This is a genomic window from Sulfurospirillum sp. SCADC (assembly GCF_000743525.1).
Taxonomy (GTDB): domain Bacteria; phylum Campylobacterota; class Campylobacteria; order Campylobacterales; family Sulfurospirillaceae; genus Sulfurospirillum.
Genome location: NZ_JQGK01000012.1, coordinates 1 through 57671, shown reverse-complemented (window position 1 = coordinate 57671; position 57671 = coordinate 1). Strand labels below are relative to the sequence as shown.

Genomic DNA, 57671 nt, shown 5'->3' with positions numbered 1-57671 from the left:
ACCTAAAATTTTCTCAATATTCACTTCCACTTCATACGTCGGATCTTCTTCCGCACAGATGATCTCAAGCTCTGCTAGACGGTCATTGACCTTCTCGTCTGAAAAATCGCCCGTTGCATACAGATGCTCTTTTTCTTTAATCGCATCGTAAAGTCTCTTATTCCCATACATAACCGCATCTTTAAGCGTAAACTCTTCAAACGCGTACTGGTTTTGATTTAAAACGCCAACACGTAGACCATTTTCAACCGAAATATTGCCACTCGTTGCATCAATTTGCTTCGACAAAATCTTCAAAAATGTTGTCTTACCTGCACCATTTGCACCAATAAGTCCGTAACGTTTACCCTTGTCTAATTTAAGGCTAATATTTTCAAATAAAAGCTGATGCGCAAAACGCATCGTTAGGTTATTCACTTCGACCATAGATTCTCTCTTTGTTTTTCGCGGATTATAGCACTATGTTGCTTGTTTCAAAATTTACCTCTTAAGAATGGTTACAAATATGGCTTCGAAGAATTAAATTATGTCTATAAAATTTGGGTTATTCCAGTAGATCTATTATTCCCATTTTAAGTTGGCTTCAAAACTTTAGAATAATTCAAACTAAGTGGGTGTATCATTGAGACAATTATCAAGACTTTATTCAAAAATGTTACATCCTTATTTTGATGTAGCATTTTTAAAATTAACTCTAGCAATTTGGTTCTTAGCAGTAGTAGAAATTAGATTGGAGCACAAGTGATGATAGATTTTCATACGGTATACTCGCTTACACAGGATATGGCACTTTTGTATATCGAAGATGATCCTTCTTTTTTAGAAGAAAGTAGTGAGGTTTTTGGAGAACTTTTTTATACCGTCCATACGGCTACTCATGGTGAAGAAGGGCTTGAAAAATATCTCTCTTTTTTTCGAAATACCTCAAAACACTATGACATCGTCGTAACAGACATTAATATGCCTAAAATGGATGGCATTGCATTGATTAAAAAAATTTATGAGATTCATCCAAACCAAATCATCATTGTTGTTTCAGCGCACAATGAACCTCAATACCTCTTAGAGCTTGTTAATTTAGGCATAGAACAATTTCTTCTCAAACCTAATAATTATGACACTATTTTAAATGTTTTTCATAAAAGTGCTTCTAAATTTTTGCGTTCCATACACAAAGAGACAGAAACATTTCAAATTAGTTTAGGGACTGGGCTTTTATGGGATAAACAAACAAGTGTATTGTATGAAAACAATGAGGTTATAAAACTTACTAAAAACGAAACACTTTTGATGCAAGTTTTTATTAAAAATCGCACAAAGATTTCAACTTTACAAGAAATCTTTGATACATTATGGCACAATGAACCTCACTTAGCATGCGCAGAAACCCTTAAATCAATCATCTCAAGGCTTCGTAAGAAAATTTCAACAAGTACTATTGAGAACGTTTATGGTTTAGGGTATAGATTAGTGTATTAGCAGACAAATGATAAAATCTAAAATACTTCAAAAAACAATGCTCCTCATGGCAGTTTTAATTTCAGGCTACATCGGTGCTGTCTTAATCCATGCTTTTCCTAAAGTAAACAATAAAGTGACACAACTTGAAAAGATCAATATAGAAGAAGTTCTTAATAAAATTGTTTCTATCAGTGAAATAGTCTATCAGCACTTAGATGAATTTGAAAATGAAGCAATTAATTCACGTCAAAAAATGTTGCAAAATGCATCATTGCTCCCTGCATCTGTTTTTGAAGATTATTATGCAAAAAAGACCTTGCAAGACTTAAATGAAAATGAAGCTAAAAAACAAGTCTATAGTAAACTAAGTGGTTTGAAATACCCCAATAATGGTCATTTCTTTGTTATCAATCAAGATGCAAATATTCTTGCACTCTCATTGAATAAGACACAAAAATCCCCCTCTTTTTTAAATGATACAGCCTTCCTATTGCAACTTACCAAAGAGGCTAAGGAAAAAAAAGAGGCATTTGGACGCCATGTCGATACTTTAGAAACATTGGTGTATCTTAAATGGTTCCAACCGTGGAATCTTTTCATCGGGGTAGATGAACCCATTGATGAAATTTCTCATGTTATTGAGCAGAAAAAGCATGAGCTTTTTGAAAAACTCAATACTATCATTAAATCTCTTAACAGAGTCAATGTAGGACAATCTTTTATTTTTGATAAACAAGGTTATGTGATTGTTACTCAAGACACCTATATGCTAGATCATAATCTTAAAACCATTTACAATCCAAATACACAAAAGAATCTGTATGATACATTCACCCAAACCGCACATACTTCAAAAATACTTCACTTCAAATGGAACAAACCAGAAGATACTGAACATTATCGTTATGAGAAAATTTTATGGATTGATTACATACCAAAACTTCAATGGTATGTAGCTACAACAGCGTATGTTGAAGAGCTTGAAATCATGTCCAATAAATTACAAAAAATTATCGCCTCTTTAGGAATCATTGTTCTTATCATTGCACTTATCATCAGTTATATCTTTTTTAAAAAACTTTTACAACCTATCTCAACACTTTCAGAGATGGCAAACAGTGCAACAAAGGGAGATTACAGTGTACGCTCTTCTATCAAATCAAACGATGAGATAGGAGAGCTTTCAAAAAATTTCAACACTATGATTGAAACCATTGAGAGTAATATTAAAAAAGAGAAGCAAATGATGGAACAATCCCGTTTGGCACAAATGGGAGAGATGATGAGCATGATTGCACACCAATGGAGACAACCTTTAGGTGCCATCGGCAGTGCTACAACTTTTATTAAAATTCAAAGCGAAAAATACCATCTTGAAAAAACCGATGATAGGTTTCTTTTTTTGAGTGCTTTGAATAAAAAACTTGCTAGTATTGAAGAGTATGTCCATTTTCTTTCCACTACCATCGATGATTTTAGAACCTTTTTTAAACAAAATACCGAAAAAGAGTTGGTTCTTCTAACGACACCTGTTGAAAAAGCATTGCAAATGATTGAAGCTTCGTTAATAAGTAAAAATATTAAAGTTCTCAAACATTATCAATGCAATCATCCTATTGAAGTGTACAAGAATGAGCTTGTACAAGTTATTTTGAACATTCTTAAAAACAGTGAAGATAATTTTGTAGAAAAAAATATCTCACAGCCTTGCATTACCATTTCGACCCAAAAAAATGACCACACTTATACCATAGGGATTGAAGACAATGGTGGAGGTATTTTAGAGGAGTTTCTTCCTAAAATTTTTGAGCCTTATTTCTCAACCAAGCTTGAAAAAAATGGGACAGGGCTTGGTCTTTACATGTCAAAAGTCATTATTGAAGAACATCACCAAGGGAAACTTAACGCTACTGATGTGCAAAATGGTATTCTTTTTGAAATAATTTTATACATCTAACCCCGAATTTTTTTACTGCAACCTTTCTGCAACCCTCATCAAGTAATCTTTTTACATGTAAGCCAAAACCTCTTTGGCAAATCTATCAAAAGGAGTTCTCGTGAGCGATGTTATTGATAATGTATTTATCTATACAGACCCTGAACGCTGCATGGGATGTCATAGCTGTGAGTTAGCCTGTGCTACATCTCATTCATCTTACGATTTTCATAGTGCTGTGCTTGCAGGTGTTGTACTTATCCCACGCAATAAAGTAATCGCCATCAAAAATCAAACCACTACATCTCAATGTGTACAATGTGAAGCACCCTGTTTGGATGCGTGTACGAGCGATTGTATTACGCGTGAAGCTGTTGGCGTCATTAAAATTGATGAAGAGGATTGTATAGGATGCAAATTGTGTTTTAAAGCATGTCCTTATGATTCCATTACGATGGTTGAAATGCCTCAAGAAGAGCCAACAGATGGTAAAAAGAAACGCAAAAAATTCAAAGCATTCAAATGCGATCTTTGTTTTGATCGAATGGATACGGATGGCACTTTACACTCAGCGTGTGTTGAAGCATGCCCCACGGATGCCATCATGATCACTCGTGATAGCAGCTACAGAACAAAATCTCTTAGCCTACGTGGCTATTAATATTTCAAAAGGAGTATGCATGTTGGAAACACCTCGAATTAAAACCGTTGATATATCCGCACAACACATGATTTTTAAAGCAGAATTGGATAAAGTTGAAACCGCATGGGATCGCTATGATGCAATGCAACCTCAATGCGGATTTGGAGAGACAGGTTTATGCTGTCGTATCTGCTGGAAAGGTCCTTGCCGAATAGATCCTCTAGGAAATGGACCTAAAAAAGGTATTTGTGGTGCCAATGCGGATACCATAGTTGCACGCAATCTTTTACGCAGTCTTTGTGTGGGAGCAAGTGCCCATACAGAACATGCACGCCATATTGCCCATACGCTTTATGCGCTTTCACAAAACGCAGCACCTGCTTATGCCATTAAAGATGAAAATAAACTTTTAGATGTTGCCAAACGTTTAAAAATCAATACAGAAGGTCGAGCCATCATAGAAATAGTCCATGAAGTTGCGTCCATATCTTTAGAAGATTTTGGACGTTTGCATGGTGAGTTTAGATGGCTCAATGCCGTTATTAATCCATTGCGTAAAGCGAAACTTGAAGCTTTAGGAATCATGCCTCAGAATTTAGACAGTGTGGTTGTCAATGGACTCTCTAGAACACACGTTGGCTCTGAATCTGACCCACTCAATCTTCTTTTGGCTGGAGCTAGACTCGCAGCAGCCGATGTCTCAACTATGGCTATGGGAACCGAACTCTCCGATATTTTATTTGGTACACCACAACCTACCATGACAACAGCCAATTTAAGTGTGCTTAAAAAAGATGCCATCAATATAGCACTTCATGGGCACAATCCTCTTTTATGTGAGATTGTCTGTGATGTTGCCGCTACGATGAATGATGAGGCAAAACGACTAGGCGCTTCAGAGGGAATTAATATCGTAGGCGTATGCTGTACGGGAAATGAGCTTATGATGCGTCATGGTATTCCATTGGCGGCAAATTATCTTTCTCAAGAGTTGACGATTATTACAGGGGCTGTTGAAGCGATGGTGGTAGACACTCAATGTATTATGCCAGCAGTCGTTGAGACGGCTAGTAACTACCATACCGTTGTCATCAGCACCTTGGATGATAACAAAATAGCAGGAGCAACGCATGTTTCTTTCCACCCCGAAACAGCGACAGAGGGAGCTCGAAAAATTGTTCAACTTGCCCTTGATGCTTACAGTAGACGAGATCCTAAAAAAGTTGATATTCCATCCAATACACAAAAAGCTATTGGTGGATTTAGTTATGAAGCTATCATTGCTGCGCTACGGATGGTTGATAAAGAAAATCCTATCAAGCCATTAATCGATAATATTGTCAATGGAAATATACAAGGCGTTGTTCTTTTTGGGGGATGTAATAATACGAGAGTCGTTCATGATTACAACTATACCACCATGACTAAAGAATTAGCCAAGAAAAATATTTTAGTGCTTGCTACAGGATGTGCGGCAGGAGCATTGGCAAAATTTGGTCTTATGACACAACAAGCAACAGAAGAGTATGCAGGTGATGGTCTTAAAGCGGTTTTAACGGCTGTGGGACAAGCTGCTGGACTTGGAGGTCCATTACCGCTTGTACTTAATATGGGCTCATGTGTTGATAACACCCGTGCAGTGAGACTTGCAAATGATATAGCAAATACGCTAGGAGTTGATTTAGACTCTCTTCCAATATGCGTTTCTGCCCCAGAGTTGATGTCTGAAAAAGCACAAATTATTGGTACTTGGGCAGCTGTTTTAGGATTACCAGTTCATATTGGTATTGTGCCACAGGTTATTGGATCACCTTTTGTGACGAGCTTTTTAACACAAGGGATGGAAGATGTTCTAGGTGGTAAATTTATTGTTGAAGTCGATCCTATTGAAGCTGCAAATAAGCTTTATGCAGAGATTCAAAAAAGACGCCAAAAATTAGGCATATAAATCTTTATGGGGAGTTTTTCTCTCTCCCCATCTATTTTTTTAAAAGGAAATGTACATGAAAATAGCAATTACAGGCAAAGGTGGTGTTGGTAAAACAACATTAGCAGGGACATTGGCACGCTTATTTGCCAAAGACGGTAAAAAGGTCTTCGCAGTTGACGCTGATCCGGATGCAAATCTTGCTTCTGCCATTGGTATACCTTTGGAAAAATCTAAAAACCTTATCCCTTTCTCAAAAATGAAATCATTGGCACGTGAACGAACAGGTGCCGAAGATGGCTATGGTTCTTTTTTTATTCTCAACCCAAAAGTAGATGATTTGCCAGAGACTTATTGTTTAGAGCATTTAGGGGTTAAACTTTTAACCATGGGAACCATTGAATTGGGTGGCGGGGGATGTGTTTGTGCAGAAAATGCTTTAATTAAGCGCCTAATGCAACATCTTTTAATTCAAAACGATGAAGTTGTTATTATGGATATGGAAGCAGGAATTGAACATCTTGGAAGAGGTACAGCGGAATCTGTCGATGCACTGATTGTTGTGGTTGAACCAGGACAAAGAAGTATTCAAACGGCTCATCAAATTAATGCTTTGGCTAAGGACATTGGTATTAAAAGAGTTTTTATTGTTGCTAGTAAAATTAAAGATGTCCAAGACCTAAACTTTATTCAAACACAGCTTAAAGAATTTACCCATTTAGGGTTTATTACCTTTAGTGACGCGATTCGAGAAGCAGATATGAATGGATCATCTCCAGCAGATACGAGGTCATCCGTAGTAGAGGAAATTAACGTTATAAAAAACGAATTGATAAAAATTTTCAGTTAAAGGACGGGCAACGTGGAGCCAAATTAAGCATATTATTTTAACACGAATGTGCGGTAAAAAACTAGGGATTCGGAACTAAAATTGGTTATTGTATTGAAAAACTTCATGACTAAAGGATTTTCAATAGATATAAAAAGCCATTATTTAGTCGCCCCTGAAAAACCAATTCAAACCCAATCCCAACACCCCCAATAATGCGAAAATACGCACTCTGACTTATTTCGCAGCGAATGATTTTAGCAGAGATTACCGTATAATTCCAAAAGCTTAAACAGTTTCACATTGGCACTGACGTTACACCCTATTTATTGAAACAATTAAAACAGCTTTTTATCTGATTATTACGGCTAAATTTGGTAATAATGATTAAAACATATCAATTAATGGATTTTTCATTAAATTAAAACTTTTGTAGCTTATTTTATTGACTGCTTTTTCAGTATGTCAATTATTAATTTTAAATAAAATATAAATTTATAAATTAAGCTATTTTCATGCTATAAAGTTAATATATAATTCCTTGCACAAAATAGAGTTAAATATCATATCTAAGTCATCTAGCAATGATATAGTTATTAAATTGTTATACTAAATTTATTAATTAAGCTAAATATCCCTTAGAGGAACGTCTATGTCCAAAGTTCATAAATTCGTTATTACCAATCCCGATATGTGTATTGCCTGTAATGCCTGTATGAAAACATGTATTAAACATGCCTACATGCGTGGTAAACTCTCCAAAAAAAGACTCGATGTCCTGACCTTAGAGAGTGGAAAAATGCCCAACCAGTGTCGTCAATGCGATGATGCGCCTTGTGCCAATGTCTGCCCAACCGGTGCGCTTCGTATCGCTAATGCCTGTGTTGAGCTGTGCGAAGAGATCTGCATCGGCTGTAAGCTCTGCACGATTGCGTGCCCTTATGGTGCGATCAACATCGATGCGGAGTTTCCCCCTTCCATTATAGAGGAGGTAGAGCGCCACTTGGAAGCTGGCTGTATCAGTGGGCTGAAAAGCATTGCCATTAAATGCGATATGTGTGATGGCATCGAAAGTGGACCTGCCTGTGTGAGTGTCTGCCCAACAGGGGCTCTGGTCATGGTTGACCCCGTCCTTGGAGAATGCAAATTTGGCAAAAAAATCAAAGGCGATCTAGCACCTTTTCTTAAAGCGATTGTGCCCGATGTCATTTTTGCCAACATTCCGCCTCCAGAGGTGAAAAAGCCTAAAGAACCCAAACCTGCGCCTATCGAAACATTAGAAACCAATCAAGAGGAAGCATAATGCAAACGATATATACTCTATTTTTGTTAACCTCACTTCTTTCCCTTCTACTCTATAAAAAACCGCTCCTTGCCCAAAAGCTAGGATTTGGTTTTGCCTGTGTGATCTCGCTTTATGCGACGATTTTTTTCTTCTCGCATCTTGGTGAAACGATGATATGGAAATTACCGGGGAATTTTATCAGTTCACCTCTTTTTAGACTGGATTCCATAGGAATGTTCTTTAGCTTTTTAGTGAGTTTAATTGCATTTGCGGTTTCACTTTTTAGCTTTGATTACGCGAAATTCTATGAAAAGAGAGCCAATTTAGCCGTTTTTGCTTCACTCTTTAACGCGTTTATTCTCTCCATGCTCTTAGTCATTGCAAGCGATAATGTCTTCTCTTTTATGCTTTTATGGGAAATGATGACCCTGATCTCTGCCCTTCTGATTTTAATTAACGATGGTGAAGGTGCTGGGAAAAAGGTTATGATTTACCTAGGAATCGCCCAAATTGGAGCCTTTTCTTTAATGGTCGCTCTTTTAATTATGGCAAGTTTTGCAGGCAGTTTTGAGTTTAGCAAGTTTGCAGATCTCAACATTGGGTTTGGGATGAGTATGACACTTTTTGTGTTGCTGCTTGTAGGACTTGGCTCCAAAGCAGGTATGTTTCCATTCCATGTTTGGCTGCCTATAGCGTACTGCCAATCTCCATCAAACGCCTCAGCCTTGATGAGTGGGGTCATGATCAAAGTAGCCCTCTTTGCGTTTATCAAATTTTCACTTCTTTTGCCACAGTTTGCCCAGTTTGGCTATATCTTACTCTTGATGGGAGCACTCAGCTGTATCTTTGGCATTATCTATGCACTCGCTTCCAACGATTACAAGGCGTCCATCGCATACAGTTCATGTGAAAACGTCGGTATCATCTTTTTAGGACTGGGTGGCGCTTTTTATGGGCTGGGAATCCATTCACCCATCATTGCACTGATGGGCTTTATCGCAGCTTTCTTTCATATTTTGAACCATGCCGTTTTCAAATCACTCCTGTTCATGTTAAGCGGAAATATCTTCACGGCAACCAAAACACGCAATATGGACGCCCTTGGTGGACTTCATAAAAAGATGCCTATCACCTCTATCATCTTTTTTGTTGCCGCCATCTCTATCTGTGCACTGCCTCCGCTCAATGGATTTGCAAGCGAATGGGTCATCTATAAAACGATGGTCATCGGGGGCATTGATGAAGGTGTTGCATCACGCTTCTTCTTTACACTCGCCATCATCGCCCTCTCCATCACGGGAGCTATGGCTATTATGGCATTTTCAAAAATGTACGGCTCCGTTTTCTTAGGCATAGCTCGTAATACCCAATGCGTTGAAGAAGCGAAAGAGGTCTCCTTTCTAAGACTTTTACCACTAGGGTTACTCGCAAGTCTTTGTGTGGGAATAGGCATTTTTATGAGTGATGTCGTGGGTATGCTCTCAAAGATTGTTTTGACACTGATACCCCAAACAAGCCAGAGTGTTTTTGGATTGATCTCCATGCCTATCATTATTATGATTATGCTTCTATGTGCCATCCTTCCCTTTGTGTTCCTTTACCTCTTAAAGGCAAATCATAAAGAGGTGAGAGTGACCGAGCCATGGGCATGTGGATTTCTTTACAACAAAAATATGCAAATTGGGTCAAACTCCTTTACAGGTGATATTAGAAAAGCACTCAGCTTTATTGTGAGATACGAGCAAGAGATTAAGATGGATGGGTACTTTTCAAAAGCAGTTTATACACAAAAAGTCCATGACCTCTTTTGGGATAAGCTTTATGCACCCGTGATTCATTCTGTCATGGTTATTGCCGAAAAAATAGGTATCTTTCAAAATGGTAGAACCAATCTTTATGCAGGCTATATCTTGATTTATCTTTGTTTTGTACTCATCTTTGGGTATTACTATCTATAAAAGGCAGAATTCATGGACTTTTTATATCTATTATTACAACTTATTTCAGCAATATTAGTTGCTCCTCTCTTTGATGGAATTTCAAGGAAACTCAGAGCCAAATTTCAATCAAGAGTAGGACCTAGTATCTTTCAAACCTATCGTGATCTTTTGAAACTCTTAAAAAGAGGTCGTACAAAGTCACACAGCACAAGCTATATCTATCAAATCGCACCTTATGTACTCTTTGTGAGTGCGGCGGCGATGTTTTGTGCCTTGCCCATTGCGTATGACACTCATTCGGGTGCTATATCACAGTTTTCGGACATCTTTGTTCTGCTCTATTTAGGGGCACTTTTTCGATTTATGTTTATCGTTGCGGGTATCGATACTGCCAACCCTTTTGCAGGAGTCAGTGCGAGTAGAGAAGGAACACTTGGTTTTTACACCGAAGAGATTGCCGTCATTTGTCTTGTCGTTGTCATGATGGGTACGGGAAGCACGAATCTAGCGTATATTACGACCTTGGTACAAGAGGGTAATTACGGTTATGCTTTTCCTTCGTTTTCGATTGCAGCCACTGCGTTTTTATGGGTCATGTATGTTGAAACAGGTCGAAAACCTTATGACTTGGCTGAAGCGGAACAAGAACTCCAAGAGGGTGTTTTGGGTGAATATTGTGGTAAAGACCTTGCCATCATTGATGTTGCCATACTTCTTAAGCAATTTACGATGTTGGGATTTTTCCTCGTCATTTTTATACCGTGGAGTTTTGAGAATCCGATTTTATCCTTGATTGCTTTCTTGGCTGAAGTAGGATTTCTTTATGTCATGGGTGTTTTTATCGATAACTTTGGGCCAAGGTTTACAGTCAACAATGGTATAAAAAGAACGATGCTTTTTGCACTTTCTATTTCATGTGCTTCTTTAGTACTCTATATTATGGGAATATAACTATGGCAAATATTAATATTATTGATATCGTTGCAGTGTTAATGATGGTCACGAGTTTTGCGGTATTTGGCTTACGTCAATACCGTCATAGCATTCAAGCGTATGCAGTGCAAACGCTTTTGTTGGTCATTATTTTTTTGGCTTTATATTTTAAATACGGTACGCATGAACTTCTTATCTGGGCAGCCACCGCTTTTGTGATCAAAGTGCTCTTTGTGCCTTTATATTTAATGAGACTCGTCAAACAACTGAATCTTGTTGTTGAAGATGAACCCGTGGGTGGATTTTTCATATCACCCGTTGTGGCACTTAGTTTTTCACTCGCAGTTGCCATGATGCTGTACAAAGTCTTTATACATTTTTCACTTTTTCAAGATGTCTTGCCACTGTATGCGGCTTCGTTTATCTTCATGATGGGTATTTTTGGATTTATTTTAAGAAACTCATTTCTGAAACAAATTCTCTCGTACTGCCTTTTTGAAAATGGCATACACCTAAGTCTAGCACTTATGGCATACAGTTCTCATGAGCTTGTAGAGATTGGTATTTTAACCGATGCTATCTTTGCGGTTTTGATTATGAGTGTTTTGGCGAAGCGATTTTATGCTGCTTATGGAAGTCTTGATACCTCCAAAGCCGTAAATTTAAGGGGATAAAATGGATATTTTAGTATTAATACTCACCGTACCTTTTGCGTTTGGCATGATCATGTTTGTCATGCCACTTCGTTTTAAGCTCTTACAAAATTTGCATATCGTTTTTAGTGTGATTGTCTCTACCCTTTTGCTGAGCGCAGTGGGAAAAGTTGTCAATGCAGAAGAACTTTCTATTTTTCATAACTATATTTTCTTAGATTCCCTAGGCGCTATCTTTTTATCATTGATTGCTATTACAGGTCTATTGGTCAATGTCTATGCTACCACCTATATGAAGTGGGAGTTAGAAGATGGACATATCGATATAAAAGAGGTAAAAAACTACTTTGCGCTAAGTTTCATCTTTACATGGACAATGAGTTTAAGCGTCTTGTGCAATAACATCGCCTTTATGTGGGCAGCTATTGAGGCAACTACGCTTGCTTCAGTTTTTCTTGTTGCGGTTAAAAAAGATAAAAAGTCCACAGAGAGTGGTTATAAATACATCGTTTTATGTAGCATTGGTCTTGCTTTTGCCCTTTATGCAACGATATTACTTTTCTCAGCAGCCAATGGTAAGATTGATGGGGAAGCAATGCTCTATACCAATCTTCTTGCCAATGCCGTCAATTTAGACAGTGTGGCTTTAAAACTTGTCTTTATCTTTGCACTTATTGGTTTTGGAACCAAAGCAGGACTTGCTCCTACCCATACATGGTTACCCGATGTTCACGCAGAAGGACCTGCGCCTACATCTGCCCTACTTTCAGGCATACTTCTAAAATGTGCCATGTTGGGACTTGTTCGCTACTATGCTATTGTCGCCAATGGGGTTGGTTTTGACTTTGTACAAACCGTGATGATTGTCAGTGGCACACTCACCCTTTTTATATCAGCTTTCTTTTTGATCCGTCAACACAATGTTAAAAGGATGTTTGCGTATCACTCCGTAGCACATATGGGCGTTATCGCTTTTGGACTTGGTGTGGGTGGTGCGATTGGGCTTTTTGCAGCACTTTTTCACTGTGCAGCACACTCTTTTACTAAAGCGTTAGCGTTTTGTTCAACAGGAAACATTGCTCGAATTTACGGTACCAAAGATATGACGAAGATGGGTGGCATGATACGCATTGCTCCACTGACTGCCGTCCTTTTTGGTATTGCTATCTGTTCACTGGTCGGTGTTCCCGGATTTGCAATTTTTGTGAGTGAATTTTTGATTTTTAAAGCAGCCGCTATCGGCGAACAATATCTTTTAATGGGTATTTTTGCCATTGCCTTAGCGATCATTTTTATAGCTGACTTTTCACACTTCTTTTTAGCAACCTTTGGTAAAGTTGAAGGAGAAGTGGTGCATAACAGTGAAATGAAATTCAGTGAAAATTTTCCATTGATTGCCTTAGCCATTTTGATTGTAGCTTTTGGTATATGGCAATTTGATTCTTTTACGTTTCTTTTAGATGAGAGCGTTAAATCCATAATGAAAAAATAGGACATCCAATGAAATGCGATAAATTTATAGAAGCTCTAGGCACTAGAGTCAAAATTTTAGAAGTCACAAGACAATGCGACGATCAAGTCACCGCATTGGTTGAATTAAATGACCTCCCTGAAGCGGTTCGCTTCTTGTATTATGATATGGGTGGCTATCTTACGACCATGGTTCCCAATGATGAGCGAAGCATCAATAAACACTATGCACTCTATTATGCGCTCTCTATGGAGGGTGGAAAAATGTTTGCAGGTGATGAGATCGCCCAAGATGAAAAATGTTTTGTCACCATCAAAACACTCATTTCACCTGATAGTCTTGTTTTCCCTTCTGTTACGCCGTTGGTTCCAGCATGTGTCTGGTATGAAAGAGAAGCCTACGATATGTTCGGACTGGTTGCGGAAGGTTTGCCTGATAAAAGACGATTGGTGCTCAGCGATGATTGGCCAGACAATCTCTTCCCACTGCGAAAAGATGCGATGGACTACCGATACCGCCCTGATATGAAAGATCATTATATGGAGCCTGAATATGAGTTCTTAAGACCTGAGGGCTCAGGCATTATTGATGTGCCTCTAGGACCATTGCATATCACCGCTGATGAGCCGGGACATTTTAGACTGTTTTGTGATGGCGATACGATTATTGATGCCGATTATAGACTCTTTTACCAACACAGAGGCATGGAAAAACTCGCTGAGAACCGTATGAATTACGATCAGATGGGTTATTTGGCAGAAAGAGTTTGTGGCATCTGTGGCTATGCCCATGCGATTGCGTGTATCGAAGCGGCTGAAAAGGCGATTAATTTAGAAATCCCAGCTCGTGCGCAAGCGATTCGTGTGATCTGCTCAGAAATCGAGCGTTTACATAGTCACCTTTTAAATATCGGACTGGCGTGTGAAGTAACAGGTAACTACAACGCGTTCATGCACATCTTTAGAATCCGTGAATACTCGATGAAACTCGCTGAACTCGTAACAGGTGGACGCAAAACCTATGGAAATGTTGTCATGGGTGGACTTAGACGCGATATTACAGGTGTTGAGATCAAAGAGAGTTTACGCATCTTACAAATCATCGAAACACAAGTCGATGAAGTCTGGGACGCTGTCATGGATGATAAACGCCAAATGAGCCGCTGGAAAGGTGTGGGTATTCTTGATAAACAAGTGGCACGCGATTTCTCTCCTGTGGGTCCTAATATCAGAGGAAGTGGTATCAAACGCGATACCAGATATGATCATCCGTACGATTTTTTCAAACAGATTCAATTTGATGTCGCCGTTGTCGAAGGTGGCGATGTTTTTGCCAGAGAGATGGTGCGCTATATGGAACTTAAAAGCTCAGTTTCTATCATTCGCCAATGTTTTGAACTGATGCCTCAAACGGCAATCATTGTCGATCCAACATTCCATGTCAAACCTGAAAACTACGCTTTGGCGTATGTGGAAGCCCCACGTGGAGACAATGTTCACTGGATCATGCAAGGCAGTGCACAAAAGGTATTTCGTTGGAGATGCCGGGCTGCGACCTATAACAACTGGCCAAGCCTTCGTTTTCAGTTCCGTGGAAACAATCTTGCCGATGCAGCCCTTATCGTGTGTAGCTTAGATCCGTGTTATTCGTGTACAGAGCGTGTAACGGTTGTCGATATAAAAAGTAAGAAAAGCAAAATTTTGACCAATGCAGATTTAAAAAACTTCGCTAGGACACAAAAAGATAGTCCGTTAAAGGATTTAAGATGATGAAACTTCTTGATATTAGCAAAAAATACGGTGAAATTACCCATAAATATCCGTTTGAACCCTATAAAGTTTCGGATAATTTCAGGGGAAAACCTGCGTATATTTTTGATTTGTGTATCGGCTGTGCAGCATGTGGTATAGCGTGTCCCTCCAATGCCATAACCGTGCAATTTAACGACGATAAAAGTAAACTGATATGGGAATTTGACTGTGGTCGTTGTATCTTTTGTGGTAGATGCGATGAAGTGTGCCCAACAGGTGCGATTAAGCTCAGTGAAGAGTTTGAACTTGCCGTCAAATTTGATAAATCAGCCCTCATCCAACGAGGCGAACTCGATACCCAATATTGCACAACATGTCACAAACCCTTTAGTGCCAAAAGACTGGTGAAGTATAGTTTTGAGTGTTTAAGCAAAGCCAATGTCAGTGAAAAAAGGCTTGAAGAGGCTAAAAATTATCTGTGTATGTGTCCTACATGTAAAAAAACTGCCACGGTAGCAACCTTTACGGGTGGCAAAGAGATGGTGATAGAATGAAAACATATGAAATACCAAACGAAATCGAACTTGCCAATACATTAGAGCAAAAACTTGAGTTACTCAAAAATATTGGACGTAGTTTTAGTGTTTTCCGTATCGACTGCGGCAGTTGCAATGGCTGTGAAATCGAAATTTTTGCTGCCATTACTCCTTTATGGGATCCTGAACGCTTTGGTTTTAAACTCGTTGCGAATCCAAGACATGCCGATATTTTACTCTGCACCGGTCCTGTTACCCGTCAGATGTACTATCCACTGCTACGTGCGTATGAAGCAACACCTGATCCAAAAATTGTTGTTGCCCTTGGGGCTTGTGGTGTCACAGGAGGGATTTTTTACGATGCGTACAGCGTTCTCAGTGGCATTGACAAAATCATCCCTGTCGATGCGTACATCCCAGGCTGTCCTCCGCATCCTGCGAGTATTATCTATGGACTCACAACCGCTTTAGGTGTTATGGAGCAAAAACTTCAAAAAGTCAGTTTTGAACACGATGGAGATATGCCTCCACTTGTGGAAGACTCTGTGATGGGGAACACTTTGTTTGAAAGGGATCTACTGGTTCAGGCTAAACGGCTGATGAGCTATGTGTTTGGTCGAAAACTGTTTGATAAATACATCCATGCGCTTGTTCAAAGTGGTAACACCAAAGATCCAAAAGCGACTAAAGTTTCTATTACTCAAGCGATGCAAGTAGAAGATGACCCACGCTATGCAGAGTGTATGGGGATCTTACACAATGAGATTTATACCCAATATGTGCTGTGTGAAGAGGAAGATAAAATCGACCTCCATCGCGTTGTATGGGGAGCCAAATAAGTGGTAGAGGTTTACAAACTCATCAAACGGCATCTTGATGGTGCAAAATCGGGAGATGCCAAGCTTGAGCAGATCAAAATTTTCTCTACCTGCATAGGTCATGGTGTCGGAACGATTGATTTTAGTGAGAAAGTTTTAGAAATTGATGAGAGCGAATATGAACAGATTGTCCACCATGGTGGGGAGTATCTGAAATTTAAGATTGGAAATTTGAGTAAATATTTTGAAATAGAAATCTTTCCCGAACATGCGATGAAGCTTTTACCCGAAATGATGGAATGCCCTCTCAAAGAGATACTCAAGGGGCTCAATGAAGGCTACTTGGTGCTTCGAAAAGATTTTAAAAACACATAAAGCTTAAGGAATATCAAATGAAAAAAGCACTTTTATGTGTTGGCAATGAACTTAGAGGGGATGATGGCGTGGCTATCGCTGTGGGGCGACTGGTGGAAGAACAGTTACCCCAATGGAGAGTCTTTTTTGGGTATGACACACCCGAAGATGAGTTTGCACACTTGCGTGAATTTGAACCCGATGTCATCGTTGTTGTCGATGCCATGAGCGGTTTTAAAGAGGACAAAATCGAGTTTTTAGACCTCAGCGATGAACGTACGTATGTTTACTCAACGCACAATCTCCCTACTCCTATTTTGTTGAGTTACTTAAGAGATATTTGCACCAAAACTATTTTTTTAGGGATTGCTGTTTTGTTGGAAAATGTGTTGCACTTTAGCGAAGGCTTGAGTGATAGTGCCAAAACTTCTGCCACAAAAGCTCTCGATAAACTTAAAGAGTTTGATGCACTCCTTGATGCGTAATCATTTTTACTAACCAACGCTCCAAAGAGGCATTCTTTGCCTCTTTACACACACAAATCTTTACATGTAAACATCCTGCTTCATTTTTTTAAACAAAGTTGTTGTAAAATCGTGCAACTTTTTGGTCTCCTTCGCAATCGCGTACGGCTTGAAAGCACTCTATCACTTTTTTTCGGAGCATACGGTTGAAATATTTCAAATATATCCTACTTTCCCTTGTTGTTACATCCCTCATTCAAATTTTACTCTGGACAAGAGCTGGCGATAAGATTGTCACATCACCGCAAATTGGTGAAAAATTAGAGTCACTCTCGTACACACCTTACCGTGGATTTGAAAAAGCACTTAAGAGTGATCGTGAGATTGCGGAAGATATGAAAACCATTGAGCAGATTGCACGCAAAGTGAGAACCTATGCGATTGAAGATGCCAAACATGTTTTAGAAAATGTGAAAGATACCAAACTCAAAGTCGATGTCGGTCTTTGGCTCTCAGGGGATAAAGGTGCGAACGAATCTGAGATCGAAACACTTTTTGAACTGACCAAATATTACAGCCCTAAAATTGCTTCCATCATCGTAGGAAACGAGGTTTTACTGCGTGCTGATCTGACACCTGAGGAGCTGATGGAGTACATTGATCGTGTCTCAAAACGCACACGTATCCCTGTAACCACCGCAGAGGTTCAACACGTTTGGCTCACCAACAAAGAGCTCGCGAAGCATGTCGATTTTATTAACGTTCACATTTTGCCGTATTGGGAGAAGATTCCTATTGAGCGAACCCTTGCGTTTGCCAAAGAGAAGTACGACTCTATTGCAGCCATGTACCCTAAAAAACCCATTACCATCGGGGAGTTTGGCTGGCCAAGCAGCGGCTACAACAACGAAAAAGCAGAAGCGACCCTGACCAACCAAATTGCTGCCATTACAGGCTTTTTGGAGATGGCAAATGCTGAGAAATGGAGCTACAACATCGTTGAAGCGTTCGATCAGCCGTGGAAAGGGGTTCATGAAGGAAGTGTGGGACCTTACTGGGGACTTTTTGACATCAATAAACAACCTAAATTTCACTTTATCAAGCAGACCATTATCAACCCACTGTGGCGATACCAAATGGCTGGTTCGGTCTTTTTTGGACTGCTGCTGACGTACTTTGGTCTTAGAAATCAGCGTGTTAACTTTGCCCACGCCATTACCTATGGTTTTGCAGCGCAAGCGATGGGCTTTGGTATAGCGATGGCTGCAACGTATCCGTTTATCTACTACATGAACTTTGGTATGTGGGTTATGTGGACAATGGGAATTTTCTTGATGATTCCATTGGTCATCATTACCTTAGCTAAGATTAATGAACTCTTTAAATGCACCCTTGGTATTGCACCTAAACGCCTTGCACCATTGCATCTTAAGCTCGAACACGCTCCTTTTGTTTCGATTCATGTGCCAGCTTACAAAGAGCAACCACATGTTCTCATCGAAACGCTTGACTCGCTTTCACGTATGAAGTACACCAATTTTGAAGTTTTGGTGGTCATTAACAATACGCCTGAAGAGTTTTACTGGAAGCCGATTGAAGAGCATTGTGCCAAACTGGGTGAGAAATTTGTCTTTTTAAACATTACATGTAAAGGGTTTAAAGCGGGTGCGCTCAATGAAGCTTTGAAATATACCCATGAAAAAGCGGAGATTTTAGCGGTTATTGACGCTGATTATGTGGTCAGTGAAGATTGGCTCATTGATCTTGTGCCGCTCTTTGATGATCCTAAAGTTGCACTCGTTCAAGCACCGCAAGATCACCGTGATGGACAAGAATCGCTCATTAAACAAGCGATGAACGCTGAATATGCAGGCTTTTTTGACATCGGTATGGTGGAGCGCAATGAAGAAAATGCCATCGTAGCACATGGAACCATGCTGATGGCACGACTCTCTGCGATGCACGAAGTCGGAGACTGGACAACGTATACCATCGTGGAAGACTCTGAACTGGGACTGCGTCTTTTTGAAGCGGGTTATACGGCACACTATACCAACCGTCGTTACGGTTGGGGATTGCTTCCTGACACAGTGGAAGCGTTTCGTACACAGCGTCACCGCTGGGCGTATGGTGCGATTCAGATCTTAAAACATCACTGGCGTCACTTTATGCCTTCATCCAAAACGCTTACACCGTACCAAAAGTACCACTTCGTAGCAGGCTGGTTCTTTTGGCTCTCCGATGCCTTTGGAGCCTTGACCGCTTTTTTAAATATTTTCTGGGTGCCTTTTATCATCTTTGTGGGCGTCACTATTCCAACCTTGCCACTCACCTTGCCTATTTTGGTAGCCTTTTTGGTCAACATCTTGCATGCGTTTATCTTGTACCATACGCGCGTAAAAATGAGTGTCAGAGAGACGATGCTAAGCGCCATTGCGTCCATGAGTTTGCAACTGGTCATCTTCAAAGCGGTGTACGATGGATTTGTCAAAGATGGACTTCCGTTTAAACGTACGGAAAAAGGTGGCAATACCAAAAAAGTCAATAAAAGCCCTATTCGCCATGAGATGATTTTAGCCACCTTGCTGAGTATCTCATTCTTTGCGCTTTACTTTACCAATTACACGCGCATTACTGAAATTTATGTCTTTGCCTTCACGCTTTTGATTCAGAGTATCCCCTATTACTCCGCTATTATTCTTCGTATCATCGAACTTCAATCGCTTAAACCTAAGAAGTAGTGGCTCAATGCCACTGCTTTCATAGAGTTCTTGCTGAACTCTTAATACGTTTTAAAAGCAAAGCTTTTAAAACTACGTTAACACTAAGTTTTCTTCGGCAGAAAGCCCACGCACCCTTGGTGCTTTTTACTTCTTAATCTTTCAACTTGTGTAAAAAAAGATATGCCAAAAAAGCATGTTTTTGTTTTAAGCTCATTCATTGACTTTGCTATTTTCATGCTATAAACTTTAAATATTATGGTTGTAACAACCGTATTTAAAGGAGTTATTATGGCTGATCTAATTTATCGCGTTAACATGGCTGAGCTAAGTTTTAAAATTGAAGAGGTTCCTTCTAAATGGATGGGACTGGGTGGTCGTGGACTTACTTCGACGATCGTGGCTGAAGAGGTTGATCCAGAGTGTCATCCCCTAGGACCCAACAATAAACTTGTGTTTGCCCCAGGGCTTCTCTCAGGAACCAGTGCTTCCAATAGTGGTCGTAATTCGGCAGGTGCAAAAAGTCCATTAACCGGTGGCATCAAAGAGTCCAATGTCGGAGGAACGAGTGCGGGCATTTTCTCCAAACTTGGGATTAAAGCACTTATTATTGAAGGTTTACCAAAAGGCGAAAATACATTCTATCAATTACATGTAACCAAAAACAACGTTGAATTTATTCCCGTACCTGAGTTAGTCGGTAAAGACAATTACGCTGTACTCGATGCGATGATGGCAAAATATGATAAAAAAGTTGCGGTCATGAGTATCGGTCGTATCGGAGAGATGCGTATGAATATCGCCAATATCTCTGTCAAAGACCCTAGTGGGAAACTCAGAAGTCACGGACGTGGTGGACTGGGTGCGGTTATGGGTTCTAAGAAAATCAAATGTATCACCGTCGATGCAGCAGATTATAAAGAGGTGACGATTGCCGATCCTGAAAAATTCAAAGAAGCCAGTAAAATCTTTACCAAAGCGCTTCAAGAGAACCCTATTAGCGGACAAGGCTTACCGGCATTTGGAACCAATGTTTTGGTGAATATCCTCAATGAAGCAGGTGGTCTTCCAACCCGTAACTTTAGAGCAGGCAACTGGGAACACGCTGAAAATATCTGTGGTGAAACGATGGCTGAAAACATTAAAGCCAGAGGCGGAAAAACAACGCATGGCTGTCATGCAGGCTGTGTTATTCAGTGTTCACAAGTCTACAACGACAAAGAGGGTAAATACCTCACATCTGGCTTTGAATACGAAACCATTTGGGCTCTTGGAGCGCATCTAGGGATTCAAGATTTAGATCTGATCGCAAAGATGGATGGTCTTATGGATGACTTGGGTGTTGATTCGATTGAAACCTCTGTTGTGCTGGGACTTGCCGTTGATGCAGGCATTCTTGCTTATGGCGATGGGGCTAAAGCGTATGAATTACTCTCTCATGACATCCCAACAGGAACACCAATAGGTCGAATTCTAGGGGCTGGAACGCATATTTTAGGAAAAACATTTGGACTCGTACGTGTTCCTACGGTTAAAGGTCAAGGCATTCCAGCCTATGAGCCACGCGCGGTTAAAGGTCAAGGTATTACCTACGCGACCACACCAATGGGAGCGGATCATACAGCAGGGTACGCGGTTGCGACTAACATTCTTAACAGTGGTGGACATGTTGATCCGCTCAAAAAAGAGGGACAAGTCGAACTCGCACGCAATCTTCAAATAGCCACTGCTGCTGTAGATAGTACCGGTATGTGTATCTTTGTTGCCTTTGCAGCACTCGATGATGCAAAATGTTTGCCTGCTTTAGTGGATATGATTAATGCACGCTTTGGCTGTGCTCTCACAATTGATGACGTAGTCAATTTGGGTAAAACCATTCTTAAACGTGAACATGAATTTAACATCAAAGCAGGACTTAACAGCGCAGACGATAGACTACCTGAATTTATGAAATATGAAACACTCCCTCCACACAATGTGGTTTGGGACTTTACAGGTGAAGAAATTGATGAATTCTGGAATTTTTGATGCACGTTATCGTTAAACTCTTTGCTCAGTACCGAGAAAGTCGCTTTAAAGCAGAGCAAAGAGAGTATGACATCGGTACTACAGCGCAAACCGTTATAGACACATTGGAGCTTGAGAGCGTATCGCCTTTAGGTGTTTTGATGGTCAATGGTAGGCATGTTGCACCATCGTACATTTTACAAGAGGGTGATGAAATCGCCCTCTTCCCCAAAGTGGGTGGCGGTTAATCTCCTTTAAGCCCAGAGAGAAGACGAAATGAGCCAGGTGTTCCAGGCGGCAAAAGTGCTACGCGGTCATTTTCATGGAGCTCTGTTTCTTTGGGAACAACGGTATAATTGAGAAAAACTGCTTCCACCTCTTTAGGCTCAAGCCCCAATGAATCGATCAAATCAACAATGCGTGTTTTATCATCAACAACCCAAGGAGCGTCCACATAAGGGACTCCTTTTTGTTTGAGTTTTTCGCGCAAAAATGAAAAAGCATTCAGTATAATGTGCATGAAATATCCTTCTATCAAATTATACATCAGGATAAAGAAAATGGAACTTTTAACGTTCTTAAAAGAACATACTATCGATGGATTTCTCCCACTGCAAGCCTCTTATGCGGCTATGGAACACTTTACATGTAACTTTAGAGAGGTCGAAGAGACGGCGCTCAAAAATGACATTTTACCTCTTCGCTATAAACGCAATCAAAAAACGATTTCGATACACGAACAATACACTCTTTTTCAATCCACCGTGCTGATCATTGGTTGTGGGGGTTTGGGTGGCTTTGTGGCTGAAATGCTAACGCGCATTGGTGTAGGAAATCTCATCGTGTGCGATGGCGATGTGTTTGAAGAGCACAACCTCAATCGTCAAAATTTTTCTTCTCCCAAAACACTCGGACGTTTTAAAGCCGAGGTCTTAAAAGAGAATCTTGAAGCGATCAACCCTGCTTTACATGTAAAGAGTATGACAACATTTTTTGATCCAAAAATAGAGGCAAACCTCATCCAAGAAGCCGATGTCGTCGTTGATGCACTCGATAATCCTGATCTGAAATGTCTCGTTGCCAATCTCTGTCTCAAAGAGCAAAAACCTTTTGTGCATGGAGCGATTGCTGGCTATTATAGCCAGTTTTCAACCTCTTCTTCCCTCGACCAACTCTACCTTCAAAAAGGCGATGGAGCGGAAAAGCGTTCAGGCAATCCTTCGTTCACGGTTTGCTTTGCCGCCTCTATTCAAAGCACAGAAGCAGTAAAATTGCTCTTAGGAAAACCTCATCTTCCTTCGCCGCTTATGGGTAATTTATGGGAGTATGAGCTAATTTCGCTATAATCGCACAAAAACAGGGATTGAGATGCAACGACTCATAAACGCTCTTTTAACTTTTCATGCACTCTGTTTAGGAATGATTCTTTTTGCCCTAGTGATCGTAAAATTAGAGCTCATTCCCACCTATGCTTACTATTTTATCTGGCAAAGTACCTTTGTTTTTTTGATGATTGGGATCGCTTTAAGTGTCTATTTTAATAAAAGCAAACTCTTTGTACTGCTGCTTTTCCCACTCTTTTTTACACTCTGTTTGGCGTTTCCCAACACCCTTTTTAGCCAACTGAGTGTTTCAGCATTTTGGCATATCACGCCGCTGATCACAGCGCTTGGATACTTGCTGATTTACGCACTGCAAGAGCGTGGACTTTTTAGCTCGTTTGGCGCACTGCGCACAAGCATCGGGCTCATCACACTTGGGATTGGCTATGCGGGACTGAAATACTTTTCACCAACAATTCAAAAAGCACTCGATACCCCCATTTTACATGTAAGCCTTCAAGGTCTTACAAAAGCCAGCGATTTTATCCTCATTATTGCAATTGTTTCGTTGCTGTTTATCTTTCTAATCTCGATGCTCTTTGAAATACAAAGTCAAAAAGCCCCATTTTGGATGCTGATAGCGCAGATGATTCCCCTGCTCTTTTTGCAAGAGAGCAACCACTTTATTCTCTTCTGCCTTGTTGCATCCCTCATCGCCATTGCAGCACTCGTTCATGATGCGTATCGCATGGCATACATTGACACGCTCACCGGCATTCCTTCAAGGCGTGCACTCGAAGAGCGCTTCTTGCGCCTAGGTTCCAACTACATTATCGCTATGGTTGACATCGACTTCTTTAAAAAATTTAACGATACCTTTGGACACGATATAGGCGATGACGTTTTAAAGCTTGTCGCCAAAGAGATCAGCCATGTCAAAAATGGAGGAAAAGCATACCGCTATGGTGGTGAAGAGTTCACTATTTTATTTAGTGGGAAGAAAAAAGAGGCGTGTATTATGGCGCTTGAAGAGATACGAGAGCATATTTTCAGACGCGGATTTGTGATTCGAGATCAAAATCGTCCCGAAAAAGCACCTAAAGAGAAACATAAACTCTCCTCCATCAAAAAAGAACGCCTCTCTGTTAGCATTGGTGTGGCGCTCTCTGCCAAAGGAAACACCCCTCAAGAGGTGATTAAACGTGCGGATGATGCGTTGTACAAAGCCAAAGAGAGTGGACGAAACTGTCTCATTTGCTTATAATTAACACATAATTACTTTTTTTAATGTGCTACAATAAATGAAAATATCCTGAGGAGTTTTTCGATGAGTAGCTCACCCCTTAAATGCTCGCTTTCAGAGTGTAAAGCACGCCTCAAAACAGTTGATGGTATGAGCTTAACAGAGCTTGAAGAGTATGCGACGAGATGTTCCACCTGCGGCAATTGGATCTTAAAAGATGATCCCATCGCACATGAAACCTATATGAAAATTTCCACAAAATGGGCCGAAAGTTTTAATAAATCCCTTTTAAAGAACCATTAATTCCAAATTTTTTTAATTGATAACCATTAATTCTTTTCTTTCAGTTATAGTTTAATCTTTTCTTCCTATCATATTCCTAACTTTATCCTTATAAAGCCTCTTTTTTTGATTCGATTATTTTCCTCACAAGGAGATACCATGAAACAAGAGAGTCCTAGATGCAGTGCAGAGGAGTGTCAGCGTAAAAGTGAGCACTTTAGTTTTATGAATATGGATCAACTCTCCGCTCAAATTGAGCAGTGTGAAGGGTGCAATAGTGCACTTGAAACCAAGAATACACGAACAGCACAGACGTATCAGCTTCTTGCTGTGCTATGGGCAGAAAAACACAATGAAACAACGGGGAAACTTCGCTAAAAGTTCCCCTCAACTAACATTTTATTAAATACTGGGTTTTCAAAGACGGAATGCCCACGCACCTTTGGTGCTTTTTACGTCTTGCAAAATGTGTTTTACAAGAACTCTAATGAAGTTCGCTATTGAGTTTAATCTCGCGTTTACTTCTTACGGCTATAATCATACCGTTCAAACTGTTTTGGCGGAAATGAATACCGTTTAACCCTCCAAGCTCTAAGCCTTTAAAGAAGACCATCTCCTCTTTTCCTGCTTTTTTGAGTTTTGCTTTAGGATTCGCTTCGATAATCTTCGCAAGCTCACTTGCACTCACTCCAATTTTCGTTCCTTCCAAAATCGCAATGCCTGCATCAACAATACACCCATTACCCAAAGGAATTCCCGTTACGGAATTAGCGCCAAGCAGTGTGTTTTCACCAATGCTCACAGGATTGCCGTTGGTGCCGCTGAGTACCCCTAAGATGCTCGCACCGCCACCCACATCACTGCCTTTGCCGACAATGACCGAAGAGCTAATACGACCCTCAACCATAACAGCGCCAGTCGTACCCGCATTAAAGTTTACGTAACTAGCCCCTGGCATAATGGTTGTTCCTGCATGTAGGTGTGCGCCCATTCTGACTTTACTCGCATCTAGGATACGTGTATTATCCGAAGGAATGATGTGCGCTAAGAAACGTGGAAACTTATCAACCGATTCAATGAGTGGGAATTCACCCAAAAGTTTCATCTCAACTTCGTGCATTCGTAGCCATTCAAGTTCAATCGGCTGTCCTAGAGACCATGCAACATTCTCTAACACACCAAATGCGCCAGAGAGGTTAAGGGAACGAATAGGGGCTTTGCCCGTTGAAAGTGCATACAGCTTTAAGTAAACAGCCTCAGGACTTAAAGGGGCGTCATCTTCAAATAAGAAGACAATACGATAATCTTTTTTAAGCTTCTCCGTTTGTGCAATCCAATCCAGCGTTTTAATCACTTGAACATTTTTATGCGCATTACCCAAGGCAAGGTTGAGATAAGGCGTAAACGCATTCATCGCATTTCTGACAAATTTTTTCTTAACATCATACACAAATTCACTGCTAGAAAAATCGACATCAACCCCACTCTCTTGAAGCGCTGCAATAAAAATAGCGGCACTGCCAAAATTTTCATTCCAGTTAATCACAGGAAAGTTGGCTTGTAAAATTTTCTCAGGATGCAGTTGCCCTCGATCGACTCTCGCAATACCAAAACCAATCGGTTTACGGTATCCCTCTTGTGATTCAATCTCTTGAACCAATGCTTTAAAATCCGCTTCATCGATACTCACGCGTAATGCCATCTCTTCTCCTTTAGTGCTTATTTTTTCGTACTTGAACAGGCACTAGGTGCTCCGTTAATGCCCATTGTTGGTTGAATCGCTTCGTTGCTTACTCCACCTTCTGCATTGACTTTTTCAATGCACTCCCACAATTTGCGAGCAGATGCTTGATAACGCTTTGCCGTTTCACTCTCAGGATGGAAGAAACTCACAGGTTTCCCCGCATCTCCACCTTCTCGAACCGCAGGCTCTATAGGAATTTCCCCAATCACGATGGTTTCGAACTTCTCAGCCAGCGGTTTGGTCGTTCCTTTACCGAAGATATCATACTCTTTATTGGTCTCAGGACAGATAAATCCACTCATATTTTCCATAATTCCAGCTATTGGGATGTGGAGTTTTTGGAACATATCAAGACTTCGTTCAGTATCATCAAGGGCGACTTGTTGCGGCGTTGTGACACAAATACCAGCAGTCACAGGCACGCTTTGCGCCAATGTCAACTGAGCATCACCGGTTCCTGGAGGCATGTCGATAAACAGAACATCCAAATCACTCCACAAAATGTCGCGAAGCAGTTGCTCAATCGCTTTCATGACCATAGCGCCTCTCCAAATGAGTGACTGACCGTTTTCCATTAAAGAACCCATACTCATCATCTCAACGCCATACGCAACGATAGGTTTAACTTTTTGTCCGACAATCTCAGGATGCGTATCCACCACGCCCATCATACGAGGCACATTGGGACCATAGATGTCCGCATCTAAAAGCCCTACTTTCTTGCCTTGACTCGCAAGGGCAATTGCTAAGTTTACGGTTGTGGTTGTTTTACCCACGCCGCCTTTTCCTGAGCTTACCATCACGAAATTTTTGATGTGAGGCGCCATGTTTTTGCCAGATTGTGAGTTGCTTTTCTCAACAGGAGGCTTTGGTTGCTTAACAACCACATCGACACGACTCGCACCAATCGCCAAAACGGCCTTCTCGATTTTGCTCTTTAATTCGTCGCCAACCTCTTTACTTGAAGAGACAATCTCGGCTTCTATATAAACATTATTATCAGAAATATCGATATTTTTAACAAAACCAAATGTCACAATATCTTTCTCAAAACCTGGGTATTTAACGCCACCTAACGCGCTTAAAACGGTATCTTTATTTAACATTTTTTTAACCTTTATGCTTAAGTGATCGCAGAATTTAACACAAAAAAGATAAAAAAAAGCTTTCAAAATGTATAATATTGTAACACTTCAGAAAAAAGGACAAAGTTTGCCCGATTTAACGCTTGTGATGTTAGGAGCAGGAAGTTCAACGCGCTTTAACCAACGTGTCAAAAAACAGTGGTTACGCATTGATGAAACTCCATTATGGCTTTTTGCAACCCAAAATCTTCAACAGCTTTCCTCTTTTCAACACATTATTGTAACGACCTCACCCGATGAGCACTTTTATGCTGAGAAGTTTAGCGATGCCATTACCTTTGTCAAAGGAGGCGAAACCAGACAAGAGTCACTTGCCAATGCCCTTTTACATGTAAAGAGTTCGTATGTTCTTGTCAGCGACATTGCAAGAGCGTGCATCGACCAAGGCACGTTAGAGCGCATCCTTGCTCACAAAGACCATGCAGACTGTGTTGTCCCCTACCTCAACGTTGTGGACACGGTTGTTTACGAAGAACAGACGATCAACCGCGATCAGGTAAAACTCATCCAAACCCCACAACTCTCACGCACTGATATGCTCAAAAAAGCTCTGCAAACGGGCACGCTTTTCACCGACGATAGCAGTGCGATTAAAGCGATGGGGGGAAACGTGGTGTATGTTTTGGGAAATCCTGAGGCAAAAAAGCTTACATGTAAAGAAGATAGTGCTACGATCTCCTGCCTTAAGCCTCCCTCCTCCAACGTTTGTGTAGGGTACGGTTTTGATGTACACGCCTACGAAGAGGGAAAAGTGATGATGCTAGGAGGCGTTGAAGTGCATCCAACAACAGGATTTAAGGCACACTCCGATGGGGATGTCGCGATACATGCGCTGATTGACGCACTTTTAGGGGCTGCGGGTGCGGGTGACATTGGTGAGCTTTTCCCAGATAGTGACGCACGTTATAAAAATGTGGATTCAAAACTACTCCTTAAAGAGGTCTGCGCTTTTTTAGCCAAGGTCGGATTTGAAATTGTTCATTGTGATGTGTGCGTTATGGCAGAGTTTCCACGCCTAAGTGCCTTTAAGGATAAGATGCGTTTTTGTCTTGCTGACATTATGGAACTTGCTCCCATCCATGTCAATGTCAAAGCAACGACAACGGAAACATTAGGATTTGTGGGCAGAAAAGAAGGTGTTGCAGTCAGTGCAACGGCTACATTAAAATATTATGATTGGACGAAGGTATGAAGATTTTAATCGTTGAAAACGAGATTTATCTCGCGCAAAGTATTGCCTCTAAGTTGATGGAAATTGGACATTTATGTGAAATCGCTACCAGCATCAAAGATGCACTTAAAGATGAAAAATACGATGCCATACTCCTCTCAACCAACATTTCAGGCCAAAATTTTTACCCTGTGATCGAAAAGCATCGCTCTTCCATCATTATCTTGATGATCTCGTATATCAGTAACGATACAGTCACCAATCCAATCAAAGCAGGTGCGTGTGATTACATTCAAAAGCCTTTTATGATCGAAGAGTTGATCCGAAAGCTCCAACACTTAAGCGATTTTAAAAATCTTAAAAAAGAGAATGAAACCTATAAAGAGTACGTTAAAAACCTCTTTTCCAGTGCCAATTTAGAGCCTCTTGATAAAAAAACAAAATTCCCCATTCTGATCAAAACCAATTTTCAAAAACATGCGGATGCCCTTGTTTTCAACTATGCTCAGACACAAAATGAGACCTTTACCTTTATCTCTTTGACGCAAAGCAATGCTTATGAGAAGATCGCGCGCAGTGGAAATGAGGAGTTACTCTACATTATTGATCTGCAAAATCTTAAAAAAAGTGAAAAACTCAAAGTCTACAACATCTTAGAAGGCAAACGTGCTATTATTTGTAGCACTGATCCTAATGAAGAGAGTGATTTTTCAAAAATTGAAATCAATACTGACAGTAAAATCTTAGATCAAGGTGATATTTTGTGTATTGATGATTATGTCAAATATGTCATTTTCAATTTTCAAAATAAATTCCCTGACACGGAACTCTCTAAAAAATTAGGAATATCACGTAAAAGTCTTTGGGAAAAAAGGAAAAAATATGGAATCAACAAGAAAAAATAACCGACAACTCTTTTTAGATAAAGAATTTTTAGCAACCCTTGCCTTAGCCAAAGAGGGTATATTGCACCCTGTTGATAAGCTGATGAACAGTGCGGAAGCCAAAGAGGTTGAAGAGAGTGGTTACTACAAAGGCAAACCATTTCCTTTTCCCTTTATCATCGCACCAGCAGGTGAGAAGAACAAAGAGGTGTTAACAACGGCATATCAAGGGGAACCTCTTGATTTTGTGGTGGATGGCAAAATCAAAGGCACCATCATCGTTGATGAAGTCTTTGAGGTCGATAAGAAAAAGCGTATCGAACAAATTTTTGGAACCTATGACATTTCCAATCCTGAAACCCAAATGTTTCTCAAACGTCTAGGTGACATTGCAGTATGCGGCGAGTACGAACTGCAATTTGATGACATTAAAAATGTCAAAAATAAAATCGCAGATGCCAAAGCACAACTTGGAGCTAAAAATGTCTCAGCCATGATGATGAACGCAAAGCCGTTTCACAGAGCCCATGAGCGCGTTATTCGTATCACCCTTGAGAAGTGCGATATGCTCGTTATCTTTCTGCTCAAACCTTATAAACAAGACCTTCTCTCTTATGAGTTGCGGCTTAAAGCGTTACAATATTTTGTCGATAACTATCTACCCAAAAACCGCGTGGTGATCGTTCCCTTTGAAAACACCTACCTTTTTACCAGTTACAAAAACGCTGTTTTAGATGCCATTTGTGCCTCAAACTTCGGGTGCAATAAGCTTGTTTTAGGACAACATCACAGCGGTATTGGCGTCTATTACGATCAAAATGAGATGAAATCTATTTTGGATCATTACGAAGATTTAGAGATTGATATTGAGATTATCACCGAATTTGTCTACTGCAATGAGTGCAAAACACTGGTCAGCACCAACACCTGCCCGCATGGCGGACACCATCACATCAAGTACCATGCAGAGTCGTTGCTTGAAATTTTAAAAGTGGGAATGCTTCCACCTGCTATTTTTATGCGTAAAGATATTTCCGCGCTGCTTTTAAGTGAACTCTTTAAACACCGTTTTGAAAATATCGGAAAGATTTATGACGCCATCTTCCCAAACAGTGGACTTTTAGAAAATCATGATGAACGCGATTTCTACCTTGAACTGATGCGTTTACACCAAACCACTTCACTGACATAACCCTCATATACAGAGCATTTTCGCACTTTTTAGGAAAATGCTCTTTTCGATGGGAGTTCTTTCGCACAGAATTCTGATATAATAAATGCGTCTTCAATCAAAACGGATGGATCTCAATCATGAAAACCAATGCTTGTTTGAACAATGATGCTAACACAGTAGACGAGAGTTTAACACCCTTTTTAGAAGCGTTTAAACCTCACTTTGAAGATTATTTCACCTCCTTATGCACAACATTTGACCCAACCATCGAAGCGTATAGCGCCAAAGAGCTCGCCATTGCTCTGCATCAAAGCCTCTTAAATGCGCAAGGAAAAGTCTCTAAAAAACTTTTCGTAGCAGTGCGTCAAAACCATCCTTCCATCGACTTTGTGATGCAAAAATCAATGCTCTATTGTGTGGAAAACTATGTTCAATTTGCACAAACTCATGCGCTACCTTTGAACGTTTCGCTCTTATGCGAGCGTCTTTACCAACTGATTGACACCCTTGCCTTACCTGCCAATGCACTTTCATTAGGGAGTGATACACTTGAATATCATGATGTGATGGGGAAACTGCCCTCAAAAGCGTTTCAAAGTGATCTCAGCGATGATGTCCTCTTATCGCCACGTTATGAGATAATGAATATTTTTCAGACAATGCTCACCGAAAATCAACAAAACATGTACTGCTTTAACCTTTATGAGGGCATTCCTATCAGCGCTGAAGCAAGGGTGATCGAGGTTCTGGATGAAAATGTAATATTTCAAATGAGCCCACTTCAAACCATAGCCATGCTCTTAGAAAATCAAGCCTTTCTTGTGAAAAATAGTTATTTCCCCAACCATCTCAAAGCCGATATTGTGCACATTGACTTCAAAACCAACCGCGTGACCTTGAGCGCTTTTAGATACATACACACTATGCCTGCACTTCAAAGAGACGGGATACGCGTCTACCCTGCTAAAACATCCACTATTGCGTTGTATCAATCCGATGCGCTTTATTTAAACGGCATTCTTCATGACATTTCAACCCAAGGGTTGAGCATTTTAAGCAATGAAAAAGAGGGGCTTCATACGGGAGAGGATGTGCTCTTAGAGTTTGAACTGCAAGAGGAGAAAGTCTCTATCCATGGCAAAGTGGTTACGATTCTCTCCTACACCAACTCTTTTCGGTACTGCATTCACATCGTACCCAACGAAGGTATCAGCAAAATGATAGCAACCTACATCGAACAGCGTGAAAAAGAGATTATGGCAAAGCTTTACGCGGAGTTGCAAAAATACGTCTAAGAAGCACTTGAATCTATAGAGTTCTTACAGAACTCTTTACACGTTTTTAAAGCAAAGCTCTAAAGACTACGTTAACACTGCGTTTTCTTCGGCAGAAAGCTCACGCACCTTGGGTGCTTTTTCTTCTTGCAAAATGAGTTTTGCAAGAAGTCTTATGCTACAATTCAACCATTAAACTACATACATACATAGGATCGTTATGCCAAATGCTTTTTTAACTTTTTTCTACACAGGACTCTCTCCCAAAGCACCAGGAACAGCAGGTTCCTTGCTTGCTGTTATCTTAGGAGTGGGCATTATTCGCTTTATTTCCATGGAAACGCTTGTGCTTTTGAGCATTCTTTTTACGCTGATGGCAATTAAGCAGATCAACGCGTACGAAGCAACCAGTGGCAATCATGATGATGGTCGCATTGTCATTGATGAAGTGGTTGGGGTGTGGATTGCGCTGATTTTAAGCTCAGGAACACTATTCCAAATCGTCCTCAGTTTTGTTTTTTTCCGTCTGTTTGACATTTGGAAACCTTCACTCATTGGCAAGATCGACCGAGAGGTTAAAGGCGGTTGGGGCGTTATGGGCGATGATATGCTAGCCGGTGTGGTAGCAGGTATCTGCAGTGCGGGCACATTTCAGCTCTTTGGGTATTTTTCAAACACTCTCTTAAAGTAAAACATTACTTTTACATAATACGAAAGCCATAAGCGTCATACAACTATACTTTTCATAGATTTTTTATCAAAAGGATAGACCTATGAAACACCTCTTAAGACTCCTTATGGCGACCACCCTCCTGCTCTCTTTTGCACAAGCGAAAGAGTTTGTTATCGACAACACACACTCCAATATTGGCTTTTCCATCAAACATATGATGATCTCCAACGTCAAAGGCAACTTCAATGCGTACACGGCGGACATTGACTATGATGCAGAGAAAAAAGTTTTTAACAAACTAGGTGCCAAGATTGAAGCTGCGTCTATTGACACGGGCATTACCAAACGAGATGACCACTTACGCAGTGCCGACTTTTTCGATGTCGAGAAGTTTAAAACGATTGATTTTGTGATGACATCGATGAAAGATGGCAAGGTGCATGGTAAAATTACGATTCATGGCATTACGAAAGATGTGATACTTGAGAGCAAAATTCATGGTGTGATCAAAGATTTTCAAGGACACCAAAGGATCGGTTTTACCTTAGAGGGTAAACTCAACCGTAAAGATTTTGGACTCGTGTGGAATAAAATCCTCGAAGGTGGCGGACTCACGGTCGATGACACCGTCAATTTAAGCATTGAAGTTGAGGCTATCGAGCTCTAAGCGTTTAAACCCATCGCGTTCAAAAGGGAGAGCAAAGTGTAAAAACTGTGCTTTCTCCTCTTCACTCATCTCTATTTCCCAGACAACACCATCACTCTCAAACTCCCGATGCTTTACATGTAACGCATGATGCAAGCTGTAATGTTCAAACCGCGGTACAAGTGGGTAATCTGTTTTACATGTAAAGATTTCTTTAAAGACAAATGGAATAAGCGAAGCCGTGGCAATGACCGCTTTGGCACTGCTTCCATAGGCTCGAACCAGCCCACCTGTGCCAAGTTTAATGCCACCAAAATACCGCACAATTAAAAGCCCAGCATTGATGAGCTCAACCCCTCGCATCACATTTAAAACAGGAGGGCCTGAAGTGCCTTTGGGTTCGCCATCATCGCTATTATTTTCCACGACTTGGCGAAATTCATTGAAAAAACGCTTCGCCCAGACAATGTGTGCCGCTTTGGGGTGTTCACTTTTGAGCTTTACATGTAAAGATTCAAAATCACTCATGGGGCAAAGATACGCCAAAAAAGTGGACTTTTTTTCTTCGACTTCCGCGGTATAAATCTGCTCAATCGTCTGCATTAATCCTCTTTTGAGATCACAACTTTAATGTCAGCAGGCTTTGCATGGTAAGGCGAAGAGGTGACAATAAAATCAACCCCCGTTTGAGCATAGGCAACAATGTTATGTTCACCAATGCCACCGGTGGCAGAGAGAAGCAGATGCGGAAACTCTTTTTTGAGTGCCACACAACGCTCTAGTGTTTCAAAACTCATCTTTTCACATTGGAGTATTTCCGTTCCCAGTGTCGCAAAATAACGCGCCTCTTCGTAACTATCCACTTCCACGACAATCTTTTTTTCCAAATACTTCTGCTTCATTTTGGCAAATTGCGCTTCAAACGCCGCGTCACTCTCAAAAAAGACACGGTGCTGTTTAAAAACCAAAACCGAGTCATACAGCCCTAAACGATGGTGCGCTCCCCCTCCTGCATAGACTGCTTTAAGCGCTAACTCTTTGGTACGCGGAAAAATTTTACGGGTGGTTAAGAGTTCAATTTTCGGATTGACCTCGCGTGCAAGGGTGACCATCGTATGCGTTTTAGTCGCGATGCCACTTAAAAACTCTAAAATATTTTGAGAAACTTTCCAAGCTTGATGCGTCGCATCCGCCCTTCCATACGCCTCTAAAATCAACTCACCCGCACCTAGTGTGTCGCCACACGCTTTGTAAGCATGGGTTTCAAGCCCCAGTTTTTGACACATCTCTGCAACAAACTCTACCCCACACAGCACGATAGGCTCTTTGGAAGCAAACGAAATCTTGGCTTTACGCGATCCAATATCCAATCCAACCGTGGTCATGTCGATCAACCCGACATCTTCACGTATCATATCCATCATAAGTACACCTTTACTAAAGTATAAAATCATAACACAAGAAGGTTAAAGAAACTGCTCCTCTTTTTGAAAAAAATGCAGTGCCGTAAACACCGCTAAAGAGATCACAATGAGAATCGCGCACAAAAGCAGTGCTAAGCGGTATTCGCCATCAAAAACGGCATTGTAGATGGCAAGCGAGATCGTATCGGTTTTGCCAATGAGATTGCCTCCTAGCATGAGTGTAATGCCCACTTCCCCTAACGCACGCGCCAACGCAATTAAAAGGGCTGCAACCACACTTTTTTTAATGCACGGAAGAATGATAAACACAAAGGTGTAAAACCTGCTTCGACCACCCATATAGGCGGCTTCTTTAATGGCTTTGGGAAAGAGTTCGATGGCGGATTGAAGGGGTTTGACCATCAAAGGAAGTGCGGCTACAAAGCCAGCGATCACGAGCCCTTTAAACTCAAAGATAAAGCGTATGCCCATCGCATTAAAGTAACTTCCAATCCAGCCCTGTTTGCCTAAAAGAAGTAAGAGTAAAAAACCAATGGCGATGGGTGGAAAGATCAAAGGAAGTGTGACGAGTGTTTCAAGCAGCCATTTGTATCTGAGCTCCTCTTTGGAGAGAAAGTAAGAGAGTGGAATACCCACAAAAACCAAAAGGAGAGCTACCACACCGATGGTTTTAAGGCTTAGCACCAACGGGTGCCAAACCTGAACCATTTCATAGCCCATATTTTGTAAAGATCTCTTTCGCTTTGGAGGTTTTCAAAAAGGCAACAAACGCTTGACACGCAGTATCGGTTTCGCAGGTTTTTAAACTTCCTGCCACAATCTCAATGGGCGTGTAGTAAGCTTGGGGAATTTTAATGTAGCCACCCATTTTATCGATGTTATCGAGCGCTGCGGTGAGGTTCATAATGCCCACATCGACCTCGTGTGTGGCAACATACGAGCTCACTTGAGGCACGGTTGCTACCACCAAAAGCTTCTCTTTCACACGCTCATACAGCTTAGCATTGTTTAAAAGCTCCATGCCAGCATCGCCGTAAATCGCTTTTTTGGCTTCAGGCATTGCAATGGTTTTGATGCTCTCTTTGGTGAGATCTTCGATGCTATCAAAATTCACTCCCTTGGCATACGCGATAACTGCAATACCTGTGCCAATCGTTTGATACTTCACAAACGTAAGCTCTTTTTGCTTCTCTAAAAATTTCTTATCGGCAAGCACCAAGGAGATGTCCGTCTGTTTTGCCTGTGCAAAGATTTGCGCCATATTGCCATACATCGCGTCTATTTTTTCATGACCACTCTCTTCATACGCTTTGAGCACTTCCCCAACGGGTTTTTTATACCCTGCTCCCACAGCGATTTTAAGGTCGTCCGCACACACATGACTTAAAAGAGCCACACATAAAAGGGCTAAGATTTTTTTCATCATTTCTCCAATCGTTGAATCATAGGGGCAAAGGCTTTCGCACTGATACTGACACTATCGCCTACATGTAACGCTTTGGCTTCACTGCCATCAAGTACCACTTCGACGATCTGCTGACCAATAGCGATGATCGCGATGTAAATCACATCGACTTTGACGATGTCCAAAAGTTCGCCCTCAAAGGAAAATTTTTGACTGCCTTGGGTACGAAGAAGTACACTTTTAGCATCACCATCTTGGATGACTTTACCTTGTGAAAGCACCACAACGCGCGAACTCAAACGGTAGATTTCACTTGGATCGTGGCTGACCATGATCGTGGTGGTGCCAAAGTTTTTGTGAAGCGTTAAAATCTCATGTTGCAGTTTATTGCGCATCGTTGGATCAAGCGCAGAGAGAGGCTCGTCCATCAAAAGCAGTTTGGGCCGGTTCATCATCGCGCGGCACAAGCTCACCCGTTGTTTTTGACCACCCGACAACGTAGCAGGTTTGCGGTTCGCTAATTCAGTAAGCTCGGTCAATTCCAAAAGTTGTTTCGCAAGCGCTTTGTCTTTGCGCACAAACAGAAGATTTTCCAACACGCTCATATTGGGAAAAAGCGCGTAGTCTTGAAAAACAAATCCGATGCCGCGTTGCTGAGGCGGCAAACAGTGCGTGCCATCCAACCACAGCTCATCATCAACTCTGATTTTTCCACGGGCGTGCTCAAGTCCTGCCAAAATGCGAAGCAGCGTCGTTTTACCACTACCACTTTGACCCGAAAGTGCTACAAAGCTTTTGGATTCAATGCTCAGCGTGACATTGAGATCCATCTTACCGATAGAGCCTAAAAGCTCCTTTTGCACAGCGATCTCTATCATGCAATGCCTCCTACAGGATGACTCTGCTTGCGATTAAAAATGTAGACGCCCAAAAGGACACAAAAGCTAATGCTCACCATAATCGCACTGTAAATATGTGCCATCGTATAGTCCATGGTTTCAACCATCTCATAAATTGCCACAGAGGCTACCTTTGTCTCACCAGGAATACTTCCTCCCACCATTAAAACCACACCAAATTCACCAACCGTATGGGCAAAAGTGATAATCACCGCCGTCATTAAGGCAGGTTTGATATTGGGAAGTGCGACGCAAAACAGTGTTTTGAGCTTGCTTTTTCCTGCAATGTACGAGGCTTCAAGCATATTTTTCGGTAATGCTTCAAAACCACTTTGAAGCGGTTGCACCATAAAAGGGAGCGAATAAAAACAACTGGCGACCACTAAACCTGTGAAGTTAAACACCAATTTGATACCCAGCACATCTTGAAAAAATCGCCCAATTGGGGAATGAAAAGAGAGTGCGTAAAGAATGTAAAACCCTAAAACAGAAGGCGGCAGAACAATGGGAAGTGCGGTGATTGATTCAAAAATAGGTTTGTAGCGTGACTTGCTCTGCGATAAACTCCACGCCAACAGTAAAGAGATTATAAAAAGAATCGCGGTGGTAATGGACGCTAATTTAAACGAAACCAAAAAAGGGGTAAATTCCAATGCCTTCAGTGTTTCAAGCATCATGTACCTCCAAAACAAACAGCTCACTGGCTTTGATCAGAAGTGTCACTTGATCGCCAATGTGAAGATTCATCCGAGTAGAAGAGCTTAATGTGATAAAACTTTCTACTTCACTCCCTTTTACATGTAAAAGAATATTGCTGAGTAATTTTCCATTTTCAACGTGCGCAATGGTGGCAGGAAGCTGGTTTGAGTAACTCAGCTCCCCTTGGATATTTTTAGCAATCGCCACATGCGAAGGCTTGATGCCAAGGGTCACATGTGCGTTTACATGTAAACCCTTTGGCAGATCAAGTCCCATCATTTTAAGGCTCACTCCTTCATAATCAAACGTAATGATATGCAGGTTTTGTTCACCTTCGATGTTGGTCACAACAGCACTCAGTCTATTCATTGACTAAATATCCGTAACTTTTAAAAATCTCTTTGGCTTTAGCGCTTAAGACAAAATCATAAAACGCTTTGGCTTCGGCATTATGCTCAGCTTGTTTCAACAGCACGATACCTTGGGCGATTGGTGTGTAGAGTTTTGGATCCACATCAACCCATTGAACCCCTTTTTTGTACGCTTTCATTTTGTCGCTGTAAAACGCTGAAGCGTTCACAAAACCAACATCTGCGGCGGTAATAGCAAATTGTAATGCTTGAGAAATGCTATCGCCTTGAACGAGTTTTGCCTCAACGGTTTCAAACACGTTTGCATTTTTAAACGCTTCAATACTCGCTGTTCCATACGGCGCTGTTTTTGGGTTGGCAATCGCCACTTTCTCTACTTTTGGATCGGCTACAATCGCAATGCCTTTGCTTAAATCAAGCCCTTTGGTACTCACCATTGCTAAAGCACCGCTCGCGTAAACAACGGGTTTGGTGACTGCAATTTTTTCAGCGTACAAAGCTTCAGGAAAGCCCATATCCGCACTTAAAAAAAGATCAAAGGGAGCACCACTTTTAATTTGTGTGGTAAATTTACCGCTGGCTCCTAGGATCGTATTGACCTTGGTATTGGGATTTGTTTTGGCAAACTCTGTTTTAAGCACTTCAACCGCATCACTTAAATTGGCGGCAACTGCAACGCTGATCTCTCCGGCAAGCAAAGAGGCAGATACCACAACACTCACTAAAAATAGTTTTAACATAGAAACTCCTTCTTAAGATTTTTATTTTCCGATTAAAATGCTACTGGATTTGATGATGGCACAGACGCGTGTTCCCACCGCAAGGCTCAATGCTCTGACCGATTCTGCTGTGATGGTGGAAACCACGACATCGTTTTGACCGATGTCCACACTCACTTGGGCATTGACTTCGCCGATTTTAATGTCCGTGATCGTGCCTGCAAGCTTGTTGCGTGCACTCGTTGCGATGTCAAGCAGATTGGAAATCAACACCGACGAAGCTTTGATGATGCCAACCACTTCATCGCCCACTTCAAGTCCCAACTCTTCAACCGCACTATTCGTAATAGTCGAAACCAAAATAACGCCACTTTTAAGCACAATGCTTACCTCTGCGTTCACTTTTGCCCTTTTAATCTCACCGATTTTTCCCATCAGCTGATTACGTGCACTGATTTGCATAGCAATCCTTTGTATGTGTTTTAAACTGTTCATTTCAAAGTCACCCATGACCGAAAGCCGATTTAAAAACCTCTCATACTCTTTTTTTAAAACGCTATAGTTGGCAACCACCTCACTACCGAGTGCTGTAAGTGTTGTTCCTCCACCGCCACTTCCTCCTGTAACCCGCGTCACAAGAGGATGGTTTGAGAGGTTATTCATCGTATCAACCGCTTCCCATGATGCTTTATAACTGAGCCCAACGCGTTTGGCGGCACTGCTAATGGAGCCCGTTTCGGCAATTGCTTCAAGAAGTTTAATTCGCTTTTCTAAAAGGGCTGGTTTATCAAAACTCATCATGCCAGACGTAATCCCTTCCATAGGTATTCCTTATGTAGTTATAGTATATAACGATAGGTCTCATCGTATTTCGTTTGAGCATTATAACGTTATTACCTTAAGCGTTATAACGCATTCTGTTTATTTTTTCACCATTTAAGGCAAAGTGGCTATTTTAGCCATTTTCAAAGGGAATTTTTAAGAAATTTTTACTAAAATCAAAAATCAATTTTTAAAAGAGCCTTATGACACACAAAATTTTATCACTTATCTGTGGCGCATGTATTCTTACAAGCTCCCTTAGTGCAGCTTACCTTGACAAAGAGACCGCAGATCGTATAAAACGCAACACTGATTCGATCATAGCAAAAGATTTAACCACGAAACAGCTTATCTTTGCTAAAGATGAACAAAAAATCAACCAACCCGCCAGCCTGACCAAGATTATGACTGCTATCTTAGCGATTGAAAGTGGTCGTATGAACGAGGTTGTGACGATTACGCGTGAAATGATTCACGTTGAACCCACCAAAGCGAACCTGCGTGTGGGTGAAAAGTTTTACTTAAGAGACCTTGTTAAAGCAGCGATGGTCATGTCCGCCAATGATGCAGCCATGAGTATAGGTGTCTTTTTAGGGGATGGGGATGTCGATAAATTTGTGGTACAGATGAATAAAAAAGCCAAAGCCATTGGTATGAAAAACACCAATTTTACCAACCCATGTGGGTTTGACATCGGGAGTCACTACTCCACCGCCCTTGATCTTTTAACACTCAGCGAATATGCGATTAAAAACAGTAATTTTAATGAGATGGCAAAACTCAAGCGTCACGATTTTCGAGCGCTCAATACCAAAAGATCGTATGCCGCTTACACCCACAATAAACTGCTCAATAACTACAAATACGCCGTCGGAATCAAAACAGGCTACACCCAAAAAGCAGGCCCTTGCTTGATCGCACGCGCCAAAAATGGCAACAAAGACATTTTAGTGGTGATGCTCAACTCCGAACACCGTTGGAATGACATTAAAACGATTTTTGAAGATGTTCTGCCGGATATAACAAAACAAAAAGTCATCCCTCAAAGAGCAGCAACTCCTTCTAAAAGCAAAAAGAAAACTGCCGCAAGTAAGAAAAAAGCACAAAAGATCGCATAGAAGATTTAAGGAATATTAGCTCTCTTAAATCTTTACATGTAAGAATCAAAACTTTCTTCTATCTTTTTTGTTCTTAAAATTTCAATTTGAAATATTTTGTCAATAAAAAATTTCTTTTGTTATAATGACAAGCAAAAATAAATAAAGAGACTCCATGGCAAATCCACTTACAGCATTTCTCACAATTGTCAATAATTATCAGATGAGTGTACAACAAATTACACATGGCAACAATCGTGCCAATAACATGGGCGAAGGATTGGAGAGCTTTATCAAAGATGCTTTTGCTAATACCTTCGATGAGACAAATGAGCAAACAAAACTAGAAATTTTTTCAAGGGTTTATGCGTATAGTGGCAATAAAAATAATCCTCCAGATTTAATCCTTCAAAATAGTGATGCAATTGAAATTAAAAAACTAGAATCACGCAATACAGCGATAGCACTTAATAGTTCCTACCCAAAAGCAAAACTTTTTGCAAATAGCACGATGATTACGACTACATGTAGAGCTTGTGAAGCATGGGTCGAAAAAGACATGCTTTACGCAATTGGTAATGTTCCCAAAAATATCAATCAACTCAAATCATTATGGTTTGTTTATGGAGATTGCTTTTGCGCCGATAAAGAAGTGTATGAACGCATACAACAAACGATTTCCAACGGCATTACGTCCATTCCCAATGTTGAATTTACGCAAACCAATGAACTAGGCAAAGTCAAAAGAGTTGATCCTTTAGGCATTACAGATTTGCGAATACGAGGAATGTGGCACATCGAAAACCCAACAAAAATCTTTAACTACCTTTACCATTACGATGAAACTGCCTCTTTTCAACTCGTCTGTTTAATGAAAAAAGAGAAATATGAATCGTTACCTCTTGTTGATAGAAATGCTATTGAAACCTTGGGTAATTTACATGTAAGTCTTAGTGATGTGAGAATTAAAAACCCCAATAACCCTGTTCAGTTGATGGATGGGAAATTATTAATGTTTAAGGTTTAATGATGAATATAATTTCTCTTTTTAGTGGTGCAGGTGGGTTAGACCTCGGTTTTGAAAAAGCAGGCTTTAAAACCACATGGGCAAATGAATATGACAAAGAAATTTGGGAAACATTTGAAAAGAATTTTCCTCATACGAAGCTAGATCGAAGAAGTATTCGAGATATTCCCTCATGCGACATTCCTGAAGCGACTGGGCTTATTGGAGGACCACCCTGTCAAAGTTGGAGTGAGGCGGGAGCGTTAAGAGGTATCGAAGACCATCGCGGGCAACTTTTTTTTGAATTTATCAGGGTTTTACGAGATAAAAAACCACTGTTTTTCTTGGCTGAAAATGTCTCTGGAATGCTGGCCAGTCGTCATAGTGATGCGTTAGAAAATATCAAAAATCACTTCATCGAAAGTGGCTATAACCTCTCTTTCAAGCTTCTTAATGCCCATGACTATAAAGTGCCACAAGACAGGCAACGCGTCTTTTTTGTGGGATTTAGAAAAGATTTGAACATGACATTTGAGTTTCCAAAGGCGTTTCCTGCAAAGCGTTATTTAAAAGATGCCATTTGGGATTTGAAAGACAATGCACTGCCTGCAAAAGATAAAAATTATACTAATGGCGATGAATGTGCTCTTGCTAACCATGAGTATATGACGGGCGGTTTTTCAACCATTTTTATGTCACGCAATCGAGTGAGAAATTGGGAAGAACCCTCTTACACCATTCAAGCAGGAGGAAGACATGCCCCGCTGCACCCTCAAGCACCGAAGATGGAGTTTGTGGAGCAAAACAGACGAATTTTTGTCAAAGGGAGTGAACATCTCTATCGAAGACTAAGCATTAGGGAGTGTGCAAGAATCCAAACGTTTCCCGATACACATACCTTTTATTATGACAACCTAACGGCTGGATATAAAATGGTTGGCAATGCCGTGCCACCGTATCTTGGCTATTATTTAGCTGAAGCAATTTACAAACAATTGATGCAAACGAAAACACTTAAAGCGTTAAAAAAAGTCTCTTAAATGCTTTACATGTAAAGCTAAAAAGTGCTTGTCTTTTTGCAAGCACTTTAAACTTTTCTACTTTGAAAAACTCTTCGCTCTTTCATACGATGCTTCCATCGCTTTGATGAAGCTGTCTCGCACTTTTCCCTCTTCGAGTTTGGCATAACCTGCCGCTGTGGTTCCAGCAGGGGACATCACTTTGTCTTTTAAAAGGGCTGGATGTTCGCTTTTAAGCACTTCGCCCACGCCTTCAAACAGGGTTGCGATGTATTGATAGGTGATCTCGCGTTTCATGCCAAGATTGACCGCACCATCACTCAGCGCTTCTGCAACGAGTGCGATCCATGCAGGAGCGGAACCTGCGAGTCCTGTTGCGATGTCGAGCTCTTTCTCACTCTCCAACCAAAAACAACGTCCGATGGAGCTTAGAACTTCTATGGCTTTGTCTTTAAGCGCATCATCACCACACAAGGAAGTCGCCGATTTGCGCACGAGTGCTGCCATATTGGGCATGGAGCGAATGTAGTGTTTTGCCATAATGCCCGATTTGAGTTTTTCCAAACTAACCCCTGCCATAATGGAAATCACACCTTCCGCAATACCTTTGGTGTGAAGGATGCTAAACGATTGTGGTTTGATCGCTAGAATGACCAAATACCCTTCTAAAGAGGGAATCTCATTCACAATTTTGATCGTGGGATAAAGCGTTTGAAGCTCGTGAGCTCGTGTGGGATAGGCTTCAACAACCGTAATATCATTTATATGTAAGCCTTGAAGCATCGCTCCACCCATATTGCCTGCACCAATTAAAAGTAATTTCATTGACTATCCTATGCTAATTTTGAAGAATTATAGCGCATTATTAAAATGCTATTGATAGCGCAACGCATCAATAGGTTCTAAATTGGCTGCTTTGCGCGCAGGGTAAAACCCAAAAAAAACACCCACACCCGTGGCAACAGCAAACGAGATGAGAATGGAGCTTTGTGTGACTGCAATACTAATGGGGAAAAACTTTTGGATCAATAATGCTCCACCAACCCCAACACACACGCCAATCAAACAGCCAATGATGGAGATCATCAGCGCTTCAAGCAAAAACTGCACTAAGATATGACGCTGTTTCGCACCAATGGCGATACGAATACCAATCTCACGGGTACGCTCGGTCACAGAGACAAGCATAATGTTCATAATGCCAATGCCACCCACTAAAAGTGAAATCGAAGCGATGGCAGCAAGCATCAGTGACATCGCTTTGGTCGTCTCTTGCGCCGTGTTTGCAAGGGCAGTGAGATTGCGAATCGTAAAGTCATCTTCCGCACTTTCACGCAGTTTATGACGTTGGCGCAAAAGCTCGCCCATCTCTTTTTCGGCTTGATCCATCACGCTATCACCCAGTGCTTCGACCATAATGAATCGTACGACCCCTTTAAACTGCGTTCCAAAAAGCTTCGTTTGCGCTGTTGTAATAGGCACAATCGCCGTATCGTCTTGGTCTCTGCCATCTAAACTCTGCCCTTTTTTCGCTAAAACACCCACTACAAGATAAGGGCTGTTTTTAATCCGTATGGTTTTACCCACAGGGTCTTCATCGCCAAAAAGATTTTGTGCAATCGTTTTACCTAGAACCACGACACGTGTGGCGCCTCTAACATCCGAGTCCATAAAAGGGTAGCCATTTTCGATCTCCCAGTCGCGCACTTCAAAGTACGAAGGAGTTGTTCCTGTCACTTGTGTGTACCAGTTCGTGGATTGGTAGATGAGTTGCGCGGAACCTGAAGTCGTGGGAGCTGCGGCTGAAATGGTGTCCATCTCTTCGATGGCGGTTGCATCCGAAACGGTAAGCGTTTGCACCCCTCCACTTCCCAAACGAACGCCTCCTGAACTCATGGAGCCTGCAAGGACAATGAGCAAATTGCTGCCCATGGAGGCGATAGAGTCTTTGACTTTGGCTTGCGTACCAGCACCGACTGCTGACATCACGATGACGGCTCCCACGCCGATGACCATACCCAGCATCGTCAAAAAGGTTCTGAGTCTATTGGCGCCCATAGCGCGCCATGCTTCAAATAACATTGCTAAACTCATGCGTTCTCTTTTACATGTAAAGCTGTTGGGCCATCGTGCTGAATCTTGCCATCGACAAAATTGACCAACCGTTTGGCGTAACGTGCTATGTCAGGCTCATGGGTTACGAGCACGATGGTGATGCCCTCTTTCTCATTGAGATCGCAAAAAAGTTGCATGATCTCTTCACTCGTTTTGGTATCGAGATTGCCCGTTGGTTCATCGGCTAAAATGAGTTTAGGACGGTTGACCAAAGCGCGTGCAATCGCGACGCGTTGTTGTTGTCCACCTGAGATTTGATTGGGCAGATAAGTTCCAAACGCTTCCAGCCCAACACTTTTGAGAATCTCTTTAGCGCGAATTTTACGCTCATGCGCCTTCATACCTGCGTACACCAAAGGCAGCGCCACATTGTCAATGAGATTTTGTCTGGGAATCAGGTTAAAGCCTTGAAAAACAAAACCGATCATATGATTGCGAAGTTCTGCCAGTTCATCTCTACTAAGTGCATTAGTATCTTTGCCACCCAAAAAGTAGTTGCCAGAGGTGACTTTATCCAGACACCCTAAGATGTTCATAAATGTCGATTTACCAGAACCAGAAGGTCCCATGATGGCGACAAATTCGCCTTTTTCAATCGTGATATCCACACTCTTAAGCACATTGACCTCACCCGCATCGGTGTGGTAATTTTTATTTAAATGGCGTATCTTGATCACCTCTTCCATTAGAACGGTCTCATGGGAGGATGAGAACCACCACCAGCGGCAGTGGTACTCGTCATATGTTTATTTTCTTCGACAATAATTTTATCGCCCTCTTTGAGCTCATCGCTTATAATTTCAGTCAAACGATTATCGGAGATGCCCACACTGACTTTAACAGGTTTGGGTGCGCCATTTTCAAACACAAACAGTGTCGCACTGCCACTCTCTTTTTTCTCTTTTTTAGGCATAACCGGTTTGCCATCTTTACTGGGTGGCATCGTTGGTTTGTAACGCAAAGCCGCATTAGGAACCAATAAAACATTTTTCTTCTCTGCAAGAATGACATTAACATACGCGGTCATACCGGGGATGAGAATCTCATCGGGATTTTCAACCGTAACGACCACATCGTAAGTCACAACATTGGAAACGGTGGTTGCATTGAGTCTGACTTGTTTGACTACACCTACAAACGCGTTGTTAGGAAACGCATCAACCGCAAAGGTGACTTTTTGCCCGACTTTGATGCGCCCGATGTCCGCTTCCGCAAAATTGGAGTCGATCTGCATCTGTCTTAAATCTTGTGCGATTTTAAAAAGTACGGGTGCCGATAAACTCGCCGCCACCGTTTGTCCCACGTCGATCTGGCGATCAACCACAACACCCGAAACGGGGGATCTAATAATCGTATAGCCTTGATTGGTGCGGTCTTTTTGCGATTGGGCACGGGCAAGATCAAGTGCAGCACGCGCCGCTTTAAGCGCTTGAACGGATGCGTCTAACTCTTGTTTGGAGATGTACTCTTTGGAAAAGAGCTCTCGTGTGCGTTTTTCATTGGCAATGGCAAGCTCCAAAGAGGACTCAGCACTTTTAACGCTCGCCGCACTTTGCGCTGCTTGCGCGTCTAAAAGTGCAGGATCAAGTTCGGCTAAAATCTGCCCTTGTTCCACACGGTCGTTAAAATCGACATAGAGTTTGATCACTTTACCTGAGACTTGCGTACCCACGGTCACGAGTACCAAAGGATTGAGTGTGCCATTGGCGGAGACACTTTGGGTCACATCACCGAGCTCCAAGGTGTGAAATTTATACTTGGCTTCCAAGGGTGGTTTAGTGTACGCTTCCCAACCATAATACCCACCCACACACAGCGCAAGCAAGGCAAGAAGAACGGTAAATTTATGGAGCAGTATCTTTTTTAAAAAACTCATGGTTGTCCTTTTATCGTTGAGAAATCAAGTGAGCCCATCGCTTTGGCGAGGCTTGCTTTGGTAATGTACCAGTTGTACAGTGACTGGATGTGTTGCTGTTTGGCACTGGCAAGCGCACTTTGCGCGCTTAAAAGATCGAGTATGGTTCCAACCCCTGCTTTGTAGCGACCAAGGGCAAGATCGTACGAAGCTTGCGCACTGGCGACCAAATCATGACTCGTGCGTGTGGCTTGGGTTTCGATAATGAGAGTTTGGTACGTTTTATAGACGTCTAAGTTCGCATCTTGGGAGAGTTTTTCATACTCGGCTTCGCTGATTTTGAGCTGTTGTTGTGCCGCTTGGACTTTGTATTTTGTATTAAAACCTGTAAAGATCGGAATGCTCACATAAAGTCCTATACTTGAACTTCGCTGCGATGTATTGTAAATGGTATCGGTACTGCCCGATGTGGCTGAGAGTGAAAAAGAAGGCATATGATCCGCTTTGGCAGCTTTGAGCTGTGCTTCATACGCTTTGATCTTCGCACTGGCCGCCATCAGATCAGGGCGAAGTCGTTGCGCCTCATCCATCAACGCTCTAATGTTACTCTCAAAAGCGACATCGGGAAGGACAAGCCTAGGATTTTGCAACCTAATCGTTGTATCGGGCATCATGCCCAACACACTCGCCAGTCCGCCTTGCGCACTTTTCACACTGCCTTCGGCTTGAATGCGGTTGAGCATCGCTTGCGAATACGCCGTTTGCGCTTGCAAAGTATCTGCAGGCGTAGATGTTCCCACAGAGTAGCGTGTTTTAGCAGCGTTGAGACTCTCCAGAGCAGAGCGTTCGGCTTCAAGAGTTGCTTCCAAGGAAGCGTTGGAGCCAAAAAGCGTGTAGTACGCTTCAACAGCGGAGAGAAAAACGCTTTGAATCGTGTCATTTTCTGAGAAAAGTGCCGCGTCCAAAAGCGCTCTTGCATTATCGTATGTCGCGTCACGCTTACCAAAATCGTAGAGCAAATACGAGAGCGTTACGCTGATATTTTCTTGATCGCCATGAGTCGTCTCACTGCTTTCACTCTGCAATATCGAGCCCGAGGCACTCAGCGTTGGCAGATACGCAGAACGACTCACCCCAACTTGCGCTGCTTGGTAGAGCGATGTTTGCCACGCAATTTTTGTTTGTGGATTGTTGCACAGTGCTGCCATCACGACATCGGAGAGCTCCAAAGACTTACTCAGATCGGTTGTGGTGCAGGTCACAAACGTTGCTTGCTGTTTTGGCAAAAGTGCTTGCACCCCCAAAGGATCAAAATCCTCCGCCAACAGCACACACGCCACCCCCAAAACCATGCCCACTATCAACTTCAAACGCATTGGTATCCTTACATATTGACTGTTATTTTTAGGCTAATAGTACCAGTAAATTGTTAACACTTCTTTACATGTAATACTTTAGTTCTATTTTCGGAGTATCATTTGAAAAGAGTTTTTACAAGGAGTTTTTATGGCTACACCCTTTTCACTCATCTCCATCTCGCTTCCAACGCCCTTTAGCAGACATGAAGTGGAAACAAGACTCGATTGTACATTGAAAAAAGGAATCGAGAAGGCATTTTTCTACCAATACCGCGACACGTTTTTGGTCTACACGCAGTTTCACGTCCTCACCTTTATCAACTGGAAAAAAGAGGCGATGGATGAAGCACTTCTTAAACTAGACGTCAAAGACGCCTCGTTTTTGGAACAGCGTTACATTTTTCAAGACTATCCGATTTTAATTGAGCCCAATTTAGAGTTTACATGTAAAGTCAGCAACGATCAGATTATCCTCAAAGAGCCCTCGCCGCTTTACCTCATCATCATAGCGCTTGTGATCTCGCAAAGCGTGGGGTTGGAGAAGTATGAGCAAGACCTCGATGTACACTTTGAGAAGAGTCAACAGCTCCTCGATCTCACACAAAGTTATTCGATGCTCAAACGCTCCAAACTCATCGAATTTGCACGCAATCTTACCGCCATTCAACACGGCATGGTAAGCGATCTGTTTCTCCTTGATAAACCCAACATCTTGTGGGACAATGAAGAGGCGGAAAAACTCTACAACCGCCTCTCGTCTATTTTGGAACTCAAAGATCGCTTTGAGATCGTCGAGCACAAACTCACCCATCTCAAAGATGACATCAGCATGGCGTTGGATATGTTCAACCACAAACACAGCGAGTTTTTAGAGTGGATTATTATTATTCTCATCGGCTTTGAGATCGTCATGGGGCTGATCGAATTTTTTAAACATTAAATCACTGTTCAGCCACCAACTTTTTCACGAGCTTTCGCACGATCGGCACAACACTCAAGACCGCAGGAAATGCAATGATATAAGCTCTCCAAAAAGCTTTAACCCATTGTGCCAAGAAGGTATCACTCAAACCAACATTGATGAGGGTAATGACAAATGACATCAAAATCGTCATAAACAGCGACATAAAAAAGGCAAAAATAACAAACTCATACTTCTTTAGAATCACATTTTTCTCCTAAAATACGTACTTCACGTTGTGGGTAAGGAATGCGAATAGTGTTTACATGTAAAGCACTATAAAGCGCTAAATTGACCTCATACTGTACTTTAAAATGGCTCTTCGTCGGCACCCAATAGCGAAGCCCTAGCTCAATGGCACTCTCACCAAATTTCGCGATGCCAATGACCGGTTTATACTCTTTGGAGACCTCGCTAAAGCCAGCCAACACATCACCGATCATCTTTTTATTGGGAATCGTGATGAGCTCTTCATCTTCATTGCGAAGCACGGTGTAAGAGAGTTTTATCTCTTCGACCACCCCGTAAAAACCGCTGATGGAAAGCGTGTCACCCACTTTAAACGGACGCGAGATAATGAGTAAAACACCCGCGGCGTAGTTGGAAACACTGCCTTGAAGCGCCAACCCAGCCGTCAAGGAGACCGCACCGATGGCAGCGATAAAGGGCGCGATGGAAATGCCGATTTTCCCAAGGGCAATGACGATCATCGCGGCAAAAATGAGCATTTTCACCACACTCGCGACAAACTTAGCAAGGGTACTGTCAAAGTGGTTACGCTCAAACAGTCGCATCAAAAGCGCATACACATACTTCGCCGCAAACCAACCCAAAATGACGATGATGAGCGCCCCTAAAAGCTGAAAACTATAATGGGTCAAAAACTCAATCACCACGGTGTAAAACTTCTGAAGCGTTTGTAACTCTTTGTCCATCGCGCACTCCGCGCACTCCTTGGGAGATTTTTTACATTATAACAAAACTATTTTTTAATCGAATAAACACTCTCTTTTGTCCCCGCATAAAAGACGACAATTTCAACTGGCTCATCGCCCTCATTCACACCATAATGCCATCGATTCACCACTTCAATCAACGCATCGCCCGCTTTGAGCTGCAACGTTTTGTTCTCATCGGTAACGACTTTCAGTGTGCCTTTGACCATATAACCAGCGTTAATGATGGGGTGTTTGTGAAGCGGAAGCGTCGTATGCGCAGGAATCGTAATCTTCAAAACCGAAATCTCAGGCGCTTCTTTAGGATACGAGGGCAAACCAGAGCCATCCCAACTCTTATCAGACTTCACAAGCGTCACCGACTCAACGTTTCCAGTGGCAAAAATAGTGCTTGAGAGTAGGCAAAAAAGGCAGAGTAATTTTTTCATGAGTGACCTTTTTGTGGGAGTTTTGAGAGCATTTTAGCTTTACATGTAAAGAGTTGTCAAGGAAGGCGAAATGGTTTACATGTAAAGAGAAACTTTGAGCTTTCTTTTGGTAGAATCTCTTTTATCAACAGTCATTTTTCAACAAAGGTCATATCATAATGCCAACAGAAGTAAAACGCGTATTTAAAGAACAACTTCAAAATTTTGCACATGAACTTAGCCATCATATTTCAACAAAGGATGGGCAATGGGCTATCAAAGGTTTTATTGATGTTCTTCAAAATATCTACACAATCTCTTCTGATACAAAAATTGTTTCCAAAATACTCGAAATTCATCTTTTTCCAAAGGTCTTAGAATTTGCCAACACGTATGGATATAATGTCGTATTAGCTGAACATCAAAACCATTACCCTGACATTTCACTGGTCAAAAAAGAAGATGAAACTATAAAATTTGCAGTTGATTTTAAAACAACCTATCGGAAACCAGACAGCCCTCATTTATGCAACAGTTTTACACTCGGTTCGCATGGAGAATATTTTACAATTCCAACAAGTACAAAAAACATTACTTTTCCTTACGGTTCATATTCTGGACATTTTTGTCTCTGTATTATCTACGATAGAGGAGACAATTCAACTATAGATGAAACACAAATGTATTCTATTAGCGACCTTCGCTCTATTACCTCAGTTATTAGCAATATTGAGTTTTGTGCAGTAGAAAAATGGGAAATAGCCAGTGATATTGGAGGAAGTGGAAATACGGCAAACATTGGGAGTATTACACATATTGAAGATATTAAAAATGGCGCAGGTATGTTTTCTAGGCTTGGAGAGCAATGGTTTAATGATTATTGGAGAAATTATAAAAAAATCACCATTACAACTTCGGATGGACAAACAAAACAGATTAGCTCCTTAAAAGAGTTCGTAGAGTATCGCCATGGCAAGACTTCACTTATCGTACCCAAAAGAACCCGATAATGCTCAAAGTTCATATTCCGCCTATTAAATCTCAAGGAATCAAAACAAAATTAATTCCTTGGATTCAAGCATCACTTCCTCACGCACACAAAGGACGATGGATAGAACCTTTTATGGGAACAGGTGTTGTAGGTTTTAATCTAGCTTCTTCTGAAGCTTTAATGTGTGACACAAATCCTCACTTGATTCGTTTTTATCAATCTCTTTTAGAAGAAAAAATAAATCCACAGATGATTAAACTTTACCTGCAGAAAGAAGGGGCAATTTTATCTCAAAAAGGAGAAGAGCATTACTATTTCATTCGAGAACGCTTTAATAAAGATTTTAATCCCTTAGATTTTTTGTTTCTGAATCGTGCAGGATTTAACGGGATGATTCGTTTCAATCGAAAAGGTGGCTTCAATATACCCTTTTGTAAAAAACCTGAGCGTTTTGCACAAGCGTATGTAACAAAAATTGTCAATCAAACTATTTTTTTAAGTACTCTCTTTAAGGCTAAAAAGTTTGAATTTAAGTGTCAATCCTATAAAGAGACATTAAAAAATATTAGTGCCGACGATCTTGTCTATTGCGACCCACCTTATATTGATCGACATGTTGATTATTATAATAGCTGGGGAGAAATAGATGAACGCAATCTTTTTAAGTTGCTTTTAACATCTAATGCAAAATTTATTCTCTCAACATGGCATCACAATCAATATAGAACAAACACTTATATAGATCTTTTATGGAATCAGTTTCACATCCAAACCCAAGATCATTTTTATCATATTGGAGCAAAAGAGATCAATAGAAATTCCATGACAGAAGCATTAATTTGTAATTTTGAAACACTAAAACCACATTTAAAGAATCTTTCTTCTCTTTTAGATTTTTCTAATTTACAGTCGCAAGAAATACATATTTTAAATTATTAAATGATCCTATTTCTCCATCTTTAATACAACTTAGAGGTTGCAATTGGTTTACATGTAACGCTTATTCGATGTAGTAACTGTTTTTAATTTTCTCGTAATTCTTGCATCCCGTCTCGGCACCCAGCTCACACGCTTTTTTGAAAAACAAGATGGCGCGCTCTTCGTTTTGCTCGACGGCTCCACCTACATAGTACATGCTCCCAAGATGGACACATTCATCAGCGCCTCCTGCTTCACAACTGTTTTGGTAGTAAACGACCGCGTACTCCATATTGCCATCTTGTTCGTACAAAAGTCCTAAGTGAGCGCAACTACTGCTCGCTCCACCACTGCACGCTCGGTCGTAATAATCAACCGCTTTTTGCATGTCTGCCGCAACCCCTTTGCCATTTTCATACAGCATCGCGAGGCTTTCGCAGCCTGAGGCATCACCATTGACGCAGGCACGTTCATAAAATTCTGCTGCTTTTGCTAGGTTAGTGCCTGCGTGTCCATTTTCGTACATGTACCCCACGCTCGAACACCCTTTGGCAACACCAAGATTGCACGCTTGCTCGTATAAAATGCGTGCCTGCGAGAAGCTTTGCAAAACGCCGTTGCCGACATGGTACATGCTTCCAAGTTCCAAACACGCCTTACCATCGTTGTGATCACATCCGTTTTGAAGCTCACTCTCGCGCTCAAAATCCAAGGCAAACAGCGAAGCTGAAATCAGTATGGCTGTGATCAAAAAGAGTTTTTTCATACACTGCTCCTTGCGAACATTTGAATAGACTTTTTTCATAACCCTTGAAAAGATAAAGAGTTTGCTCAGAGTGCATTAATTTTTAAAACTCAAAATTGAGTCATAGCCGAAGCTATGGTGATGTTTTTAGTTTTAAAAAGTGATGTGCTATCAGCGATACTCTTTTTTCAATGGGTTATGAAAAAAGTCTAATTATTATATTACAATACTTTTATGAACGAGACCAAAACCAGTTTGATTTGCTATGAGCAAGCACCTTTTTTGCAGATACGCCAAACGCTTCAAAGTGAACGCGCGTACGAACGTCATGCACACCCGACCCTTTCCATCGGCTTTATGCTTGAGGGCGAGACCACGTTTCAAACGCCCAATGGCTCCTTTTTACTCCAACACGGTGCGCTTGCCATCATTCCACCGCACATCCAACACGCGTGCAATCCCTTTCCTCAAACCAAGCGAAGTTACATCATGGTTTATTTAGACGCGGATGTTTGCGCACGCATACAAGCCAAGCACTTTAAAGAAGCCACAATCCTGTTGCCACTCACCACACCACTGGTGTTTCATAAGGCGTTATTTGAGGAGTTTGAGCGCATTATAAAAGCACTCATAGAGGGATTTTCATCTTTACATGTAAAAGATTTAGAAGCATGGTTGGAGAACTTTTTTTGGCTTTACACGAAGCAAGGTGTAAGTCAAAAAAAAGGCGATGTGCTCCAAGACGTGGCGCATTTTTTAGAGAGCCGAATCGATGAAACACCCAGTCTTGATGAACTTGCTCAACGTTTCTCTGCCAACCCCTTCGTGCTCGCGCGCCACTTTAAACAGACCTACGGTTGCACCCCAAAACACTATGCTCTGGATGTGCGCATCGAACACGCAAAGCAGTTACTTCGCCTTGGCACCCCGCTTGCCCTGTGTGCTCAATACTGCGGTTTTGTCGACCAAAGCCACTTCCACCGCTTTTTCAAACGCCACACCGCCCTCACCCCCAAAGAGTACCAAGTTAATTTTATACAATAACTTTTTTCGCGTTTGCTTTATGCTTACATGTAAAAAAGGAATGACATGTTTGAGCCTCAGTTTTTTACCCTGACGTCCATCTATTTTTTAGCACTTCTTAGCCCTGGTCAGGACTTTTTTCTCATTATAAAGCACGCACTCAGTCATGGCTATAAAAAAGCGTGGTGGAGTTGTTTGGGCATTGCAAGTGGGAACGCGCTTTACATTGCTTTAGCCTACATTGGGTATGAATTTTTAAGCCGCTACCCTATGATTCTCACTCTTGTCGAAATAGGCGGTGCGGTGTTTTTGTTTTACCTTGGTTGTCTGCTGTTTTTTGCACCCAAACCGCATCTTGAAAATGCTTTACATGTAAAAAGTAAAATGGCGTTCAAACTCTTTGTGCAAGGGCTTTTATCCGCACTGCTCAATCCTAAAAATATTCTCTTTTACTTCTCACTGCTTTTTACGATCATTCAGCCTGAAACGGCTTTACATGTAAAGATGTTTTACGCGGTGTGGATGGTAGCGTTGTTGATCGTGTGGGATCTGTTTGTGGCGTTTTTGTTTGGCAATCAAAGAGCGTTAAAGCTGCTTCCATACCTTTACATTGTGCAGAAAATCGTGGGTGTTGGGCTCATTGGTTTTAGTTTACAGCTCGCTTTTACTGTTTAAAAACATCGCCAACTGTGAGTCGATGTTGCGAATGTGCAGATCCAAATGATCGCCCACACCGTTTTTGATGTAATTTTTCGCAAACAAAGTATTGCCCTGCATCGCCATCGCTAAAAACTGGCTCATCTCGCCAAGGATTTTTTGGTGTTCCTCAAAATGCTCCATATAGCCTTGAAAATGAAGCTCTTTCATCAAGCGCTCTTCATGGGCAAAATGCTCTTTGGTATGGTGAATGAGCGCGCTAAACGATTCGGTGAAATGGGTGTAATCAAAGGAGTTCGGCAGTTCGTCACACTGGACATGGTAGGTATCGAGTTCGGGGCAGTTCAGGCTAAGCATCTATCACTCCTTTTTTAAACAGTATACCCAAAAGGAGCGATAGGTGAATGGTTATTTTTTGTGCGTAATGCCTTTGCCAAACGGTTTGAAAAAAACCACCAAAAACGGTGAGAAAAGCAGGTCAGAGACAATCGCCGTTATCAGAACGATGACCGTTAAAAGTCCAAAAATCAGTGTTGGAATGAAGTTGGATGTCACCATCACCAAAAAGCCTACGATGGTAGCCAGCGAGTAGTAAAACATCCCAAAAGCAATCGTTCCGTGCGCGCGGTGCATCGAGGCGATGTAGTCTCCATCGATTTGAAGCTCTTCACGAAAGCGGTAATAGTAGTGAATCGTATTGTCCACCGTAATGCCCAGCGCAATCGACGCAATCGTAATGCTCATCATATCAAGAGGTATATTGGCAAAACCCATGATGCCAAAGATGACGCTCACGGGCACCATGTTGACGGTCATCGCTAAGAGTGCAATTTTCAAAGAGCGGAAGAGGAACAAAAACATAGCGCCCAAGGAGAGTACTGCTAGCCCAAGAGTCGAAATCTGCGATGAAAAAAGCGACTGAAGCATATTGTTATACAGCACCATCATGCCCACAAGATGGTAATTTTGCGGATCAAGCCCGACCTCACTCTGCAACCCTTTTTGAATATTCTCCAACAGCTCAGAACGCCTCAATTCTGGGTTAGAGTCTACAACACGCACCACAAAACGCGCCTCATCGTGCTCAATATTGATATAAGGAGAGAGCAAAATCTTTTTGTATCGCTCCGGCAGTTCATTGTACAACAGAGCCAGTTCAAAGTTGTCAAAATCATTGCCATTTTTCAGCATACGTCCGACTTTTGAGAGGGTACCCAGTGAGGAGACATTGCCCACTTCAGGCAACGAGAGCAGATAGTCATGGACTTTTAGAATCGTCTGCATTTTCTGCGCCGTAAACCAATACTGCGCGTCGCTGTTCATAGCATTGAACTCATCTTCAAACCCATCGATAGCAGAAGCTGCATCGTCACTCTTGGTTGTTTCAGCCGCCACTTTGGGGAATTTAACCACAATTTCTAAAGGGGTCGTTCCGCCTAAATTGTTGTCGATCTTCTTCATCCCTTTGTAAATCTCAGTGCTCGTTTTAAAGTAGTTGATAAAACTGTTTTCAACCACCAACCGCGATGCCCCTAAAAGACTAAATAATCCAAGCCCAATAACCACCGTTACGATGATTTTGCTGTGGTGTTCAACAATTTTGGCAAAGGTTTCATTGAGGGTAAAGGCTTTGTCAAAGACCAAAACGGGGGGCTCTTTTTTGAAAAGCATCATCATCGCAGGGAAAAGCGTATAGGTGACGATTAAAGAGATGCTCACACCAATGTTCATCATCGTACCAAGATCGATGATCGGCAAAATACCACACGTCATTAGCGAACCAAAGCCCGCAATAGAGGTTAAAATAACAAAGATGGAAGGAATACTCATACGCTCAAAGACGATGCTTAAAAGCTCTTTTTGTGACGCATCAGGATAGAGCGCATACTCTTCCCTGTAGCAGACGATGAGATGGATGACCAACGAAAGAGTCGTAATCAGCTGCATCGCCACGTAGTTGGAGGAGATCACCGTGACTTCAAGCCCTAAAAGAGCATTGATGCCTGTAGTAATGACCACAGCGCTGATCGAGACGATAATGGGCAAAACCACAAAGCGAATTTGACGGAAGATAATCCACAAAATAGCAATCATAATAACCAAAATAGCGATACCGTAAATCTTAATGTCATCTTTCACAAAGCTGATCATATCATCCGCAATCATGATAACCCCACCCAAGAAAAGATCGCCCTCGCCTTTGTAAGGCGCAATGGTGGCTCTCACCGTTTCAATCAGACGATGGGTCTCGTCACGGGTACTATCGCGATACGCTTTAAACGCTTTTTTGGCAGCGTCATACTGAAGTTTTTCCTCTGGTGTTAAGGCTCTCTCTTGTCCTAAAAGAAGGTATTTATTGCGATTTGTGAGTAACTCTGTATAGGTGATGTCATCTTTAAGATTGACCACAATCGCCGTTGTTTTAAAATCTTCACTGACAAGATTTTGCGCGTACAAAGGGCTTGTTGTGAGCTCTTTTTGCACCAAGTCTTTGTCAATACCTAGCGATTCGAGTGTTTGGACATTACCAATAAGCTCTTGAATCGGTCGAGGTGGACTTTGCAAAAGTGGAACATCCAACAAAGAGGTCACACTCTCAACCCCATCAATTTTCAGCAAGGCCTCTTTAAGGTTGCGAATCGTTGCGAGTGTTGTGTCGGAGAGGAGATACGCTTTAGGACTAAAGGAGATGACTAAATAATCAGGACTGATGTAACGCGCGTGTACTTCGCGTGTGAGCTTAAGGTCTTGGTCATTTTCAAGCAACAGTGTCTCAGCCGAAGCATCAACACTCAAATACTGTGCGTAATAACCAAAAATACTCGTCAGAATCGTAACAGCAAGTAGTACAGCCTTAAAGTGCTTTGTAATAAAATAGGTGTAGTGTTTTAACATTCTGATTCAACTTTCTTTTAAAAACCCAAACTGCTAGTTAAAC

60 protein-coding genes (1 of these 60 running past the window's edge) are annotated in these 57671 nt (G+C 41.5%); 36 read left to right on the top strand and 24 right to left on the bottom strand.

What is annotated here, in order from left to right; genetic code table 11:
* Positions 1-426 carry the 5' end (the start) of an ATP-binding cassette domain-containing protein gene (locus tag JU57_RS08810; RefSeq protein WP_037959800.1) on the bottom strand. The gene continues 1170 nt to the left of window position 1, outside the view, so the window shows 426 of its 1596 coding nt (coding positions 1-426); it begins with the start codon at positions 424-426; the stop codon falls past the left edge of the window.
* 318 nt (positions 427-744) lie between these two features.
* Between JU57_RS08810 and JU57_RS08805 the strand changes: the two genes are divergently transcribed.
* The 18 genes from JU57_RS08805 to JU57_RS08720 all read left to right on the top strand — a co-directional run bounded on the left by JU57_RS08805 (position 745) and on the right by JU57_RS08720 (position 21976).
* Entirely contained in the window at positions 745-1479 is a 735-nt protein-coding gene (locus tag JU57_RS08805) for a response regulator transcription factor (RefSeq protein ID WP_294876936.1), read from the top strand.
* Between the two features lie 46 nt (positions 1480-1525).
* The gene (locus tag JU57_RS13770; protein WP_294876891.1) at positions 1526-3418 is read left to right on the top strand and encodes a cache domain-containing protein; all 1893 of its coding nucleotides are present in this window, start codon (positions 1526-1528) and stop codon (positions 3416-3418) included.
* Between the two features lie 100 nt (positions 3419-3518).
* Positions 3519-4058: a 4Fe-4S dicluster domain-containing protein gene (locus JU57_RS08795; RefSeq protein WP_037959795.1), complete on the top strand. Its 540-nt coding sequence runs from the start codon at positions 3519-3521 to the stop codon at positions 4056-4058.
* Between the two features lie 19 nt (positions 4059-4077).
* The gene (gene cooS, locus JU57_RS08790; protein WP_037959792.1) at positions 4078-5988 is read left to right on the top strand and encodes an anaerobic carbon-monoxide dehydrogenase catalytic subunit; all 1911 of its coding nucleotides are present in this window, start codon (positions 4078-4080) and stop codon (positions 5986-5988) included.
* A 55-nt stretch (positions 5989-6043) separates the two neighbouring features.
* On the top strand, positions 6044-6817 hold the full coding sequence (locus JU57_RS08785) for a carbon monoxide dehydrogenase accessory protein CooC (RefSeq protein WP_037959789.1): 774 nt from the start codon (positions 6044-6046) through the stop codon (positions 6815-6817).
* A 631-nt stretch (positions 6818-7448) separates the two neighbouring features.
* Complete coding sequence (locus JU57_RS08780; RefSeq protein ID WP_037959784.1) at positions 7449-8099, top strand: 4Fe-4S dicluster domain-containing protein; 651 nt, start codon at positions 7449-7451, stop codon at positions 8097-8099.
* A complete protein-coding gene (locus tag JU57_RS08775; RefSeq protein WP_037959781.1) occupies positions 8099-10039 on the top strand; it encodes a proton-conducting transporter membrane subunit in 1941 nt (646 codons plus the stop codon). Before JU57_RS08780 ends, JU57_RS08775 begins: the two co-directional genes overlap by 1 nt.
* Before the next feature lie 12 nt (positions 10040-10051).
* A complete protein-coding gene (locus JU57_RS08770) occupies positions 10052-10972 on the top strand; it encodes a complex I subunit 1 family protein (protein WP_037959777.1) in 921 nt (306 codons plus the stop codon).
* Positions 10973-10974: 2 nt separating this feature from the next.
* A complete protein-coding gene (hyfE, locus tag JU57_RS08765; protein WP_037959773.1) occupies positions 10975-11628 on the top strand; it encodes a hydrogenase 4 membrane subunit in 654 nt (217 codons plus the stop codon).
* Position 11629: 1 nt separating this feature from the next.
* Positions 11630-13099 (top strand): proton-conducting transporter membrane subunit, encoded by a 1470-nt coding sequence (locus tag JU57_RS08760; RefSeq protein WP_037959768.1) that lies wholly within the window; start codon positions 11630-11632, stop codon positions 13097-13099.
* An 8-nt stretch (positions 13100-13107) separates the two neighbouring features.
* Positions 13108-14847, top strand: coding sequence for an NADH-quinone oxidoreductase subunit C (locus tag JU57_RS08755; protein WP_037959765.1), 1740 nt, complete (start codon positions 13108-13110; stop codon positions 14845-14847).
* Positions 14844-15383: a formate hydrogenlyase complex iron-sulfur subunit gene (locus JU57_RS08750; protein ID WP_037959762.1), complete on the top strand. Its 540-nt coding sequence runs from the start codon at positions 14844-14846 to the stop codon at positions 15381-15383. The genes JU57_RS08755 and JU57_RS08750 overlap by 4 nt, the downstream gene beginning before the upstream one ends.
* Positions 15380-16204 (top strand): NADH-quinone oxidoreductase subunit B family protein, encoded by an 825-nt coding sequence (locus JU57_RS08745; protein ID WP_037959758.1) that lies wholly within the window; start codon positions 15380-15382, stop codon positions 16202-16204. Before JU57_RS08750 ends, JU57_RS08745 begins: the two co-directional genes overlap by 4 nt.
* Positions 16205-16558, top strand: coding sequence for a formate hydrogenlyase maturation HycH family protein (locus JU57_RS08740; RefSeq protein WP_037959754.1), 354 nt, complete (start codon positions 16205-16207; stop codon positions 16556-16558).
* 17 nt (positions 16559-16575) lie between these two features.
* A complete protein-coding gene (locus JU57_RS08735; RefSeq protein ID WP_037959751.1) occupies positions 16576-17022 on the top strand; it encodes a hydrogenase 3 maturation endopeptidase HyCI in 447 nt (148 codons plus the stop codon).
* A 185-nt stretch (positions 17023-17207) separates the two neighbouring features.
* Positions 17208-19742: a glycosyltransferase family 2 protein gene (locus JU57_RS08730; RefSeq protein ID WP_037959748.1), complete on the top strand. Its 2535-nt coding sequence runs from the start codon at positions 17208-17210 to the stop codon at positions 19740-19742.
* Positions 19743-20012: 270 nt separating this feature from the next.
* Positions 20013-21749 (top strand): aldehyde ferredoxin oxidoreductase C-terminal domain-containing protein, encoded by a 1737-nt coding sequence (locus JU57_RS08725; RefSeq protein WP_037959745.1) that lies wholly within the window; start codon positions 20013-20015, stop codon positions 21747-21749.
* Positions 21749-21976 carry a MoaD/ThiS family protein gene (locus tag JU57_RS08720; protein ID WP_037959742.1) on the top strand — a complete coding sequence of 76 codons (228 nt, stop codon included), beginning with the start codon at positions 21749-21751 and terminating at the stop codon, positions 21974-21976. Before JU57_RS08725 ends, JU57_RS08720 begins: the two co-directional genes overlap by 1 nt.
* Here JU57_RS08720 and JU57_RS08715 read toward each other — a convergent pair.
* Positions 21973-22248, bottom strand: coding sequence for a MoaD/ThiS family protein (locus JU57_RS08715; RefSeq protein ID WP_037959739.1), 276 nt, complete (start codon positions 22246-22248; stop codon positions 21973-21975). The genes JU57_RS08720 and JU57_RS08715 overlap by 4 nt on opposite strands.
* A 40-nt stretch (positions 22249-22288) precedes the next feature.
* On the opposite strand from JU57_RS08715, the gene JU57_RS08710 reads away from it, so the two are divergent.
* The 4 genes from JU57_RS08710 to JU57_RS08695 all read left to right on the top strand — a co-directional run bounded on the left by JU57_RS08710 (position 22289) and on the right by JU57_RS08695 (position 24953).
* On the top strand, positions 22289-23074 hold the full coding sequence (locus tag JU57_RS08710; RefSeq protein WP_037959736.1) for a ThiF family adenylyltransferase: 786 nt from the start codon (positions 22289-22291) through the stop codon (positions 23072-23074).
* Positions 23075-23096: 22 nt separating this feature from the next.
* The gene (locus tag JU57_RS08705; protein WP_037959733.1) at positions 23097-24314 is read left to right on the top strand and encodes a GGDEF domain-containing protein; all 1218 of its coding nucleotides are present in this window, start codon (positions 23097-23099) and stop codon (positions 24312-24314) included.
* 63 nt (positions 24315-24377) lie between these two features.
* Complete coding sequence (locus tag JU57_RS08700; RefSeq protein WP_037959728.1) at positions 24378-24596, top strand: hypothetical protein; 219 nt, start codon at positions 24378-24380, stop codon at positions 24594-24596.
* A gap of 138 nt (positions 24597-24734) precedes the next feature.
* The gene (locus JU57_RS08695; RefSeq protein ID WP_037959726.1) at positions 24735-24953 is read left to right on the top strand and encodes a hypothetical protein; all 219 of its coding nucleotides are present in this window, start codon (positions 24735-24737) and stop codon (positions 24951-24953) included.
* A gap of 106 nt (positions 24954-25059) precedes the next feature.
* On the opposite strand, the gene JU57_RS08690 is transcribed toward JU57_RS08695, so the two are convergent.
* On the bottom strand, positions 25060-26277 hold the full coding sequence (locus tag JU57_RS08690; RefSeq protein WP_037959724.1) for a tetrahydrodipicolinate N-succinyltransferase N-terminal domain-containing protein: 1218 nt from the start codon (positions 26275-26277) through the stop codon (positions 25060-25062).
* A 17-nt stretch (positions 26278-26294) separates the two neighbouring features.
* Positions 26295-27425, bottom strand: a complete 1131-nt coding sequence (locus tag JU57_RS08685; RefSeq protein ID WP_037959722.1) for an Mrp/NBP35 family ATP-binding protein — start codon at positions 27423-27425, stop codon at positions 26295-26297.
* A 106-nt stretch (positions 27426-27531) separates the two neighbouring features.
* Between JU57_RS08685 and JU57_RS08680 the strand changes: the two genes are divergently transcribed.
* The 6 genes from JU57_RS08680 to JU57_RS08655 all read left to right on the top strand — a co-directional run bounded on the left by JU57_RS08680 (position 27532) and on the right by JU57_RS08655 (position 33307).
* The gene (locus JU57_RS08680) at positions 27532-28656 is read left to right on the top strand and encodes a bifunctional 2-C-methyl-D-erythritol 4-phosphate cytidylyltransferase/2-C-methyl-D-erythritol 2,4-cyclodiphosphate synthase (protein WP_037959872.1); all 1125 of its coding nucleotides are present in this window, start codon (positions 27532-27534) and stop codon (positions 28654-28656) included.
* Entirely contained in the window at positions 28653-29540 is an 888-nt protein-coding gene (locus JU57_RS08675) for a response regulator (protein WP_037959721.1), read from the top strand. Before JU57_RS08680 ends, JU57_RS08675 begins: the two co-directional genes overlap by 4 nt.
* Complete coding sequence (locus JU57_RS08670; protein WP_037959719.1) at positions 29518-30711, top strand: sulfate adenylyltransferase; 1194 nt, start codon at positions 29518-29520, stop codon at positions 30709-30711. The genes JU57_RS08675 and JU57_RS08670 overlap by 23 nt, the downstream gene beginning before the upstream one ends.
* A 119-nt stretch (positions 30712-30830) precedes the next feature.
* Positions 30831-31988 carry a PilZ domain-containing protein gene (locus JU57_RS08665; RefSeq protein WP_037959716.1) on the top strand — a complete coding sequence of 386 codons (1158 nt, stop codon included), beginning with the start codon at positions 30831-30833 and terminating at the stop codon, positions 31986-31988.
* Between the two features lie 199 nt (positions 31989-32187).
* A complete protein-coding gene (locus tag JU57_RS08660) occupies positions 32188-32658 on the top strand; it encodes a phosphatidylglycerophosphatase A (RefSeq protein WP_037959714.1) in 471 nt (156 codons plus the stop codon).
* Between the two features lie 82 nt (positions 32659-32740).
* A complete protein-coding gene (locus JU57_RS08655; protein ID WP_037959711.1) occupies positions 32741-33307 on the top strand; it encodes a YceI family protein in 567 nt (188 codons plus the stop codon).
* Here JU57_RS08655 and JU57_RS08650 read toward each other — a convergent pair.
* The 9 genes from JU57_RS08650 to JU57_RS08610 are packed head-to-tail and all read right to left on the bottom strand — an operon-like array spanning position 33275 to position 39625.
* A complete protein-coding gene (locus JU57_RS08650) occupies positions 33275-33889 on the bottom strand; it encodes a YigZ family protein (RefSeq protein ID WP_037959708.1) in 615 nt (204 codons plus the stop codon). The two genes, JU57_RS08655 and JU57_RS08650, sit on opposite strands and share 33 nt — an antisense overlap.
* Positions 33889-34740, bottom strand: coding sequence for a ModD protein (gene modD, locus JU57_RS08645; protein WP_294876855.1), 852 nt, complete (start codon positions 34738-34740; stop codon positions 33889-33891). The genes JU57_RS08650 and modD overlap by 1 nt, the downstream gene beginning before the upstream one ends.
* Before the next feature lie 12 nt (positions 34741-34752).
* A complete protein-coding gene (gene modB, locus JU57_RS08640) occupies positions 34753-35418 on the bottom strand; it encodes a molybdate ABC transporter permease subunit (protein WP_294876853.1) in 666 nt (221 codons plus the stop codon).
* Position 35419: 1 nt separating this feature from the next.
* Positions 35420-36133, bottom strand: coding sequence for a molybdate ABC transporter substrate-binding protein (modA, locus tag JU57_RS08635; protein ID WP_294876850.1), 714 nt, complete (start codon positions 36131-36133; stop codon positions 35420-35422).
* Positions 36133-36993 carry an ATP-binding cassette domain-containing protein gene (locus JU57_RS08630; RefSeq protein ID WP_037959699.1) on the bottom strand — a complete coding sequence of 287 codons (861 nt, stop codon included), beginning with the start codon at positions 36991-36993 and terminating at the stop codon, positions 36133-36135. The genes modA (JU57_RS08635) and JU57_RS08630 overlap by 1 nt, the downstream gene beginning before the upstream one ends.
* Entirely contained in the window at positions 36990-37688 is a 699-nt protein-coding gene (modB, locus tag JU57_RS08625) for a molybdate ABC transporter permease subunit (RefSeq protein ID WP_037959870.1), read from the bottom strand. The genes JU57_RS08630 and modB (JU57_RS08625) overlap by 4 nt, the downstream gene beginning before the upstream one ends.
* The gene (locus tag JU57_RS08620; protein WP_037959695.1) at positions 37681-38082 is read right to left on the bottom strand and encodes a TOBE domain-containing protein; all 402 of its coding nucleotides are present in this window, start codon (positions 38080-38082) and stop codon (positions 37681-37683) included. The genes modB (JU57_RS08625) and JU57_RS08620 overlap by 8 nt, the downstream gene beginning before the upstream one ends.
* Positions 38075-38824: a molybdate ABC transporter substrate-binding protein gene (modA, locus tag JU57_RS08615; RefSeq protein WP_037959693.1), complete on the bottom strand. Its 750-nt coding sequence runs from the start codon at positions 38822-38824 to the stop codon at positions 38075-38077. The genes JU57_RS08620 and modA (JU57_RS08615) overlap by 8 nt, the downstream gene beginning before the upstream one ends.
* Before the next feature lie 21 nt (positions 38825-38845).
* Positions 38846-39625 (bottom strand): TOBE domain-containing protein, encoded by a 780-nt coding sequence (locus tag JU57_RS08610; RefSeq protein ID WP_037959691.1) that lies wholly within the window; start codon positions 39623-39625, stop codon positions 38846-38848.
* A gap of 203 nt (positions 39626-39828) precedes the next feature.
* Here JU57_RS08610 and JU57_RS08605 point away from each other — a divergent pair, with 203 nt between their 5' ends.
* The 3 genes from JU57_RS08605 to JU57_RS08595 all read left to right on the top strand — a co-directional run bounded on the left by JU57_RS08605 (position 39829) and on the right by JU57_RS08595 (position 42768).
* Complete coding sequence (locus tag JU57_RS08605) at positions 39829-40743, top strand: serine hydrolase (protein WP_037959689.1); 915 nt, start codon at positions 39829-39831, stop codon at positions 40741-40743.
* Between the two features lie 154 nt (positions 40744-40897).
* Positions 40898-41749, top strand: coding sequence for an NgoPII family restriction endonuclease (locus JU57_RS08600; protein WP_037959687.1), 852 nt, complete (start codon positions 40898-40900; stop codon positions 41747-41749).
* A 2-nt stretch (positions 41750-41751) separates the two neighbouring features.
* The gene (locus JU57_RS08595) at positions 41752-42768 is read left to right on the top strand and encodes a DNA cytosine methyltransferase (RefSeq protein WP_037959685.1); all 1017 of its coding nucleotides are present in this window, start codon (positions 41752-41754) and stop codon (positions 42766-42768) included.
* 57 nt (positions 42769-42825) lie between these two features.
* Here JU57_RS08595 and proC read toward each other — a convergent pair whose 3' ends face one another.
* The 5 genes from proC to JU57_RS08570 are packed head-to-tail and all read right to left on the bottom strand — an operon-like array spanning position 42826 to position 48093.
* Complete coding sequence (gene proC, locus JU57_RS08590) at positions 42826-43572, bottom strand: pyrroline-5-carboxylate reductase (protein WP_037959682.1); 747 nt, start codon at positions 43570-43572, stop codon at positions 42826-42828.
* Between the two features lie 48 nt (positions 43573-43620).
* A complete protein-coding gene (locus JU57_RS08585; protein WP_037959680.1) occupies positions 43621-44841 on the bottom strand; it encodes an ABC transporter permease in 1221 nt (406 codons plus the stop codon).
* Positions 44838-45548 carry an ABC transporter ATP-binding protein gene (locus tag JU57_RS08580; RefSeq protein WP_037959677.1) on the bottom strand — a complete coding sequence of 237 codons (711 nt, stop codon included), beginning with the start codon at positions 45546-45548 and terminating at the stop codon, positions 44838-44840. Before JU57_RS08580 ends, JU57_RS08585 begins: the two co-directional genes overlap by 4 nt.
* Entirely contained in the window at positions 45548-46738 is a 1191-nt protein-coding gene (locus JU57_RS08575; RefSeq protein ID WP_037959673.1) for an efflux RND transporter periplasmic adaptor subunit, read from the bottom strand. The genes JU57_RS08580 and JU57_RS08575 overlap by 1 nt, the downstream gene beginning before the upstream one ends.
* Complete coding sequence (locus JU57_RS08570) at positions 46735-48093, bottom strand: TolC family protein (protein WP_037959670.1); 1359 nt, start codon at positions 48091-48093, stop codon at positions 46735-46737. Before JU57_RS08570 ends, JU57_RS08575 begins: the two co-directional genes overlap by 4 nt.
* A gap of 130 nt (positions 48094-48223) precedes the next feature.
* On the opposite strand from JU57_RS08570, the gene JU57_RS08565 reads away from it, so the two are divergent.
* Positions 48224-49015: an RMD1 family protein gene (locus JU57_RS08565; protein ID WP_037959668.1), complete on the top strand. Its 792-nt coding sequence runs from the start codon at positions 48224-48226 to the stop codon at positions 49013-49015.
* Between the two features lies 1 nt (position 49016).
* On the opposite strand, the gene JU57_RS08560 is transcribed toward JU57_RS08565, so the two are convergent.
* From JU57_RS08560 to JU57_RS08550, 3 genes are read right to left on the bottom strand one after another with little or no spacing between them, the layout of a single operon-like run.
* Positions 49017-49244 carry a DUF2798 domain-containing protein gene (locus JU57_RS08560; RefSeq protein ID WP_037959667.1) on the bottom strand — a complete coding sequence of 76 codons (228 nt, stop codon included), beginning with the start codon at positions 49242-49244 and terminating at the stop codon, positions 49017-49019.
* On the bottom strand, positions 49225-49971 hold the full coding sequence (locus JU57_RS08555; protein WP_037959665.1) for a mechanosensitive ion channel domain-containing protein: 747 nt from the start codon (positions 49969-49971) through the stop codon (positions 49225-49227). The genes JU57_RS08560 and JU57_RS08555 overlap by 20 nt, the downstream gene beginning before the upstream one ends.
* A 47-nt stretch (positions 49972-50018) precedes the next feature.
* Positions 50019-50420, bottom strand: a complete 402-nt coding sequence (locus JU57_RS08550; RefSeq protein ID WP_037959663.1) for a cupin domain-containing protein — start codon at positions 50418-50420, stop codon at positions 50019-50021.
* Between the two features lie 158 nt (positions 50421-50578).
* Here JU57_RS08550 and JU57_RS08545 point away from each other — a divergent pair, with 158 nt between their 5' ends.
* Together JU57_RS08545 and JU57_RS08540 are read left to right on the top strand one after the other, a co-directional pair.
* Positions 50579-51409 carry a type II restriction endonuclease gene (locus JU57_RS08545; RefSeq protein WP_037959661.1) on the top strand — a complete coding sequence of 277 codons (831 nt, stop codon included), beginning with the start codon at positions 50579-50581 and terminating at the stop codon, positions 51407-51409.
* On the top strand, positions 51409-52329 hold the full coding sequence (locus JU57_RS08540) for a Dam family site-specific DNA-(adenine-N6)-methyltransferase (protein ID WP_037959660.1): 921 nt from the start codon (positions 51409-51411) through the stop codon (positions 52327-52329). Before JU57_RS08545 ends, JU57_RS08540 begins: the two co-directional genes overlap by 1 nt.
* Before the next feature lie 61 nt (positions 52330-52390).
* On the opposite strand, the gene JU57_RS08535 is transcribed toward JU57_RS08540, so the two are convergent.
* Positions 52391-53074 (bottom strand): tetratricopeptide repeat protein, encoded by a 684-nt coding sequence (locus JU57_RS08535; RefSeq protein WP_037959658.1) that lies wholly within the window; start codon positions 53072-53074, stop codon positions 52391-52393.
* 213 nt (positions 53075-53287) lie between these two features.
* Between JU57_RS08535 and JU57_RS08530 the strand changes: the two genes are divergently transcribed.
* Positions 53288-54097 (top strand): AraC family transcriptional regulator, encoded by an 810-nt coding sequence (locus JU57_RS08530; protein ID WP_037959656.1) that lies wholly within the window; start codon positions 53288-53290, stop codon positions 54095-54097.
* 45 nt (positions 54098-54142) lie between these two features.
* The gene (locus JU57_RS08525; protein WP_037959653.1) at positions 54143-54751 is read left to right on the top strand and encodes a LysE family transporter; all 609 of its coding nucleotides are present in this window, start codon (positions 54143-54145) and stop codon (positions 54749-54751) included.
* Here the strand turns inward: JU57_RS08525 and JU57_RS08520 are convergent.
* On the bottom strand, positions 54728-55090 hold the full coding sequence (locus tag JU57_RS08520; protein WP_037959650.1) for a hemerythrin family protein: 363 nt from the start codon (positions 55088-55090) through the stop codon (positions 54728-54730). The two genes, JU57_RS08525 and JU57_RS08520, sit on opposite strands and share 24 nt — an antisense overlap.
* 51 nt (positions 55091-55141) lie before the next feature.
* Complete coding sequence (locus tag JU57_RS08515) at positions 55142-57628, bottom strand: MMPL family transporter (RefSeq protein ID WP_037959647.1); 2487 nt, start codon at positions 57626-57628, stop codon at positions 55142-55144.
* Between the last annotated feature and the right edge of the window lie 43 nt (positions 57629-57671).

Bases quoted from the DNA above. Each gene is read 5' to 3' on its own strand.
- JU57_RS08805 (WP_294876936.1), top strand. From the start codon at position 745: ATGATAGATTTTCATACGGTATACTCGCTTACACAGGATATGGCACTT.
- JU57_RS13770 (WP_294876891.1), top strand. From the start codon at position 1,526: ATGGCAGTTTTAATTTCAGGCTACATCGGTGCTGTCTTAATCCATGCT.
- cooS (WP_037959792.1), top strand. From the start codon at position 4,078: ATGTTGGAAACACCTCGAATTAAAACCGTTGATATATCCGCACAACAC.
- JU57_RS08785 (WP_037959789.1), top strand. From the start codon at position 6,044: ATGAAAATAGCAATTACAGGCAAAGGTGGTGTTGGTAAAACAACATTA.
- JU57_RS08780 (WP_037959784.1), top strand. From the start codon at position 7,449: ATGTCCAAAGTTCATAAATTCGTTATTACCAATCCCGATATGTGTATT.
- JU57_RS08775 (WP_037959781.1), top strand. From the start codon at position 8,099: ATGCAAACGATATATACTCTATTTTTGTTAACCTCACTTCTTTCCCTT.
- JU57_RS08770 (WP_037959777.1), top strand. From the start codon at position 10,052: ATGGACTTTTTATATCTATTATTACAACTTATTTCAGCAATATTAGTT.
- hyfE (WP_037959773.1), top strand. From the start codon at position 10,975: ATGGCAAATATTAATATTATTGATATCGTTGCAGTGTTAATGATGGTC.
- JU57_RS08760 (WP_037959768.1), top strand. From the start codon at position 11,630: ATGGATATTTTAGTATTAATACTCACCGTACCTTTTGCGTTTGGCATG.
- JU57_RS08755 (WP_037959765.1), top strand. From the start codon at position 13,108: ATGAAATGCGATAAATTTATAGAAGCTCTAGGCACTAGAGTCAAAATT.
- JU57_RS08750 (WP_037959762.1), top strand. From the start codon at position 14,844: ATGATGAAACTTCTTGATATTAGCAAAAAATACGGTGAAATTACCCAT.
- JU57_RS08745 (WP_037959758.1), top strand. From the start codon at position 15,380: ATGAAAACATATGAAATACCAAACGAAATCGAACTTGCCAATACATTA.
- JU57_RS08735 (WP_037959751.1), top strand. From the start codon at position 16,576: ATGAAAAAAGCACTTTTATGTGTTGGCAATGAACTTAGAGGGGATGAT.
- JU57_RS08725 (WP_037959745.1), top strand. From the start codon at position 20,013: ATGGCTGATCTAATTTATCGCGTTAACATGGCTGAGCTAAGTTTTAAA.
- JU57_RS08720 (WP_037959742.1), top strand. From the start codon at position 21,749: ATGCACGTTATCGTTAAACTCTTTGCTCAGTACCGAGAAAGTCGCTTT.
- JU57_RS08715 (WP_037959739.1), bottom strand. From the start codon at position 22,248: ATGCACATTATACTGAATGCTTTTTCATTTTTGCGCGAAAAACTCAAA.
- JU57_RS08710 (WP_037959736.1), top strand. From the start codon at position 22,289: ATGGAACTTTTAACGTTCTTAAAAGAACATACTATCGATGGATTTCTC.
- JU57_RS08705 (WP_037959733.1), top strand. From the start codon at position 23,097: ATGCAACGACTCATAAACGCTCTTTTAACTTTTCATGCACTCTGTTTA.
- JU57_RS08700 (WP_037959728.1), top strand. From the start codon at position 24,378: ATGAGTAGCTCACCCCTTAAATGCTCGCTTTCAGAGTGTAAAGCACGC.
- JU57_RS08695 (WP_037959726.1), top strand. From the start codon at position 24,735: ATGAAACAAGAGAGTCCTAGATGCAGTGCAGAGGAGTGTCAGCGTAAA.
- JU57_RS08690 (WP_037959724.1), bottom strand. From the start codon at position 26,277: ATGGCATTACGCGTGAGTATCGATGAAGCGGATTTTAAAGCATTGGTT.
- JU57_RS08685 (WP_037959722.1), bottom strand. From the start codon at position 27,425: ATGTTAAATAAAGATACCGTTTTAAGCGCGTTAGGTGGCGTTAAATAC.
- JU57_RS08675 (WP_037959721.1), top strand. From the start codon at position 28,653: ATGAAGATTTTAATCGTTGAAAACGAGATTTATCTCGCGCAAAGTATT.
- JU57_RS08670 (WP_037959719.1), top strand. From the start codon at position 29,518: ATGGAATCAACAAGAAAAAATAACCGACAACTCTTTTTAGATAAAGAA.
- JU57_RS08665 (WP_037959716.1), top strand. From the start codon at position 30,831: ATGAAAACCAATGCTTGTTTGAACAATGATGCTAACACAGTAGACGAG.
- JU57_RS08660 (WP_037959714.1), top strand. From the start codon at position 32,188: ATGCCAAATGCTTTTTTAACTTTTTTCTACACAGGACTCTCTCCCAAA.
- JU57_RS08655 (WP_037959711.1), top strand. From the start codon at position 32,741: ATGAAACACCTCTTAAGACTCCTTATGGCGACCACCCTCCTGCTCTCT.
- JU57_RS08650 (WP_037959708.1), bottom strand. From the start codon at position 33,889: ATGCAGACGATTGAGCAGATTTATACCGCGGAAGTCGAAGAAAAAAAG.
- modD (WP_294876855.1), bottom strand. From the start codon at position 34,740: ATGATTTTATACTTTAGTAAAGGTGTACTTATGATGGATATGATACGT.
- modB (WP_294876853.1), bottom strand. From the start codon at position 35,418: ATGGTTCAGGTTTGGCACCCGTTGGTGCTAAGCCTTAAAACCATCGGT.
- modA (WP_294876850.1), bottom strand. From the start codon at position 36,133: ATGAAAAAAATCTTAGCCCTTTTATGTGTGGCTCTTTTAAGTCATGTG.
- JU57_RS08630 (WP_037959699.1), bottom strand. From the start codon at position 36,993: ATGATAGAGATCGCTGTGCAAAAGGAGCTTTTAGGCTCTATCGGTAAG.
- modB (WP_037959870.1), bottom strand. From the start codon at position 37,688: ATGCTTGAAACACTGAAGGCATTGGAATTTACCCCTTTTTTGGTTTCG.
- JU57_RS08620 (WP_037959695.1), bottom strand. From the start codon at position 38,082: ATGAATAGACTGAGTGCTGTTGTGACCAACATCGAAGGTGAACAAAAC.
- modA (WP_037959693.1), bottom strand. From the start codon at position 38,824: ATGTTAAAACTATTTTTAGTGAGTGTTGTGGTATCTGCCTCTTTGCTT.
- JU57_RS08610 (WP_037959691.1), bottom strand. From the start codon at position 39,625: ATGGAAGGGATTACGTCTGGCATGATGAGTTTTGATAAACCAGCCCTT.
- JU57_RS08605 (WP_037959689.1), top strand. From the start codon at position 39,829: ATGACACACAAAATTTTATCACTTATCTGTGGCGCATGTATTCTTACA.
- JU57_RS08600 (WP_037959687.1), top strand. From the start codon at position 40,898: ATGGCAAATCCACTTACAGCATTTCTCACAATTGTCAATAATTATCAG.
- JU57_RS08595 (WP_037959685.1), top strand. From the start codon at position 41,752: ATGAATATAATTTCTCTTTTTAGTGGTGCAGGTGGGTTAGACCTCGGT.
- proC (WP_037959682.1), bottom strand. From the start codon at position 43,572: ATGAAATTACTTTTAATTGGTGCAGGCAATATGGGTGGAGCGATGCTT.
- JU57_RS08585 (WP_037959680.1), bottom strand. From the start codon at position 44,841: ATGAGTTTAGCAATGTTATTTGAAGCATGGCGCGCTATGGGCGCCAAT.
- JU57_RS08580 (WP_037959677.1), bottom strand. From the start codon at position 45,548: ATGGAAGAGGTGATCAAGATACGCCATTTAAATAAAAATTACCACACC.
- JU57_RS08575 (WP_037959673.1), bottom strand. From the start codon at position 46,738: ATGAGTTTTTTAAAAAAGATACTGCTCCATAAATTTACCGTTCTTCTT.
- JU57_RS08570 (WP_037959670.1), bottom strand. From the start codon at position 48,093: ATGCGTTTGAAGTTGATAGTGGGCATGGTTTTGGGGGTGGCGTGTGTG.
- JU57_RS08565 (WP_037959668.1), top strand. From the start codon at position 48,224: ATGGCTACACCCTTTTCACTCATCTCCATCTCGCTTCCAACGCCCTTT.
- JU57_RS08555 (WP_037959665.1), bottom strand. From the start codon at position 49,971: ATGGACAAAGAGTTACAAACGCTTCAGAAGTTTTACACCGTGGTGATT.
- JU57_RS08550 (WP_037959663.1), bottom strand. From the start codon at position 50,420: ATGAAAAAATTACTCTGCCTTTTTTGCCTACTCTCAAGCACTATTTTT.
- JU57_RS08545 (WP_037959661.1), top strand. From the start codon at position 50,579: ATGCCAACAGAAGTAAAACGCGTATTTAAAGAACAACTTCAAAATTTT.
- JU57_RS08540 (WP_037959660.1), top strand. From the start codon at position 51,409: ATGCTCAAAGTTCATATTCCGCCTATTAAATCTCAAGGAATCAAAACA.
- JU57_RS08535 (WP_037959658.1), bottom strand. From the start codon at position 53,074: ATGAAAAAACTCTTTTTGATCACAGCCATACTGATTTCAGCTTCGCTG.
- JU57_RS08530 (WP_037959656.1), top strand. From the start codon at position 53,288: ATGAACGAGACCAAAACCAGTTTGATTTGCTATGAGCAAGCACCTTTT.
- JU57_RS08525 (WP_037959653.1), top strand. From the start codon at position 54,143: ATGTTTGAGCCTCAGTTTTTTACCCTGACGTCCATCTATTTTTTAGCA.
- JU57_RS08520 (WP_037959650.1), bottom strand. From the start codon at position 55,090: ATGCTTAGCCTGAACTGCCCCGAACTCGATACCTACCATGTCCAGTGT.
- JU57_RS08515 (WP_037959647.1), bottom strand. From the start codon at position 57,628: ATGTTAAAACACTACACCTATTTTATTACAAAGCACTTTAAGGCTGTA.